Origin of the sequence: Salinicoccus hispanicus, assembly GCF_009831115.1 — a bacterium.
GTDB classification, from domain to species: domain Bacteria; phylum Bacillota; class Bacilli; order Staphylococcales; family Salinicoccaceae; genus Salinicoccus; species Salinicoccus hispanicus.
Genome location: NZ_WUUK01000001.1, coordinates 689,954 through 747,624 on the forward strand (window position 1 = coordinate 689,954; position 57,671 = coordinate 747,624).

The window sequence follows — 57,671 nt, forward strand, 5'->3', positions numbered from 1 at the left end:
CCTTGTCGCTGTACTGTCTTTCCATCGTTTCCACAAGTGCCGCCATCGATTCCCTGTTATGTGCACCATCAATGATGATAAGCGGGTCATCGCTCACGGTCTCGATACGTCCAGGCCAGGAGGTCTCTTCAACCCCATGGATCATCCTGTTGAAATCAAGCACAACCTTTCCCTGCTCGTGCAGTTCCAGCAATGCAGCAATGGCAAGAGAGGCATTCTCCTTCTGGTGTCTGCCCACCATGCCGAGCTTGATGTCCTGGAAATCATAATGGTCATACTGGAACTGGAATTCTCCATTATCCGGCATGAGGATGATATCCCGATCGAGCTCTATGCCTTTCGCCTGGTTATCTTCAAGCACTTTATAGATGTATTCACGGGATTTCTGATCCTTTACGCTGAAGACGAGCGGGATTCCCGGTTTGATGACCCCACTCTTATCTTTTGTAATATCAAGCAGTGTATCCCCGAGAATGCTCGTATGATCGAGCCCGATGCTTGTCAGCACCGTCATGATCGGCATGAAAACATTGGTGGAATCGTACTTTGCCCCGAGACCCGCCTCCACGATGACGTAGTCCACCGGCCTGAGTGCACCGAAGTGGACAAACATCATCATGGTGATGATTTCAAATTCCGTTGCCGTTCCGAGCTCCGTTTCAAGCTCCATTGCTTCACTTGCCGGCTTGACGATCTCAATCAGCTCGATCAGTTCACTATCCGGTATCGGCTTGCCATCCACCGAGATGCGTTCATTGAAGGTCTCGATGTACGGTGACGTGAATGTACCGACAGTATAGTCATTCCGATTCAGTGCGTTTCTCATATAGGACACCGTAGAGCCCTTGCCGTTCGTCCCGACGACATGGATGCCGTTGATATTACGCTCAGGGTTGCCGAGCCTCTCGAGCATCCATTCCATCCGTCTGACACCGGGTTTGATGCCGAACTTGATTCTTTCGTGAATCCAATTCAATCCTTCCTGGTAGTTCATGACTTATCCCTTTCTTTTCAGACTATCAAGACGTTCCTTGACCTCATTGTACTGGGCCTGATAGCCAAGCTGCTTCTCTCTTTCCTTTTCCACTACATCGGCTGGTGCATTGGCTACAAACCTGTCATTGCCAAGCTTTCCTCCGACACGCTTGAGTTCACCATCCAGACGTTTTTGTTCATTTTCAAGCCTTGCAATCTCCTCCTGCATGTCAATCAGACCGGACAGGGGCAGGATGACGGTCGCACCATTGACCACGTCCGCCTTGACATCCTCCTCAGTCGAGATTTCAGAAGCGATCTCCAGTGAACTCGGGTTGCAGAAGCGATCGATATAGTGGCGGTTCGTCTCTATGATTTCACGTCTCGTACCATCCTTCACTTCAATGAATATATCTATCGGCTTGGATAGTGGTGCATTCACTTCGTGTCTGGTCTGGCGTACCGATTTGATGATGTCTACAAGCAGTGCCATGCCATCTTTTGAAGTCGGATTGCTGAGGTGTGTATGCGCCTTTGCCCATTCACTCGTCACAATCGAGCGGTCCGGTTCGATCGCCTGATAGATTTCCTCCGTCACAAACGGCATGAACGGGTGCAGCATTTTCAGAATATTGTCAAGCGTATGCAGCAGGACCGAGCGCGTCATCGCCTTCTCCGCTTCTGTGCCTTCAGTCATCGGCACTTTGGCCATTTCGATGTACCAGTCACAGAAATCATCCCAGATGAAGTTGTACAATAGACGCCCTACTTCTCCGAATTCATAGTGCTCGGACAACTGCGTCACATTGCCGATGGTTTCGTTCAGTCGGGTCAGAATCCACTCGTCGGCGAGTGATTTATCACCTTCGAGATCGATATCATCCATGCCGAAGTCCTCGCCGATATTCATCATGCTGAATCTGGATGCATTCCATATCTTATTGATGAAGTTCCAGATCGATTCCACTTTCTCGTCGGAGTACCTGAGATCCTGACCTGGTGTCGATCCTGTCGCCAGGAAGTACCTCAGTGCGTCTGCACCATAGCTCTCGATGACATCCATCGGATCGACGCCATTGCCGAGTGATTTCGACATTTTGCGGTTCTGCTCATCCCTGACCAGACCATGGAGCAGCACGTCATCAAACGGCTTTTCACCCGTATGCTCGAGGGAGGAGAAGATCATTCTGGCGACCCAGAAGAAGATGATGTCATATCCTGTGACAAGAACATTCGTCGGGAAGAACTTCTTCAGATCTTCCGTCTCCTCCGGCCATCCCATTGTGGAGAACGGCCATAGTGCACTTGAGAACCATGTATCCAGGACATCTTCATCCTGAACCCAGTCGTCAGCATCCGTCGGCGGCTCCATGCCGACATATATCTCACCGGACTCCCTGTGGTACCATGCCGGAATCTGATGCCCCCACCAGAGCTGACGGGAGATGACCCAGTCGCGGATATCGCCCATCCAGCGCCGGAAAGTCGAATCGAATCGTTCCGGTACGAAGTTGACTGCATTACCCGAGTCCTGGTTATCCAGGCTCTTCTTCGCCAGTTCGTCCATCTTTACAAACCACTGCGTGGACAGATAGGGCTCGACAACTGCGCCACTGCGCTCGGAGTGCCCGACCGAGTGGACGTGAGGTTCCACTTTGATCAGATATCCTTCTGATTCCAGGTCACGAACCAGTGCCTTACGGCATTCAAAGCGGTCCATGCCGGCATACTTGCCGGCCAGATTGTTCATTGAACCATCTTCATTCATTACATTGATACGCTTCAGATCATGACGCTCACCAAGAACGAAGTCATTCGGGTCGTGTGCCGGCGTCACCTTCATGACCCCCGTACCGAATTCCATATCGACGTATGGATCCGAAATGATCGGCAGCTCACGCTCCATGATCGGCAGTGTGACTGTCTTGCCGATGTACTGCTTGTAGCGGTCGTCTTCAGGGTGGACGACGATTGCCGTATCACCGAGCATCGTCTCCGGACGCGTCGTTGCCACTTCCAGGTGATTGCCATCCGGCAATGGGTATCTGACATGGTAGAAATTGCCTTCGATTTCCTTATGGATGACTTCGATATCACTCAGGGCCGTCCTTGTTTCCGGATCCCAGTTGATGATATATTCGCCGCGATAGATCAGATCCTTATTATACATGTCGACAAATACTTTTCTGACCGCTTTCGACAGGCCTTCATCCAGTGTGAAGCGCTCCTTGTCATAATCCAGACCAAGACCGATCTTCTTCCACTGGCTGCGGATGAAGTCGGCATACTCTTCTTTCCAGTCCCATGCCTGCTCAAGAAACTTCTCACGGCCGATATCATGACGGGAGAGGCCTTCTTCACGCATGCGTGCCTCCACCTTGGCCTGGGTCGCAATGCCTGCATGGTCCATGCCCGGCAGGTAGAGCACTTCATATCCCTGCATCCGTTTCATCCGTGTAATGATGTCCTGCAATGTTGTATCCCACGCATGACCGAGGTGCAGTTTACCCGTCACATTAGGTGGCGGGATGACGATGGAGAACGGCGGCTTATCCGACTTTGCGTCGGACTTGAAATAGCCGGCTTTCACCCATTCTTCATATTTACCTTCTTCTACCGATCTCGGATCGTACTTTTTGGACATTTCCATGAAACCCTCTCCTTTTTGGACAAAATAAAAAGCTCCAGTCCTCAAAACATAGGACGGAAGCTCCGCGGTACCACCTAAATTCAGCACGAATGCTGCACTTGGGATGATTAACGCTCATCAGACGTCAGCTCCTACTCGAATGTTCAGAACCGATCTCTGCAGACTACGTTCATGATATACTTCGGCATGTTCACAGCCCCACATGCTCTCTGTCACCCGTATACCACTACTCTTCTGCCATTCATCTATTACCTTGATTTCATATTATGCGAACGTCTGCATGCTGTCAAGTCCCATCATTTGCATGCTGGCGCCGTTTCCTGTTTCTTCTGAGCAGCAGATTGATCAGTGGTGCCACAATCAGCAGAATGAAGAAGATGCGGAATATATGATAGCTCGAAATCATGGCGATATTGGCACCCATCTCGACAGCCACGATGATGATCTGTCCGATGCCACCAGGCGCTGCGCTCAAAAACAGATCCGTAAAGTCATGTTCCGAGACCAGCAGAAATACCATGACGAGCCCCAGAGTGCCGATGATGAGCAGTATATTCTGGATCATCATGGATAGAATCAGACGTCTGTTCAGCTGGTTGATGAGTGTCGAAATCTGAAGACCGATCCGGATGCCGAAGAACAGCTGGGCAGCATACATGAATGAAACATCAACGGAGAACGTATAGTCTGTCACCACATTCCATACAAGCACGACAAGCATCGGGCCGATCATGTACGGCACCGGAAATTTCATCAGCATCATGATATAGATGACGACCGGAATACCCAGAAGCATCCACAGCATGTCGATGGTTGCAACCGATGTAAGCGATGAAGCGACTTCATTTGCACCTGCCAGCTCACCGCCCGCAGTGAAACTCGCAATCAGCGGTACGAAAATGACAACAAGTACGATGCGTGACATCTGCGTCAGTGTCACAAGCAGCAGATCCGCCCGCTTCTCTTCTTCAGCCATGACGATCATCTGGGACAGAGCACCCGGAATCGAAGCAAGCACTGCAGTTTCCAGTGTGCATCCGGTCATTCGCATGAAGAACCTGGCAAGCAGAAGGCTCAGACCGATGATGAGGAGGGAAAGCACAATGATCGTAATATAGTCTTCCGCCATATCTGCAAGCGTCTCGAGCGTGAATGTCGAGCCGATTTCAGCTCCGATGATGATCAGTCCCAGATTGCCGAACCATTTCGGATAATGAAAATGAGTCGTCACCACCCTGTAGAATACGACTGTCGCGATCATGGCACCGAACAGCCATGGCATGACCATCCCAGCCCAATGGAGCAGAGCGGACAAGGCAATTGCCGACAGAAACAGCAGGAACAGGTTGATATACTTCACAGGCGCCCTCCTTTCAGAAGAATTATTTCGAAATCCCAAATAGTTTCACTCCATAGAACAACCCCGCCCAGTGGTCGACTGCAGCGGGGTTGTGTAGGTCATACTAGTTGGAACTCTCCTCTTCCGTTGATTCTTCATCGTCAGAGGATGACTCTTCACTTGAAGCTTCCTCTTCAGTGGACTCTCCATCCGGTCCATCCGGCTGAGCATCATCACTGCCTGAGTTTATATCCGCTTCTTCCTGGTCTGCGCTATCTTCTTCAGTGGATTCCTCTTCGGAAGACTCCCCTTCTTCTGTAGATTCTTCTTCAACCAGTCCTTCGTCCGTTGGAGCAGTATCTTCTTCAGAACCTTCTTCACCAGAGCCTTCATCTGCGGATTCCTCACCCGATGAAGTTGACGTGGAACCGCCCTCTTCAGAATGGTCACCGCCGAACTGCTGGATGATGAGTGGTACAATCAGCAGAAGGATGATGATGGGAATGATCCAGACAAGGGGATTTTTCTTGCTGATCTTCTTCTGCTCGATCATTTCCCTGTTCTGACCTTCGATGTAGACTTTATCTTCTTCCCTTTTACCTTTGATGTTGCTGTCGTTGTGGGTTAATCGCTTATCTTTATCATTGGCCATCCACACTACCTCCAATTATCTGTTTTATTCAATTATACACTTTATTTTCTACAGGTAAACCGTATTTGGCAGGCTACCTCTGAACGGCGCGATCCAGTGCTTTTTCAAAAGCATCCAGTGTCTTCTGGATGTCCGCTTCAGTGTGGCTGGTCGACAGGAACATGCCCTCGAACTGGGAAGGCGGCAGATAGACGCCTTCTTTCAGCAGTTCCTGATACAAGTACTTGAATAGTTCAAGATTGCTTGTATTTGCACTGTCGAAGTCCACGACCGGCCCTTCCGTCAGGAAGAATCCGATCATCGATCCGGCACGGTTCACAGTAATCGGCTGTCCTTTTTTGCCGAAAATATCCTTCAGGCCGACTTCAAGCATATCGCCAAGCTTATTGAAATGGTCATAGCTTTCTGGTGTCAGCTGTCTGAGTGTCTCAAGACCGGCTGTCATTGCCAGCGGATTGCCGGATAGCGTTCCTGCCTGGTAGATGTCACCAACGGGTGCAATATACTCCATGATATCGCGTCTGCCGCCATAGGCACCGACAGGCAGTCCGCCACCGATAACCTTGCCAAGGCAGGTGAGGTCAGGCGTAATGCCGTAATGGCCCTGGGCACTGTTGTAGCCGACACGGAAACCGGTCATGACTTCATCGAAGATGAGCAGTGTGCCACTTTTCTCCGTGATATCACGTACGAAATCAAGGTAGCCTTCACTCGGCGGGACGACGCCCATATTGCCGGCGACAGGTTCCATGATCACCGCTGCGATATCATCACCGAACTTATCGAAGGCTTCGGTGAGGCTCTCTTCGTCATTGTAGGGTACTGTAATGGTATTTGCTGCCGTACCCTCAGGCACACCGGGAGAATCCGGAAGCCCGAGTGTCGCCACACCACTGCCTGCTTTGATCAGCAGGGAATCGCTATGGCCGTGATAGCAGCCTTCGAATTTCAGAATCTTGTTCCTGCCGGTGAATCCGCGCGCCAGACGCAGTGCAGCCAAGGTCGCTTCCGTTCCGGAAGAGACCATCCGGATCATTTCCAAGGATGGCACGCGTTCGATGACGAGTTCCGCCAGTTCATTTTCAAGCTCTGTCGGCGCACCGAAGCTTGTCCCTTTCTGTGCTGCCGCAGTCAGCGCATTGACTACCCTGTCATCACTATGGCCGAGGATCAGCGGGCCGAAGCTTAGCACGTAGTCGATGTATGAATTGCCATCCACGTCATAGGTTCTTGAACCTTTGGCACGGTCGATGAATACCGGATTCATATCAACGGAGTTGAATGCTCTGACCGGACTGTTCACCCCGCCAGGCATAAGATCTTTTGCTTTTTCATAAAGTGCTTCTGATTTTTCGTACATGATCATTCCATCCCTTCATCAAGCATTCTGCATATATCTTTGGCAAAATAAGTGATAATCATATTCGCACCTGCACGCTTCATGGAAACCATCTGCTCCATGATGACCGCTTCGTCCAGCAGTCCCATGTCGACAGCCGTCCGTGTCATTGCATATTCCCCGCTGACGTTGTACGCCACAACCGGGATATTCGTTTCGTTTCTGACGTCCCTGATGATATCCAGATAGGACAGTGCCGGTTTGACGATCATCATATCGCAGCCCTCTTCGAGGTCGCTTGCCAGCTCACGCTGTGCCTCAAGTCGGTTCGCCGGATCCATCTGATATGTCCTGCGGTCTCCGAATGACGGCGTCGAATCTGCCGCATCACGGAATGGACCGTAGAATTTCGATGCATATTTGATGCCGTAGCTCATGATCGGAATGTGACTGTAGCCATTATCATCGAGTCCTTTTCTGATTTCAGCAACAAAACCATCCATCATATTGCTTGGTGCGATGATATCCGCTCCCGCCTTCGCCTGGGAAACTGCTGTTCTGACCAGCAGGGGCAGCGAGCTGTCATTGTCCACATCCTGTGTCTTTGGATCGATGAGGCCACAGTGCCCGTGGTCTGTATATTCGCACAGGCATGTATCCAGGATGACCAGAATTTCAGGATATAGTTTCTTTGAAATCCTGCACGCCTCCTGGACGACTCCGTGATCATGATAAGCACCGTGGCCTTCCGGATCCTTTTCATCCGGTATGCCGAAGAAGATGACCGATTTGATGCCTTTGGCCTTCACTTCTTCCAGTTCTTCATGAAGACGGTTCAGGGAAATCTGAAAAACGCCCTTCATGGATGGCACTTCCGCTTTTATATCATCGGATTCCACAACAAAGATCGGATAGATGAGGTCGTCCTTTGAAACTTTCGTCTCCCTGACCATATCCCTCATGAATTCTGTTCTTCTAAGACGCCGGTGTCTCTCGAAATTCATCTTAAACTCCTCCAACTATTTTATCTTCAAGTAGTTTGATCATGTCTTCAAGCGTTTCCTTCTCAGGCTGTATGGACTTGATGCCATATGCCTCCAGTGCATCTGCAGTCACCTGTCCGATGGCAGCTACGTTAATATTCCCAAGATCCCGAGGAGTGAACCATTTCATGAAGGCCCTCACTCCGGAAGGGCTTGAGAATGCAATAGCGTAGGGAGATTGCGCGAGCAGCACCCGGATCCTGTCTTCGGACGCCCTATTGGCAACCGGCTGATACAGATCGAAGCGCTCAACAGCACATCCCGCTGCCATAAGGTGGTCATACAGCAGCGGACGGGCTTTTGCACTCGCCGGATAGAGTATGCGCATGCCGCTTTTGGCAGGGAATCCTGCCAAAAAACCCTCCTGCGAGTAGTCGGGCGGCTCGAAATCAATACTCAGCCCTTCTTGCTCAAGACGCTCACTTGTCTTTCTGCCGATTGTTGCCAGCCTGTCGAATCGCACTTTCTTCATATAAGGCAGGAAATGCTGTACTGCATTACGGCTTGTAAGAATCAACCAGTCATAATGGCATTCGATCACCGTCTCATCAAAAGGAAGCGACCTTGTCGTGATGAGCGGCGTGTGGACAAGCGATAATACATCGGAATCCCTCTCGAACGTCCTGCTCTGGGTCATGATGACGCGCGGTCTAGAGTGTCTCATTGATGCGATCGATGATATCTTTCGCGCCGATGCGCTCCATTTCATCCGCGACCAGATTGCCGAGTGCTTTCGGATCCTGATGTGATTTCTTTACGATGTACTGTTCGCTGCCGTCCTCAGGCATGATCAGTCCAGTAAGGTAGAGTTCACCATCTTCGTAGGTCGCATATCCGCCGATCGGTACTTGGCAGCTGCCGTCCATACGTCTCAGGAAAGTGCGCTCTGCTGTCGTGCAGGTTGCATCATCATCTGAATGCACGGTCTGGAGCATTTCGATCAGCTCCTTGTCATCCGAACGGCATTCTATACCGAGAGCACCTTGTGCAATGGCCGGTGTGAAAGACTCGGGATCGAAGTATTCTGCAACGATGTCATCGGACCAGCCCATGCGCTTGAGTCCCGCAGCGGCAAGTACGATTGCATCATATTCACCGGATTCCATTTTCTTGATGCGGGTATCTATATTGCCACGCACCCACTTCACTTCCACGTCATCACGCATCGCAAGAAGCTGTGCACTGCGCCTCAGGCTGCTCGTTCCAATGACACTGCCGGCAGGCAGATCCTTGAAAGCCACATTGCCATTCGACAAGAAAGCATCCCGCTTATCTTCACGTTCAGGGACACAGGCAATGGTGAATTCCGGGTCCAGGGCGCTTGGTACATCCTTAAGGCTGTGGATGGCCATATCAATCTCCTTATTGGCAAGCGCCTGTTCGATCTCCTTTACAAACAGTCCTTTGCCGCCTACCTTCGAAAGCTGGACATCGACGATCCTATCGCCTTTTGTAACAATCTCCTTGATATCGATCTCCATATCAGGAAATTGTGCTTTCAGACTGCTGATGAACTGTTTGGACTGGGTCATCGCCAAGTCACTGCGTCTTGAACCCACGGTAAATTTTCTCATATTACTTCTCCTTTAGTAGCTCCAGAAATGAAAACTGGAGAGTTGTGTGATGAATAGATAGTTCAGCATGCAGATGATGAAGATTGCGATGTTGAACCAGGCAAAACGGTAGGTGCTGCGTTTTATCTTCAAGTAGACGAACAGCCCTGCATAAAGCAGGATGACGAACAGCGTACCGAGCACCTTGAAATCCTTGAATATTTCGATGCCGTATATATACAGACCCCACTGGATGCCGAGAGAAATACTGATCAGCATGGACAGTACACCAATTATCAGTGTCCGGATCATCGTCTTTTTGGCCGTTTCAATACTGAAGAGCGAAAAGAAAAGACGGTTGAAACGCTTCTTTTTCAGATTATCATACTGGATGATATATATCACGGCATGGAGCACCGAGATGAAGTATAGTACATATGCAATCAGTGCCAGTGCGATATGGATGATCAGAAGCTCGTTCATGATCGCCGAGACGCCTGTCACTCTATTGTAGGAGACCGGCGCAAATGTATAGATGGAGAACAGCACAAATGCACAGAGCACATAGAGTGCAAAAGCAATCTCCGAATCGCTCCACCGGTAATGGATCAGCCCTGTAATGATGATAAGGGTTGAAAATACATATATGCCTTCAAAGGTCGTCTGTATCGGAATCCGCCCCAGTGCTATGCCGATATAGACGAAAGTGACGACCTGGAGGACGGCTGCAATGATGACAAGATAAAAGGAAACCTTTCTGGCAAGCCGATTCCTGAAAAACAGATCGTAGCTTAGCACAGAAAGGCCCAAAAAATATAATAATAGAATAAATTCATGACTGCGGAACATCATATCCATATGGTTTCCACCTTATTCGATTGCCAGCTCCTGCTTTCGCGCCGACAGTTTTTCCTGCTGTTTGGCTTTCTCCTGCTGTATGACTGCCTCGACTTCTTCGTCAATGCCGAAGAGCTGCTTGATTTCATCGAGTTTTTCACCGGCTTTTCTGTCTCCGGAAATTTCCTTTGTATAGATGATCGGGTCTTTGAGCATCTGGTTGATGATGCTCTTCATATGCTTGGAAACGATTGTACGTTCACGCTCTGTCATATCCGGCATCTTTCTTTCGACGCTCTCGAATGTTTCTTCATGGATGGACAGTGCTTTGGAACGCAGTGCCTGGATGACCGGTACGACACCGAGCATGTTGACCCATTCTGTAAACTTGTCCATACTTTCGGCAATCATGCCTTCAATCTTGGCTGCTTCCTCCTGCCGGGTCGATAGATTGGCATCCACAAGTCCCTGCAGATCATCGACATTATACATATAGACGCTGTCTATTCCACCGATCGACGGGTCGATGTCGCGCGGCAATGCGATATCCATCATGATCAGCGGCTTTCCATTGCGTTTCGCCATCGCCACGTCCATCACTTCTTCTGTAATGACGTAATTGCGTGACGCTGTACTGGATATGACGATATCCGTATTCGCAATTTCTGATTCCAGCTGGTCCATGGGCGCACTTTTCCCATTGAACTGCCCTGCGAGGCGCGCTGCCTTCTCTTCGGAGCGGTTGACGACAGTCACATTCCTGATTCCGTTGGAAGTCAGGTTCAAAAGTGACTGCTCCGCCATTTCGCCAGCACCGATGACAAGCACCTTACGATTATCGACGCGTGAAAATATCTTCTTCGCCAGCTCCACTGCAGCATAGGATATGGATATTGCGTTCTTCGAAATATCCGTCTCACTATGGCCGCGCTTAGCTACCGTAATGGCTTCTTTGAAAAGCTTGTTGAAGATGGTACCTGTCGTATGCTCGGTCTGGGCAGTAAAGAATGCTTCTCTGATCTGTCCAAGAATCTGGGTTTCTCCGAGAACCATCGATTCCAGGCCGGAAGCGACACGATAGAGATGCTCCACCGCTTCATCGCCGACTTTGATATCCGTAATCCTTTTTACCGATGCCAGATCCAGATCGAACCAGTCTGCAAGAAACATCTGGGAATAGTATTTTCCTGTATGGACCTGGTCGCTGACCACATAGACTTCCGTTCTGTTGCACGTGGACAGAAGTACAGCTTCAAGCACGCTTTTCTGCTCTCTCAATCTGTGCAGCGCCGGAATGACCTCTTCATCCTGGAAAGCCACTTTCTCTCTTTCTTCCACACTTGCCTTTCTGTAATTCAGACTTAATGCAATAACATGCATCCGAATTGCCCCCCACTATCCTATTATGCCTCGTCTCTGGACACTTTCAATACTATTATTTTAACAGATTATACATACATAATCCACGTTACGTCCTTATTTATATTGATTATTATTAAGAACTTTTTGTGAACAAAACTACACAAACTTGGAGATGGCATCCATCACTTTAGGTATATTATTCTTATCCAGGGAGGAAAAAGGAATGATGATATCATCCTGTTCAAAGTCGATTGTGCTGCGCACAATCTTAAGGTGCTTTTCGACTTTGCTTCTCGGTATCTTGTCCATTTTTGTACATATGAGAATTACCGGTATTTCAAAATGCTTGAGGTAGTTGTACATCAGTACGTCATCTTCCGTCGGCTTATGTCTCAGGTCGATGAGCTGGATGACAGCAGAAAGGGGTTCTCTTTCGGCCAGATAGCTCTCGATCATCTTCCCCCACTGTTCACGTGACTTCTTGGACTGCTTGGCATAGCCGTAGCCTGGTACATCGACAAATATGAACTGGTCGTCCATATTATAGAAGTTCAAAGTCTGCGTCTTGCCGGGCTTCGATGATGTCCGGGCCATATTCTTACGCCCCGCCACAGCATTGATGAATGAGGACTTTCCTACATTGGAACGGCCGCTCAAAGCAATCTCCGAAAGACCTGTATTCGGGTACTGTTCACTGCCGACAGCCGAGATGATGATGTCTATATTATTAGGGTTTATTTTCATCGCTATCTTCCTTTCAGTAAAAAGAGCTGTCCAAAAATCAGACAGCTCTTTCATATATTATGCACTTTTACGGTTCAGGTAGATCTCTTCGCCGTTTTCATTGAAGAGCAATGGATCTGCTTCCTCTTCAATTGTTGCTCTTGTGATCTTGACCTTGCGGATCTCATCATTGGATGGCACGTTGAACATGATGTCCACCATGCGTTCTTCGATGATTGAGCGCAGTCCACGTGCACCGGTTTTTCTTTCGATTGCAAGTTCACTGATGGCGTTCAGCGCATCTTCATCGAATTCCAGTTCCACGTTATCAATTTCGAGCATCTTCTGATACTGCTTGACGAGCGCATTCTTCGGCTCTGTCAAAATGGAGTTCAGTGCAGTTACATCAAGCTCTTCGAGGTAGCTGATGATCGGCACACGGCCGATGAACTCAGGAATGAGACCATAGCTCTGAAGATCATCCGGGCGGACTTTGGACATCAGTTCATCCTTATCATTCGCCTTGCCGGAAGCACCACCGAATCCGATGACTTTCTCACCGATACGTCTTTTGATGATTTCGTCCATGCCATCGAACGCACCACCGAGAACGAAGAGGATATTCTTCGTATCGATCTGGATGGATTCCTGGTTCGGATGCTTTCTGCCACCTTGCGGCGGTACGCTTGCCGTTGTGCCTTCAAGAATCTTCAGGAGTGCCTGCTGGACACCTTCACCGGAGACATCTCTTGTGATGGAGGTATTTTCACTCTTTCTGGCGATCTTGTCGATTTCGTCGACATATATGATACCCTGCTCTGCACGTTCAACATCAAAGTCCGCTGCCTGGATCAGACGAAGCAGAATGTTTTCGACATCGTCACCGACGTAGCCCGCTTCAGTAAGACTGGTTGCATCCGCAATTGCGAAAGGTACATTGAGTGTTCTTGCCAATGTCTGCGCGAGAAGTGTCTTACCACTACCGGTCGGACCGATCAGAGCAATATTACTTTTGGAGATTTCCACGCCATCTTCCTGGTTCTGGTTGATACGCTTGTAGTGGTTGTAGACTGCTACACTAAGCGCACGCTTGGCATTTTCCTGCCCGATGACATAGTCATTCAGCGCACCCAGGATTTCCTGCGGTTTTGGTATTTCCGTGAAGACCTGCGTCTTTTCGGATTTCAGTTCTTCTTCGATGATTTCATGGCAGAGTTCGATACATTCGTTACAGATGTAGACACCGCTGCCAGCGATCAATTTCTTTACCTGTTCCTGATCCTTACCACAGAAGGAACAAGTTAGATTTGTGTCGTCTTCATTAAATTTAAACATATTCAACACCTCTTTTTTCATTCCTGTAAAATATACTAGATATCATCATCAAAATCAAATATCCAGTTTGTAATCGTTACAAACGAGGAGCTCTGCAACAAAGTGCTGCAGAGCTCCTCATAATTGGAGTCCAGATTATTTCTGTTTTCTGTTGTCTACAAGTACGTCAATCGCCTTCTGTACTTTAAGGTCTTCCTGGAGCATGGAGAGATCGCCGAGAGTAGATTTGATGTCTTCCACGCCGATACCGAACTGTCCGCTCATCTTTTCAAGTTCCTTGTCGACATCTTCGTCTGCTACTTCGATATTCTCGTCAATTGCAATCTGCTTGAGAACAAGGTTCGTACGCACACGTTTCGCTGCATCGTCCTTCATCTGGTCACGGAGTGCATTTTCGTCCTGGCCGGACAGCTGCTGGTACATCTCCATGTTGATGCCCTGCTGGGATAGACGCTGCTCGAATTCCTGAAGCATTCTGTCTGTTTCAGTTTTGATCATCGCATCCGGTACATCGATTTCAGCATTGTCGGAAGCCTGCTCGATGAGCTGTTCCTTCATTGTAGTATCTGCTTCGTTCTCTTTTGATTCCTTGAGGTCCTTCTCAAGCTTTTCTTTCAGTGCGTCTACGGATTCAACGTCCTGATCGAGTTCTTTTACGAGATCATCGTCAAGTTCAGGAACCTCTTTGGATTTGATGCTGTTGATTTTGACTTTGAAAGTCGCTTCTTTGCCAGCGAGTTCTTCAGCATGGTATTCCTCAGGGAAAGTGACTTTGATGTCTTTTTCCTCTTCGATGTTCATGCCGACGACCTGCTCTTCGAAACCAGGGATGAAGTTGCCGGAGCCGATTTCAAGCTCATAGCCTTCAGCCTGTCCGCCTTCGAACTGCTCATCACCAAGGTAGCCGTCGAAGTCGAGGTTGACGAGGTCTCCCTCTTCAACACTGCCTTCTTCCTTCACTACCATATCAGCATGTGATTCAAGCAGGCTGTCGATTTCTTTCTGGACGTCTTCTTCAGTCACTTCAGTGTCGAGCTCTTCAGCTTCAAGACCTTTGTATTCGCCGAGTTTGACTTCAGGCTCAACAATCACTTTTGCAGTGAAGATGAGGTCTTTGCCTTTTTCCATCTGCTCGATGTCAACTTCCGGCTGGTCGACCGGGTTGATGTCAGCTTCTGTCACTGCTTCTGTGTATGCTTTAGGAAGCAGGATATCAAGCGCATCCTGATAAAGTGATTCTACACCGAAACGCTTTTCAAACATCTGGCGCGGTACTTTACCTTTTCTGAATCCAGGAATGCTGACTTCTTTAGATACTTTTGTGAATGCTTCGTTCAGGGCGCCATCAACTTCCTTGGCAGGCACTGTTACTGTCAGTATACCTTCGTTACCCTCTTGTTTTTCCCACTTTTGAGACATAATCTAATTCCTCCGTAAATACGTAATTTCAATTAACCAATATAGTATAACATATCACTTTTTTATATCCAACATTTGATTTCGCAAGGTATTCTACGTCATCGAGCGTTCAACCTTGCGTATCCAATCGACTACCGCCACATCTGCTTTAAAGTCATGATCCAGATTGAGCATGCCGAACAGCTCGCTCATGTAGCCCAGATAGAGCGCTTCATCATCAAATGATGGAAATACGGGATAGCAGTGGACCGCATGGGACATCAGCATGCCCTCTGCCGCTTCCCTGAACTCAGGCATCCTGTTCTCCACTTCTTCCATTACAAGCTTACGGACACCGCTGAACAATGGACTTTCTTCAAGTTCCGGCAGTTCGGCCGGTACAACCTGGATTTCCTGCTCCATCTTTAGAACACTGATTTCTTCCTGGTCTTCAATCGCTCTCAAATAAAGCAGCATGAAAGTCAAACACGTATGATTCCGCTCCACAGACAGTGCCTCGCGTACCATATCCCTGTGACCGGCATCTGCATCTTCAATGAGATCTCTCAGAAACTCCATCTTTTCGAAATCAGGCATCTCTCCGTATTCCGAAGTGGATACAATTCGCGTCTCGGCTTCAGGTTCATGCATCTGCGCCACCTTCTCATCCATCGCCCGCTTCGCCTCATGTCTGAATGCGGCAACATCGATGCGGAAACGCTGGGGAATGTCCTCTTCCATGAGATGGTCCGAAAACTCGATCACTTCAAAGTACCGTTCCTGCTTGAGCAGCGACTTCAGAAGATGGTGCATGTGCACATCGTAATTGCCGACGCCTTCATTCATCTGCAGCAGCGCATACTCCATCACCTCATCGTGCCTATCTTCATATGAAAGCGATTCGTAGAACTTTTCCATGAAAGAGATATCAGGCAGCTGCTGCTCGGAATACATTCTGAACTTATTGATGAAACTGGCATATTCACCATTCTGGTAGTCACGCTCCAGATCCCGCTCCATCTTCTGCAGAAACCTCCGATGTGAGACGATCTTATCTTTCATAGGCATCCCTGATGATCAGTTCACTCCATGATTCGTAAGGCGACCTTTCAGACAGCTGGTCATCCCGTTCCCAGATCAATTCGAGTGTGTCTTCTTCATGCGACGCCACATCCGCTTCCTCGACCGTCACCTTGAAAACCACGCCGATATGGACACGGCCGACCGCGTTATCATCATCATTGATCAGACCGACGATTTCGATGTCTTCGAGCTGTTCCTGGGACAATCCCACTTCTTCAGAAAGTTCCCGACCTGCATTGATATAAAGCTTCTCTTCAATGCCGGAAGCATCAGGCACATCATTCATATGCCCCCCGACACCGATCGACAGCATACCATGCAGGCGCGCCTCGCCGCCACCCGTCAGACGTTTGTATACGAGTGTTTTACCTTTGTCGGAAGTGATGATGACATAGCCGATCAGCTGCTTGTACGCTGGATCCTCCTCCATGTCACCCCGGCGCTTGACCTCGAATTCGGAAAAAGTCGAAAGGATCCTCTCGTACCTTCTATCATTCATGCCAATAAAGCCATTGAAGGCATCCGCCTCATTATTAAAAAGAACATCCCTCGGTACTACGAGAATAGGTTCATCAAATTTACTCATACGTATTCTCCTTTTTATAAATTCATTACAAGTTTATAGAAGGGAGCGGGGTTTGTAAAATGAAAAAGAGACAGCAATTGATGATTACTGTCTCGATATGACTGTATCCCGGAACTTTGCTACTTCTTTTGCAACATAGTCTAAAGAAAGTGCTTCATCGGTGCGGCGTATACGGCTGGATAGGCGTATTGATCACGGACGCCGGAACTTCAATCGTAGTCCCCATTTCGATTTCATAAGGTGTAGAGAAATTGTTGGCGGCCCGTAGTTCTTTTGCCGTCAGACCATAGTGGGAGGCGATCTCTTCCAGGGATTCGCCCGCTTTCACCTTGTGTTCATCCCTTATCTTCTCAATCTTGCATGCCGACTGCTTATAGGTCGGCTGTTTAGAAATCGGATCTACGAAGTCGTTGGTCAGATTATTCGCCGACTCTTTCTTTTCCAGGTTGCCAAAGTGGAAAGGTAAGAATATCAGTCCTTTCTGAACTATCTCCCCGATACGGGCAGGCACTTCAACCTCACCACGTGGAGAGGATATGCGCACGACTTCGCCTTCGACGATTCCGAGTTCCCTGGCATCTTCTGTATGGATCTCAACATAGTTATGCGGGGCTGCCATGTGCAGCATCGGTGCACGTGCCGTCTTGGTTCTCGTATGCCAGTGCCAAACTGAACGACCTGTCGTCAGCCACATCGGATACTCGTCATTCGGCTGTTCAAACGGTGGCAGATGATAGGTTTCCTGAAGTATCGCTCTGCCTTCTGCACCAATCTCCCGAAATTCTTCCTTCGACAGCGCGCGGCCGGTAAACTGATCCTTGCCGAAGACTTGGGCGTCATCCACAGTAGTATGGAATTTATAGTCCGAATAAAGTCTCGGTGTGCCTGTGGATTTCTCATCCGGCACCGGCCAGCGCATGCCATTCAGTGATTCCAGACGCGCGTAGGTAATGCCTGTCATATCACACGGTCTGCCTTTTGTGATGCGTTTGAACTCTTCAAAGCATTCTTCAGGTGTTGAGTAGTCGACCAGCGGCTGTCCATCCCTATCCTTGAATTCCATCCGCTTTGCAAAGTCCAGCAGTATCTCAAAGTCAGACCGCACACCGTCTGGTGGCTCTACTGCCTTTCTGGAAATGGTGACAGTGCGATCGGCATTCTCCATAGTCCCTTCCTTTTCACCCCACATGGCAACCGGAAGAATGACATCAGCCACGGCCGACGTCTCTGTCAGGAATGGATCCTGTACCACAACAAACACGCTTTCAAGTGCTTTCTTTATACGACTGCGGTTCGGTAGAGAAACAAGAGGATTTGTACCGATATTCCAAAAGAAGCCGACTTCTTCCTTTTCAATGTGGGTGATGATTTCTTCAATCCCTTTTTCCGGACCGGCAGGCAGCGAATCCTGGTCCACATTCCACAATTCCGCCATTTCCTTCATATGTGCAGGGTTGGTCGGATTGCGGTGCGCCGGATAGGTACCGACACCCCCAGCCGTCCGGTTTGCGGATGAACTTGGCTGCCCGGCGGTATGGAGTGGTCCACAGCCCGGCTTGCCGATAAGACCACGGATCAGATGGAAGTTATTGATGGCAACGCATGCTTTCGTCGCCTCGGCACTCTGAAATGCCCCTTGAAGTGTCGTCGACACCAGGGAAGGTGTGTCGCACATGACTCTATAGAATTCCTTGAGATGATCTTCCGGTATGCCGGTACTCTCAGAAGTTTTTGCGAGCGTCCACCCTTTTACGGATTCCTTCATCTTCTCGTATCCGACCGTATGTGCTTCAACGAATGCCTTATCCACTTTGTCCTGCTCGATCAGAGTATTGATCAGACCATTCATCAGTGGAAGATTGGATCCGGGCGATAACTGCAGGTGCAGATCCGCTTCTTTTGCCGTCAGCGTCTTCCGCGGATCCACTACAATAAGATAGGGTTTCCCTGTCCGTACTTTGCGTTCCATGATCCGTTCGAACAGTACTGTTCCCGATTCCGCAACATTGTGGCCGAACAGCATCAGTGTGTCCGCTTCGTCGATATCATCGAAGGAAGCCGGCGTACCGTCAGCACCGAATGACTGCAGCAGTGCAAATTCGACAGTGGAAGTACATAGTCTGGTATTCGCATCCAGCAGATGTGTCTGCAGCCCAGCACGCCCCACTTTGGCAATTGTGTAATAGTCTTCAAAGAAGCCTTGCCCTGTAGAGTAGATGCTGACACTGTTATTGCCTTTCTCATCAAGAGACTGCTTCGCCTTATCGACAACCAGCTGCATTGCCTCCTCCCAGCTTGCAGGCTCCAGTTCACCGGATTGGTTCCGGATCATTGGCGTCTTGAGCCGATCAGGTGCATTATTGGCATGCCACTGGTTTTCCCCCTTCGGACCGAGTCTCCCCCGGTTGATCGGATCTTCACCATTCCCTTTTATGCCTACAATCTTGTCATCCTTTACAGCAACATAACAGCCACAGCCGACCGAGCAGAGCCCGCAGGTGCTGTATACCCATTTGTCCACTTCGCCCTGGCTATATACATTTTGGTCGATTCGCTCATGTTTCCATCCCATCAGTTGACCCTCTCCTCCGGTAAGTAGAATGTTGGTATGAAGTATTTGGTAGTCGACTCGCCGTATTCTTCATCCAGCTTGGATGCAATTTCGATCAGATCATCCTGCATATCGTCGAGCATCTTCTGCAACGATGCCATCAGCTCTTTTGAAGGATTGTCATCTTTATAACCAATCCATCCCGTCGCACGTCTCCACTCAGCGAAATAGGGATTTACTTTCTGGTTGGCATGGAACAGTGCTGAACAATTGGTCTTGATATCCTTAAGCTCAGTTTCCCCTTCCTCGAACTCCTCTATCAGCCGCTCCAGCATATACTCCTGCTCTTCAAGACAGCTGCGAAGCAGTACCACAAGCGGATGCTCAAACGGTTCAATTTCATCCAGAACTATGCGATTATCTTTCTGGATATCCGTAAACAGTTCCTCAAATTGATAACTCAATCGGCATCTCCCCTTTGCAAATTTTTACTAGATTATTCCCTATACATAAGAAGAGAAACGGATATATACATAATTATCCTACAGTTTTCATGTAGAAAAGTTTCACCTATAGAAAAAAATCAACCCTACTTAACAAAGTAGGGTGGATGACTATTAATATATTCTACTCGCATGCCCAGCCATCTTTATCTCTATCCATCTTAGGTTGATATGCAGCATGTCCTTGTGCTACACCATCTGGATACACTGTTTTGAGTTCAGTACAGTTCTGGAAGAACTCGCTTGTTTGAGCAGGTTCACTTGTTGCCTGCTCTGATGTCGCTGGTTCGCTCGTAGCTGGTTCGCTTGTCGGTTCAGGTTCCGGCTCTTCACTATTGAAACCTTCCCCACCAACATTTACATAACCCGATATGGACCATACACCGATCTGCTGATCTTTCGCTTTCTGTTCTGCTGCACGGAATTCGGATAGATACCTTTGTTGCTCGTAGATATATCCGACACGTGCAAGTCCTTCTTCGAGCAGCACTTCATGTACATTTGCGTCATCAGCATACAGATATACAAGCTCTCTGTCATAATGGTCCGTCTTTGCTCCGTCATCATACTCAATGTATAGCTGATCAGCAGCATTCACTAGATCTGTTAAACGTGCAGAAGCATCTTTCCCGAATGGCTCGACTGGTTTATTCGGATGTACCGTTTCAGGTGTGTCAATGAGAAGCAGCCTGAGTTTCAGCTCATTACCATCATCGTCAAGTACGTTCACTGTATCTCCGTCTACAACCCTGTATAGGTTGACCGGAATCAGGCCATCTTTGGGCGCAGCTTCTTTCTTCGCCTCTTCCTCTGCTTTCGCCTCAGCCGCCTTCTCTTCTTCGATCGACTTCTCCTCTGCAGCTTCTGCTTTTTCTATCGATTCTTCTTTGGCTTTGGCAGCCTCGATGGACTCCTCTTTCTCTTTTTCCTTCTTGGCAGCCTCGATGGATTCCTCTTTTTCTTTCTCTTCGGCTTCCTTAGCGGCTTTTTCTTCTTCAGCTTTTTTCTCTGCAGCAGCCTTCTCTTCCTCTGTTGTCGTTTCTTCGGTTGGCTCTTCCGTGACCTCTTCAGTCTGTTCCTCAATCTCTTCTTCCGTCAGTTCTTCGCTTTCTTCATCCGCTAGCGCAGTCTGGTCGGCAGGCTCTGCAACCTCATCCGAAACCAAAGCAAACATGAAGAACAGGACAAAACCGGTCGCAAATGCAATTCCAGCTCTCCTGAGGTGTCTGCGAGGGCTCTGGTTATTGGACTTGGATCTCAATGCCAAAGCAATGAATACAAACATCGCAATTGATACGAAGATCCATAACATCATAGCCATGTCCACCAGGGCAAAGCCACTGCTTATGAGTCCCAAGAAGACGACAAGAAGACAAGTCGCTATGAAGGAATAAAGCGACGCTTTCCATGTACTATGATATGCCTCCCCTTTGTTTTCCCGGATGAAACCAAGCACGAATAGAGCGATGGTTGCGACTACACCTAAAAATATTAAGAGTCCTACAAAAGTTCCCACTGCTTCCCCTCCAATATATGCAATTTACATCATTTTACACCATTTGGAGAAGGTTTTAAATATTATTTCAGAATTCTTCCAAATCTATACAGAAATCTATCTTTAAGGTTGCAGGAATAGAAACCACATCGTCCATTGATATTGAGGTACTGCTTCCCATGGCAGACCAGAAAATAAAAATCAAATAGCATATGATAGATAATTCCTGATTATATTACCGATTAATCCACCTTAAAAATACCTCGACGTTCTTTCGACTGATTTTCCCACCTGTAAAACGATCAATTTGTCTAAATGGCATGTTAATAACAAAGTACACGTTATTTGCCGTTAATGGTTTTCCAATCTTTTTGAAGAAAAAATGGAAGAATATAATAGAGTGATATAGCATTTTTCCCAACCAGTTCTTATACTGCGCCTGGTTAATTGTGTCGTTCATTCCTAGGTCATCAATACGATTCCATTTTGTAGAGGGCAACCTTTTCCCTAGCAGTTTCTCAAATTCTGTATCAGGGATATCCTTTACTTTGACCGATGAATAGTGTGGAAATTCATGCTTCAAGAAGACAGATGGCGAAACACCATCCATATCAACAGTTTCCTCCAGATGTATCTCTTGTATGGAACTACCTATTTGAATCTTGTATTTCCCCGATTCGATTTCCCAATCCTTCCGTTCAGAATTATAGTAGGAGAAATCTCGTTTTGTTAACTCAAGTTTAACCCGCTTTGTTTCCCCCGGCATCAGATGGACTTTATCAAAGCCTTTCAGTTCTTTCTTCGAACGGAAAATTTTCGTGTCTGTTTTTTCAATATACAGCTGCGCAATTTCAGCACCAGCCATTCCACCTGTATTTTTCAGATCAAAACTGACAGTAAGACCATCGATCACAATATTGCTATAATCAAAAGTCGTATAGGAAAGCCCATATCCAAATGGATAACGCACCGGCACCTCGGCTGTTTCAAAGTATCTGTAGCCGATGAACAGTCCTTCCTTATGCTCACTTGTTGCCTGATCTCCCGGATAGTACGGCGAAGAAGGTACATCAGCATAATGGATCGGGAATGTTTCGCTTAATTTACCACTAGGATTATGTTTTCCTAATAGAAGGTCAGTCAGCGCTTCCCCGACACCTTGCCCAGAAAGGTAGGTGTGCAAAATACTTTGCACAGAATCTGCGAATGGCAGTTCCAGCGCCCCACCACCAGCTAAAACAACAACGACATTGCCGTTCACTTTCATTATGGATTCAACAAGTTCAAGCTGATTTTCAGGCAGCTTCAGATCTTCCCGATCTACGCCTTCAGCTTCTTTACTTTCATCAAGACCAATAAATAGGATGACTGTTTTAGCAGATTCCGCAAGGCTTGTTGCTTCCTTCAATAATTTACTGCTATTTCCGCCCATGCGCTTAAATCCTTGGGCGTAACCAACTATATTTAACGACGAGTCTTCTAAACTATCCAGCGGACTGCTTAATTTATAAGGATTGATCAGTGAACTCCCTGCACCCTGATATCTTGGATTTTTTGCAAAATCACCAATAACAGCTACTTTTTCATCCTCATTAAGCGGAAGGACATTGTTTTCATTCCTAAGTAGGACCATGGACTGGCGGGCAGCTTCAACTGCCTTATTGTGGTGTTCTTCATAATCTGCCTGTACAGATTCCTTATCATCCAGGCGTACTTTATATATAAGGGACAGCAATTGATCTACCGCTTCATCCAAAACTGATTCATCCAGAGTACCTGCATGTATCGCATCTACAATTTCCTTATTAGTGATTCCATTGGTAGACGGCATTTCAAGCTGGTTATGCGCTTTCAAACCGGCAACACGGTCATTATTTCCACCCCAGTCCGTTACGACAACACCATCAAATCCCCATTCAGAAAATAAAATGTCATTGGCCAAATGCTGGTTTTCATTTGCATATTCTCCATTTACCTTGTTGTAGGAGGACATCATCACATAAGGATTGCTCTCTTTTACAACTTTCTCAAAACCTGTCAGGTAAATCTCTCTAAGGGAACGCTCGTCAACGATTTCATCAATTGTCATACGCATATGTTCCTGGCTATTGACAGCGTAGTGTTTAGGACAGGCCGAAATACCGTTTGACTGAATGCCTTCCACCATTCCACCTGCAAGTTCACCGGTCAGGAATGGATCTTCAGAGAAATACTCAAAGTTGCGCCCACATAATGGGTTACGTTTGATATTCAGACCAGGTCCAAGGAGGACGCTGACCTTTTCACTGCGCGCTTCCTTGCCGATATCCTGTCCCACCTTATAGGCCAGCGAACGATCCCAGCTATTCGCCAGCGTTGCTGCTGTCGGATAGCAGGTTGCAGGTATACTTTTATTCAGACCCAGATGATCCGCTTTCCCGCCCTGTTTACGCAGTCCATGTGGTCCATCGGTCAGCATGATGGATGGAATACCTAGCCGTTCTATCTCTTTTGTATTCCAAAAGTTTTTTCCGGACATCAAGGAAGCTTTCTCTTCCAGAGTCATTTGTTCAATTATATTTTTATGTTTCATTCTGCACCGCCTTAAAGTTATCAAACAATAGGAAGGCGGGCATGGTACGCCTTCCTATTCTGCCAAGAGTAATATCGTCAATTGGAAATGTGCGTTTTGAGTGTTGTATATAATGAATTATGCATACTGTTTCGCAGACCGGCTGTTATCGCTTCCGGATGCTCCTCATGCGCTTCTTCCAATCGCTGCTTTTGATCTGGGGCCGTTAGAACATCCAACATCAGATCATTGCCGGATGTAACAGCTTGTGGTGCTTCCATAAACCCGAATACCGCATCTGAAGATACAACACCTTGAAAGCCCCACTCATCTCTAAGCATTCCATTCAATAATGCAGGGTTTGCCCATTTTCCATCAATATAGGAAAAACTGGACATTGCACCAGTGACACCCGCTTCTTTTACAGCCATTTCAAAAGGACGCAGATGAATTTCCCGCATCGTTTGTTCATCGGACCACACCAGCAGACCGGAACGTGCATTCGTCTCTTGCTCATTCATTATGAAGTGTTTCATGAATACTGTGACACCCTGATCCTGAGCACCTTTCGCCATACCCGCGCCAATCATGCCGTTCAGGACAGGATCTTCCGACATATACTCAAAGTTTCTGCCCCCAAGTGGCGAACGATGAATATTAAGTGCTGGAGCATACCACCCGTGGATTCCGTATGCTTTTGCTTCCTGTCCGATCATATCACCCATCTCATACGCCAGCTCTTTATTCCAGGTGGATGCGACAACGATTTCCGTCGGATAGGCACCGGCTTCAACCTGTTTGAATCCGAAGAAGCTGAATCCGGCAGGCCCATCCATCAGAACTGTATTCGGAATACCGTGTTCATCAATCTCTCTTGTGTGATAGGCACCTTCTGTTACATAATCGATCATCTGATCTACAGTCAACTGATCCAGAAATTCGTCCCATAAAGGATCATCGTAGTCGAGCCCTTTCAGATCTTCCAATAGAAGACCGTTCTCAGCGCCTGTCTCAGGCATTTCCACATCGTCATTATATTCATGCCCCTGAACTCTTTCAATCACTTTATCAGAGGCAACTTTTGAGTCATTCTGGTCTGATGGGTACGTGCCCTCCCAGTCATTACGCGAAAGAACTGTCAATTCATTTTCTGATTCCGTAAAACGGTTCTCGTATTCTGTTCCTGTATCAGTGTCTGTCTGGTATACAATATCTTCAGCTATTTCGAAGTCCAGCGTATCGTCGATTTCATGGACGTTCCTGCCAAGTTTAATTTCATATGTTCCATTCTCCAAAATGTAGTTCTCATCTGATATATCGTAAGAAGCCATGTCTCTTGTATCATAACTGATGGTCAATACTTCAGACTCTCCTGGTTCAAGTGAGCCTGTTTTCTCAAATGACACCAGGTTGATGGCAGACTTTTCAATGCCTCCTGGAGTATAGGGCGCAGAATAATAAAGTTGAACAACATCTTTACCAGCCACTTCGCCTGTATTCGTCACTTCAACCTCCAGTTCGATGGAATCATTATCCAATTCCTGGTCGACTATATTCCAATCAAATGTGGTATAGCTCAGACCGTGTCCGAAAGGAAATTGAACGGCTTGATTGTAGCCTTCTTCATCTCCTTCATAAAAAGTTTCATAATACCTGTATCCTACGTAGATGCCTTCTTCATAGTTGAGATAGGCTTTATCCAGATTATCATACTTGTAGTCTCCAAAATTTTCACTCGCAGGTGAAGATTCAGTATCATACGCATACGTATCTGTAATACGGCCTGAAGGATTCAGTTCCCCTGAAAGAGCCTCGGCGAGAGAACGTGTTCCCAATGGACCCGGCGTCCCTGTCCAGATAACAGACTGGATACTTGGATACGCCTCGACAAATCCGAGCTCCAGTGTATTACCAGCGTTAACCACAATTGTAACGTTGCTGAAGTTGTCAGTTACTTTTTCAATCAGGCGATCCATTTCATCTGATAGTTTCAATTGATTATCACTTATATCTGAAGCCTCTACACCCTCCGATTGAACGATGATCATCGCATTTTCAGAGTATGCTTTCGCTTGGTCTATAGCTTCATCTGATACATCGGGTTCACCTGCTGCTTCATCACTGCTCACCATCCCTTTGAAGACTTGAACAATCCCGGCATCTGTATTTCCTACGGATTCTTCCAATTCAGGCAATCCAGCGTAGTAATCATATAGGTCCTCATTGTAATCAATCCCTGCATCTGCAAGTGCGTCGAATAGATTCACAGCACGACTCAGATCGGATGCACCAGACCCACCCCCGCCATACTTGAACGTAAAGGCTGTGGAGCCAAACACATTGATCTTTTCATCTTCCAATGGCAGAGAATCATTATCATTCTTTAATAACACCAGTCCTTCATCCGCAATCTCTTCTGAAACCTGATCAGCGGCTGCCCTTGCTTCATCGGCTTCTTCGCTTGTTGTATCAATTGTAATATGTTTACCACTCAAGTTTCCAACTACACTTGCAACTGTAGGTCCTACCGTCACCACAATGACCAGTAGCAGTGCAGCCAGTACGGACCAGCCTGCGAAACGTACTGGTCTATTTTTTAGTTTCCTATACATTCTGGCATCTTTTTTCGCCGCTCTTCTTTCTTTACGGCTTGAGGTTTTCAATTCTTCTTTTCTTTGCTGTTTCTGCTTTTTTCGCGAAAGTTTATCACCTTTAATTTCTGCCTTTCGTTCTGTTCCCGGCAAAGCAGCAATTTCCTGTTTTCTTTCTTTACGCTTCGCCTTATCTGTCTTCACACGATGCAGTATTTCCTGCTTCTTCTCTCTTTTCTTTTTAAAGTACTTGAACATGAGGTTCCCCCTTCAGCTTTTGGCCCTTTTAAATTTGGATTGCTGTCCAGCTTCATCTAATTCCGTTCTGATAATTTTACGTTGTTCTGCCCAACATCCTCCTGGTTGAAATGAATGAATGAGTATATGTAGCATCAAGTGCAATCCTGTCCATCAGATGCGGACTTCGCAGTTCCAATTCAAATCAACAAACACTGCATCCGATACCATAAAGATAACGCTTTCATTTAAAACCAAAAAAATTGGTTCTTTCTGACTCTATTTTTAAAAACTGATCGCACTATTCTGATTAGATGCATGATTAATGCTTTGCCAGACCTCCCCGCATCTATTATCCGAAAGAATAATTAGAAGTATTTTCTTACAGAATTAATTACAATATACTATCTGACACCTCCGTATACATTCCATTATTTAATAAGTGCTGTTCCGATTATTGACTTATATAATAAATGAACACTGTCATTATTTAATGACAGCGTCCATTTTGTGCTTCTCTTATATTCAGATGTACGGTTTCGGAACATACCAGCTGGTCTCAATATGCACGTTTTATCTCGATCAATTGTATTTCATGCGGTTGCAATGACGTTTCCAGGCTGTACGCTTTTCGTGCAGAAACATGCTCGATTTCAACTCCCGGTTCCGATCTTCCTCTAATATATTTTATTGTATCCTTGTCCATAACCTCGGGTGCTCCGATATCGACCCAAGCATCATAGGAAGATCCCTGTTGGCTGTTAACATACTGCTTCTTTACTATGTACTCCCCATCTAGATCCTTTAAAGTTAAGTGAATGGACTTGACACGTTCATCCTCAAATACCTTATGACGACTCGTCGGTGACAGTTGGGAATAATCAAATGATCTGTATAAGTGGTTGGGATGATTGTAATTGATAAGGAGTATCTGGTAATCTTCGCCGCTTCTGGTGATGATCATATCATCATCTTTTGCCACAAGATATTCACCAAGCCTGCTTAGGAAAAGGAATGCATGGTATCCGGCCTTTTTGATGCCATTATAAGTCAATAGACCAAATCCGCCATGGAAGAGCGGCTGCTCCAATCGGAACTCATCGAATATGTCCGTAAATGTCCAAAAACCCATTCCTTTTACTTTTTCAAAGTTTTCGATAACGCTTTTAGTAATGAAAGTTCCCATATAACATGTATCGTGTAACAGGTCCCTGCTATCAGGATTCGCATTCCATTCCGTTATCCACAGTTCTTTATTGATTGATGGCAATCCTCTACTCTTATCGATGATGTGGTCAATGCGGGCAGAAAAATTATCTTCATCACCCAGCATAATGCTGCCTGATTCCGCTATTTCCTGGATACCGGTTTTTGTTAATGCATCATCACTCTTTATCTGTGGTGTCTCAGATTGAGTCGGAATATTAGTGGATAGATTATAGACATGGAAAGAAAAGAAATCTACACCAACCTCTTCCTTATGGGTAAAGGCCTCAAAATCATCTAACCATTTTTGACTCCTAAAAAAATCAATGATTCCAAATCCTCCAATTTTTATTTCAGGATCAATTGCTTTGATGCATCTGTAGCTCTCCGCATAAAAGGCAAAGAACTCCTGCCTCGTCCCAGCCCAGAACTGTTCCACTTCCGGTTCATTCCAAAACTCAAAATACCATGTTCTGACTTCCTGCAGTCCATATCGATTAATCAGATGCCTGAAGAATGCATCCAGTAGACCAAGCCATCTCTCCATGTCTTTTGGCGGGGATATGAATGCCTCCCATGAAAATAGTTTTTTATCAGTACTTGCCAGATCCTTCGGCATAAATCCTAGTTCAATAAAAGGTTTCAGACGGACCTCAAGCAGGTTGTCCAATAGAGAGTCGATATGATTGAATTTAAAATAGTAGGAGCCATCCGATCTTTCATTATAGACCAGGAGCTGATCTGAAAAGATTCCATGGAATCGAATATATTCGAACCCAATCTCGTCCTGGATCTGTTTCAATTGATCATAAAAATCCTTTCTCAGCGCGTGAGGCGCAAAACCGAAAGTCATCAATTCTGTGAAAGAGCGATTTATTCCTTTTGAATGTCTACTCAGATCAATTGTTTTGGGTTCTACTTTTTTAACTGTGGAACCACCAATATCTTTACGATCCAGGTATTTGAATAGGTTTACGAATGATTCCTTGCTGTTGATGCTCAAGTAATCCTTTATGACGCCTTTCTTCAACTCTATTCGGTATTGTTCCCGATATTGTATTGGTGTTATCCCCATTGTTTCCTTGAAGACCCTGTAATAAGACTTGCTGTCTGGAAACCCAAATTTGAGTGCTATATCTGTTACAGTCTCATCTGTTGTCCGTAAAGTCAGCAATGATTTATTCAAACGCATATTATCCAGGTATTTCTTCAGGGATACTCCCACATTCGACTTGAAATACCTTGATAGATAATGGGGATTCAATGAAAACTCTTTTGCCACATCCTGCAATCCAAAATGGACTTCCATACATTGTTCATTCATATATTGAAGTATATTTACGAGCCTCTGATCATCTTCCAGCCGCTTTTTCTTTGCTTTTGCCGGAACTTCAAAATGTTCCAGAAGAATGACTACAAGATCCAACAGCATTTTTTTAATCTTAAGATCGTAAAGGTTTTTCTGATTCAATACCAGGTCCATCATATTGGCCAGAATATATTTTATCTCATCCAATACAAATATGGATTCATCTTCTACTTCTTTTGAGTTTAAATAGAAGCTTTTCTGCTCAATATCAATATCCAGATTTCTGAAATATCTATTGTCATATTGCAGAACCAACAGATGTGTCTGCCCAAACCCGGTCCTGGAGCTGATGAAATGCAGTTCATTTTCATTCACAAGAAAAACATCACCCGTCTCCAGTCGGTAGTCATCCTGGTTGACCCTGATATCCAGTTCCCCTTCCAAAACAAAAAGAATCTCAGTCGCTTCATGCCAGTGAAAGGGAAACTGTTCAACTGTATGTGTGAAAATGTTGATCGGCAGATCAACTTGATAATCTATCTGCTCATATTTGTAGTGCATGCCTCACCGCTCCTCTACAAAATTGTTCATAATCGATATAAAAATAACTACATGGTTTTTCAAGAACTCAGGTATGGTCGTTACTTCTAATACTATCCAAATTGAAAAGGCGTTACAATAAGGTTGTAGAAAAACGCCTGCCATTTCATTATTTTGGATTACAGTAGTAATGTACAAGGAAGTGATAATTAGGTTAAAAATATTACCTTAAAATATATCGCAACAGCTTCAACTCTGATTTTGATTTTAACAAGTGTTTTGCCATTAAACATAGCTATAAACACAACAGATATAAATAAAGAAAGTTAATACTTATTGAATTACTTTTATCTGTAGCATTTTTATCAAACCTGTTTTTACCTGAGACGATAAAGGATGTCTTTTCAGATGTGACGTACCCGCTTAAATAATTTATGCTCGCTAGACTGTCGTCTGCATGTATAACGAGCATAAATTATATCCCCATAGGTTTCACCTCTTGGAATTGCATACGCCTCATCAAACGCCTTTTGCCTCTGATTAAGCTTGCTTACCACATCATCTTTATCTATTTATGTATTTGCATCACAAAAAAGACACCCTAAGAGGTGTCCAGATAGTACTAGTCAAAACTACTTATCTTCTAAAATAATATCAACAATCGCTTCATTACCTGCATAGTCCGTATACTCCTCAACACCTGTAACAATCCATGTTTCACTATATTCTTCAAAGAGAAAATCATCTCCAACTTCTGGTATTTCAGCAATAAAGTTTTGACTTTCGTTCAGACCATCACTGCTTTGTGCATTTATTATAACTTTGTGCACATAACCATCTCCTTTGTTTATGTAGTCAAGTAATAAAGTACTTCACATCATTCGTCCTCGAAATGCAATCTAGATAATCTAAGGTGATCGATTAGCTTATCCATTCTATCTAAAATAAGTAAAAAGTCATAATCTATTTTCCAATGATCTCTATCCATGTCCAGTTTTCTATCACCTTGTCCCAAAGCAAGTATGCCACCTTGCGTAATTATCTCATTTTGAAAAACGAATGGCTTCACAGAATGAGTAAAATCATTCCTGATTTCACTTGTTCTAAATTTGTGGTCAAAGATAATATTCCTCAAGGGTTCTAATTTACATTTTTTAAAGAACTCACGCCTAATATATCTCTCATCGTACTGTAGCTCATTTACTCTGTTTATAAGTATTAATTGTAAATCTTTTAATGTCGATATATCAGATGCTAATCTGTCTAAATGATATAAATACCAATAATAATCCTTGTTTTCTTTTGGTGTTTTACTTAATAAATATTTCTGATAATCAGTGAGTGAGTATGAAGCAAAAAGATTATTAATTGTTATGTTAATAGATTGTATAACAGGATTAACATCTCCTGAAAACTTTAACAATCTAAAACCTAGAGCCCATTCAAGGCTATATCTCCCTATATAGAGATTCAAATATCTATCTCTTAACGCGTTATGGACACCTAAACAGTAATTTTCATCATATTTCATTGGCGAAACCATAAACTCATCCTTTTGTTTAAACATTTCAACAAATACACTATTCATCTTCAAACTAACCTAAGGAAAACCTTCATAAAAACTAATTAGAGAACTGAGCCATTACATTATCGAATATTTTATAATCCCATGTATCTTTTTTAGATAGCTCTATTTTTTTACCGGAATGGTAAGTGAGTGTAACCTTTTGGAGTAGTGGAATTTGTCCTGGACTAGGTTTACTGAAATCTTTCTCGCAAATTTCTATGCACCTAGAATACTTAGTAATCGATAGTTTTTCGCCTATATTCTCTATATTAAGGACGCTCTCATCGTTAACTAATAGAGCACGACTATCAGAATGGAAATATAATATCCTATAATCTCCAACAGAAACATGCCCTTTACTTACTAACTTAACTAAATTTATGAACACAAAAGACTCTTCTAGAAACTGCAAGTTCAATTTACCAATTTCATTTCCTTCAAAATCTTTTTTACTCTCGTGAAATATAGAGGATATCATATCGTAAGCATTTTCTTCTTTTTTTTCTAGATTCATATTCCATTACTCCCTCCTTTATAACTTATTTAAATTATAGCAATATTTAGTATAATAGTCAGTAGCAGGATCTAGGCGACTGCACTTCTTAATATTCAGTGGGATTATCCCAGGAGGTGCGTAGTTATGGCTAGACGTGGAAAATGTTCATGTTCGCCTAAGCGCAGAGGTCCTATGACTGTAAAGGTTTCTCGGTATTACCGTACCGATGGAACCAAGGTTAAGGCCCATAAGCGTCACGTCCCTAAGTAGCCTTTGACGTCGCAATCACAGATTTAACACCAGAAGGAGCCCAGCTCTCCTGCTACATAATAAAAACCTTCCATATTGACGCGATACCCAAAATTGAACTTTCGAGATTATGCTGATTCCAAAGTATGTTCCCTGTATTGAACGGAGGACATGCCTTTTAGTTTTGTCTTAATCCAATTGTGGTTATAAAATTTTACATACTCATGAATTTCCTTTTCCAGTGCCTTATAAGATTCAAATACCTTTTCGTAAAACATTTCCTGTTTGAGCAGACCAAATAGATTTTCCATCAGTGCATTATTCAAGCAATTGCTTTTTCTGGACATGCTCTGACTGACATTATGTGCTTTCAATAGCTCAACGATAGAACAATGTTGGTAGTAGTAACTCTGGTCAGAATGGAAAGTCAGATCATGCATCGGGGCGTCCGCACTTTCCAACGCCTCTTTGATGGATGCTAAAGCAATATCCGAGTTTGGCGTACGACTGACTCTCTAAGAGATGATTTCTGAGTTGTAGGTATCCATCACTGTTGGCAGATACAGCCTGGATCCCGGAACCGACAAAGCAAATTCAGTGACATCTGTTGCACCTTTAAGCATGTTGCGGTTGAGGCAACCACTCATTAATAAAATCAATAACCAGGTTGAAGTGTTTTTGTATGAGTTGTATGTGTCTCTTAACACAAGCGACTTCATTAATGCCTCGGTTAATATCTTTAAATAATTTCGTTTTGATACTTTTCGATTTGCATAGGCAAATGCTCTGACAGTCTCCACCACTGTTTTGCCGACTTGACGGTTGATATAGTGATATTCACCAACTTCAAGCTTCACCTCGGTTTTTAAGGTACGTAACATCTTTTTCAATGGTTTCCACTTTCTTATTCGTCTTGTCCAAGGCTTCGAACTGGATTCTTATAATTTCTATTAGATCCTTTGATGTTTCGCGCTTTCCTATTCTACAAATTTTAGAAAGCCTCTGAGGTGACCCAGCGCTTGAATCGTTTAGTTGCATTTAAATAACTGCTAAAAATGAATGAATATAAACCGGATTCGTTGATTACCGTTTGGTTTTTCTTTGACTTGCCGTATTGATTTGTGACATCAGCTTATCCTCAGAATCAACGTGCTTCCAAATTGCACCTCTAGAATTGGCGTAACCCAAAACATCGGTAACATCTTTTGCGACAAAATATGGTTCATCGTTAACCTGTAATGTTCAAACGTTCTTTTATTTAAAACTGAATATTCTTAATCCTTTTATGCTCTACCTTCTTTTCTAGTATAATATTCCTTAAGGAAGAGGGTGAAATAATGAAATTCAAAGGATTTGATGAGTTCGAAAAGAAACTTAACCGTATTGCTAAAAATGCTCAAGAACTTGATAGCGACAATACTGTGAGCTTCGTAGATTTGTTTCCTGAATCTTTTATGTCTAAGAATACGAAGTATACCAGCATGCAAGAGTTTATGGATGACTTCGACTCTGATATAACAAACGAAGAGTTTAAAGAAATCCAAAACAGCAATGAATGGAATGAGTTTGTAAAGTCAAATTCTAACTTTGCAGATTGGGATAGTATGATCGGAACAGCTACTGAGGAATATGCCGCTAATCAACTATTTGATGGTATTTAATTCTTGTTGTAAATCGGCAATGATTTTTGCAACTCTTTTGTATTGAACTCAATCTCTACACTTGGAAGGTTTTTGGTTTGATTGCTCCTATTAATAGTTTTTCCATAGGATTTGAAAATCTATCAGTCGGCATGACTAAGCGTAGTATGACGATGGATTTCACTGACATTGTATCCGCCTTAAAAGAGCTTGATTATACCTTTGATAGTTTCGGTATATCTGCTGCTCTTCCATTGGTAGATCAATATGGTGAAAAAAGTGTTGAGGATGTAATTCACTCTAATTGCAATCAGGAATTTCTAGATCGTATCAATCCGAATAACTCACTGACTGTCCAAGAGAACTTGCCAGACCTTGCAACTGAATGGTGGGAACACGCTGCATTAAATAAGTAATCTACACCTGCTGACCATCGGCTTTCAATTGATTTACATTCATACGCAATTATACTAAGAAAAATCATGTGCTTCTGTTCTTTATTCATTATATAAGGAGGAAAGAAAATGGCTAATAAAAAGAAAAATATCAAAATGGCACAAAAAGCTGTATTAAAGGATGGGGAAGAAATACAATTTGTACTATCTGGAACTTACGAAACAAAGTCTCTTGGTGCTGATACAGTTAAAAATGGTATCTTGATTGCTACTAAAGAAAGGCTTGTATTCTATGCTTCTAGACTCACTGGGTATGACTCAGAATCATTCAAATATGAGAACATTTCATCTATAGAATCTGGAAAGAAAATGTTAGGAAATACACTGACTTTTTATTCTTCGGGTAATGAGGTTAATCTAAAATGGATTCAAGATGCTGAATACCAAGAATTTATGGATTATGTAGAATCAAAGATTGGTAAGAAAGGCTCTTCAACAGGGGATGTCAAGAATGATTCTCTTGACCAATTGAAGAAACTGAAAGAGCTATTGGATTTAGATGCAATAACTCAGGAAGAATATGATCGAAAAAAAGAACAGTTATTAAACCTATGATCTTACCAAGTTGAATAATATACACCGACTGACCATCGATTTCTGGTGGTCAGTCTTTTTTAAACTTAAAAATGAACGTAGGTTCTGATTCAAGAGGGATTTTGATGAGAATCGAAGAGAAAATCAACGAGATTGTGAATATATGTGTGGTGGATCGACTGGATCTATCCATCGAGCACCTGCCTGATATGTTTGATGTCCATGTTATGTTTAACCACAAAAAGGATCTCTATGTTCATAAGAAAGGCATAGATATCATCGGTTTACGATTCGACAAACGATTCGAGATGTACAAATCATTCTGGCACGAGTTGGAACACATTTTGCTGCACTATACAGATCAGAGAGTGATGCCAGACGACTTTAATGAATGCAGGAAGCCAAAGGTAATAAGTTTGCCCTACTCCTCATGATGCCTGAGAAGCTGGTTGTGAAGCATGACTGTACAAGACCCAACAGGTTGCCAACTACTTTGATATGCTGTTTGACATGCCATTGCTGCATATAGACATGCTGATTGAGCAGACATGCATAACTACTTTAACTTAGGGGTGATGATTAAAAAAGCTATAAAGATCAATGGAAAATATGGATATGGTTTCAGATACAATGGAAAACGGTATAGGAAGCAAGGATTCAGTATGAAAGTGGATGTTGAAGCACAGATCAGAAGGATTGTTAATGAATCCTCCAGGGGCGATGCAATATCCAATGTGTTGCTGGTTGAGTATTATTAATAATGGATGAACGCCAGGAAGAAAGGTCTTGTAATCCAAAAAATTTGGAACAACTATAAAAATGATAAAATACTTATATTCCTAGGGGGTATGGGAGATATCGTCCAAATATTGACCAGATTAATTGTCTTTAGTACCCCTTATTCAACTAAGACAAAAATAAAAACCCTGCAACCTTATGGTTACAGAGCTTCAAAAGAGACACTTTTTCAATTTTACGTCCCAGGAGGGAGTCGAACCCCCGACCTACAGCTTAGGAGGCTGTCGCTCTATCCTGCTGAGCTACTGGGACATGATATGATGATAAAAAAATGAACCCCGTAGATGGGGTTCTTTTTAAAACGTCCTGGGAGGGATTCGAACCCCCGACCGATAGCTTAGAAGGCTATTGCTCTATCCGGCTGAGCTACCAGGACCAATCGAACAAATACAATTATAATCAATTTCGAGGTCAAAAGTCAAACGTCTATAGGAAATTAATGATGTTTTATTACACCTGGGGTACAGGGAATTTTAAAACTTCATCCTTTATATTCCTTTTTGAGCTGCCGATACATGATGCAGTCATGGAAATGGTCATATAGGAATTCGTAATCGGCAAGTATGCCCTCTTCCACGAACCCCATCGCTTCGGGCAGTGCACGGCTTCTATAGTTGTATACGCCGCATATGATTTCAATCCTATTGAGTTTGAGCGTATCGAATCCATAGGAGACAAGCCGCCTGATGGAACGGCTGGCAACGCCTTTGCCCTGGGCGTCCTTGGTGAGCCAATATCCGATCTGACCCCGGCTGCTCAGTGACACGATTTCGTTGTAGCCGCACATGCCGACGAATTCGCCTTTATAGAATATGCCGAGCTGCAGACCTGTTCCATTATCGATGATCTCCTGCCATGCCTTGATGATTTCAACGTACTCCTCTGCACTTTTCATGTAATCGACCCACGGCAGCCACCTTCTGAGATGACTGCGGTTCTGGTCCACCGCATCATAGACCATTTCATAATCTTTCTGCTGTACTGCTCTGAGTTCAATTTCTGCATCGACTTTAATGATCACCATAACACATTCCTTCTATAATGATTGTTGTGGGACTCGAATACTCATGATGGGCTGTCGGAACTGATGATTTTCTTTCTGACCTCGGTATCGATGGTACATGCCATCTTCTCATTCAGCCGGTAGCGGTTGCTGGCAATGAAACGGTACAGTGCGTTGCGCCAGCATACCGGAATGATCTTCAGCAGCCGGATGGCTCCGACTCTTGTTGTATCTGCCAGAACTTCGATGATGGCATCGGAATGAAGGTACATGTCATCCGAATAGTATACGACGGAATCGATATGCTCCGGGATGATCCCATCCAGTGCTGATATGGGCGTGAAGCGCAGTATATCCTTGCGGTCGAGCCTTGTGATGATTTTTGCGAATCGGTTGCAGATGATGCAATCGTCATCGAAATAAAGTATATTCATAATTGACACTCCTTGATTACGGACTACGGGAAAGGAAAAGCATACATATGAAAAGCCCTATCAGAATATATATGGCGACCTATTTCGTCGTTCTCTCCATACTCTACCTGACCATCCGGTATACGACATTCGAAATGCGCCCTGCAATATTCATCGTCCTCTCCCTCCTGCTGATCATCTCGACTGCAGCCAGCATGCGATTCCGGGATGGCCGGGGCACGATGGAGTGGACCATTCTATTTCTTACGGTCATCATGCTGCTGTCATTTCTAATAAAATAGACCAGGCGCCCCCTGGTCTACAGTGTATCCAAATCTATTTCCCGCAATACTTGATGGTCTCTGCTCAGGAAAGTGACAATATTGCTTGAAGTGTCGAGCACTGCGTAGGATTCTTGCAATTCACCTTTGGAGTTGGAAATACTGCCCGGATTGATGCAGTAGATGTCACCGACCTTCTCAGCCTTTGCAACGTGGGAATGGCCATAGAATGCATACTTTGCCTCGTATTCACGGGCACGGTCGGCAAGGATTTCACGGCTCTTTTTGATGTCGTAATAATGACCGTGTGTATAGAAAGTCCGTGCTTCTTCATTATAGCCTTCGACCGGGTAACGGCTGTCGGTGTCGACATTACCCGCTACACGCTCGAAGTGTGCCATTTCCGTATCATCATAGCTGAATTCACTGTCACCCAGATGAATGTTCAATTCTCCGGCATTCCTGCCGAACGCTTCGTACCCTATGCCCTGCTCGCCGTGGTTGTCACTGACAATCAGTATTTTCATTCCTGTCACCCCTCATTATATCGTATGAGTACATTAAAGACTTCCTTATCCTCCATCAGACGATCGAGTGCATTTCTTCTATGACTTATTTCCCCTTTTTCTTCGGTGCTAATCATGCCGAGCAGTCTGCCATCTTCTGTTCTGAATAGAGGATCATAGCCGAAACCGTGCTCTCCTTCAGGCGACTCCAATACTTCGCCATGCAGTTCACCGGTATATGTTCTTGTCTCCATACCCGGAATCGCCAGAGCGATGGCACTTGTGAAATGGGCGTGGCGATCACTTACCCCTTCGAGTGCAGAAAGCAGTTTCCTGTTGTTTTCTTCATCCGTCGCATCTGGTCCTGCGTACCTGGCAGAGTAGACACCAGGAGCATCCTCCAGTGCATCGACCGAAAGGCCGGAATCATCGCTCACGACCGGCATATCAAGTGCCTCTGCAGCGGCTTCCGCCTTCAGTACAGCATTGCCGATGAAAGTGTCTTCCGTCTCTTCCACTGAAAAATCAGGCAGGATTTCCTTGATGCCTATAATGTCATGATTCGGGAAAATCGCTTGGAAATCATTGATCTTTCCTTTATTGCCACTGGCCACTACTATCTTCACCATACTATTCCTCCTTCAGTTCAACTTGTTCCAGCCTGTATTCGATGAAAGGCATCCAGTCTTTCAGTATATACTCGAAACGCCCGGTCTCACCATTGACGATCATCAGATGTTCAGGATTCGATTGGGGGGATGCATGCCCCTTGAGCATGGTCAGCATCGCACTGACCTCGCGGGCAGTCTCATAACCGGAATCGATCACTTTTTTCCTGCCGTAGAAATAATCTTTGATTTCATCGGCCAGCAGGGGATAGTGTGTGCATCCGAGGATGACTGTATCGGCTCTTGTATCTGCAAGATGCTTCAATGTCTGGTGGAGTACGATGCGTACAACCACCTTGTCCTTGTATCTCAGCTCTTCTACAAGTGGGACAAACTTCGGGCAGGCGGTACTCTGTATTTTGAAGCGGTGGCTGATCTGATGGATTGCTTTCGGATAGGCACCGGAAGCGACAGTCCCTTCAGTGGCCAGAACAATGACATCCTGGTTCGAACTGCTCTGTATGGCACTCCTTGCCCCTGGATTGATGACGCCGATGACAGGAATGTCATATCTCTTCTCAAGAATGTGCAGCGCCGCTGCGGTTGCCGTATTGCAGGCCACAACCAGCATCTTGATGCCCCGGCTGACAAGATGATCAGCAACCTGCAGTGTAAAGCGTCTGACCTCCTCCATGGAACGGCTGCCATAGGGACACCGGTCGAGATCTCCGAAATAGACGATCGACTCATCCGGCAGCTGTCTCATGATCTCCTTGGCGACAGTCAGACCGCCAACACCTGAATCCATGACACCGATCGGCCTATTCATCGCTCTTTTTTTCACTTTCATGCAGTATCGATTCCAGAATGCCGGGCAGCATATCACGCTCTTCAGAGGAAAGGTGGTCTGTTATTTCAGATATGTATGAAACACGTTTTGCTATGACTTCCTTGATGATCTGCAGTCCTTTATCCTTCATGAGGACAAGGACAATACGCTTGTCCTTCTCATACTTCTGTCTTTCGACAAACCCGCCGTTCTCCAGCTTATCGACGATATCCGTCGTTGTGGAATGTGCCAGATCAAGCCTGTTCGACAGCTCGCCGATTGTAATGCCGACCTTGTCATCCACCCACTGCAGGGCCACAAACTGCAAAGGAGACAATTCATACTTCTTAAGTATCTCCCGGCCATGACTTTTCACATGCGCCGATATATACCTTATTGATTTTTCTATGGATATGATGGATTCTCTATCGCTCATTGACCCCAGTCCTTCTTGATTATTTCTTCTATTATAACGTAATTGAAAATAAAAAAATAGGAAGAGCAGCGCTCTTCCCATTACAGCCTATTCTACTTCGTGGTCGCTTCCGAAGAAGGATTTGAACATATGGAAGCTTGTTTCCCTCTGCATTGCAGCAATGGACGTCGTCAAAGGAATTCCTTTCGGGCACGCCTTGACACAGTTCTGTGCCATACCGCATTCAGCGACGCCGCCTGCACCCATCAGTGCATCGAGGCGTTCATTCTTGTTCATGCTGCCTGTCGGATGCAGGTTGAACAGTCTGACCTGACTGATTGGTGCTGCACCCATGAAATCGGAACTGTCGTTGACGTTCGGACATACTTCAAGGCATACACCGCAAGTCATGCATTTTGATAGCTCATAGGCTGTCTGGCGCTTCTTCTCAGGCATTCTTGGTCCAGGACCAAGGTCGTACGTACCATCGATCGGCACCCACGCCTTGACACGTTTCAGGCTGTCGAACATGAATGTACGGTCGACCTGAAGATCTTTCACGATCGGGAAAGTGGACATCGGTTCGAGCTTCACCGGCTGTTCCAGCTGGTCCACCAGTGCGGTACACGACTGTCGTGCACTGCCGTTGATCACCATGGAACAGGCGCCGCAGACCTCCTCGAGACAGTTCATATCCCAAGTGACAGGTGTCGTTTTCTCACCTTTTGTATTGACGGGATTCCTCTGGATTTCCATCAGCGCGCTGATGACATTCATATTCTCACGATAAGGGACTTCGAACTCTTCCCAGTACGATTTTGCATCTGTATGTTCCTGACGCTTTATACTGAACTTGATCATTTTTTCACTCATCTATTTTTTAGCACTCCCTTCAGCCTTTTTCGAGTAATCTCTTTTACGAGGCGGGATGAGGCTTGTATCAACATCTTCGTATTCGAAACGCGGTGCTTCCAGTGGGCCTTCGAAATATGCTTTTGTTGTTTTGAGCCATTCTTCGTCATTCCGTTCAGGGAAATCAGGTTTGAAATGCGCCCCACGGGATTCGTTCCTGTTGTATGCTCCGATCGTGATGACACGTGCAAGCACAAGCATATTCCATAGCTGGCGAGTAAAGAACGCAGCCTGGTTGCTCCACTTTTTAGTATCATTGATGTTTATCCGCTTGTAGCGGTCCATCAGTTCGACAATACGTTTGTCTGTTTCAAGCAGCTTGTCATTGTGGCGGACAACTGTAACATTATCCGTCATAAGTTCGCCAAGCTCCTTGTGGATGACGTAAGCGTTCTCATCTCCATCCATGTTCATTATACCATCAAACTTCTCCTGCTCAGCTTTCACATGCTTCTCAAAGACGGAGTCATCCAGATCCTCATAAGTGGAATCAAGACCTTTGACGTACTGGATTGCATTCGGTCCAGCGACCATGCCGCCGTATATTGCGGACAATAGCGAGTTCGCCCCGAGTCTATTGCCACCATGCTGGGAATAGTCGCACTCCCCTGCTGCAAACAGCCCAGGAATGTTTGTCATCTGATCATAATCCACATACAGGCCGCCCATTGAATAGTGGACTGCCGGGAAAATCTTCATCGGTACTTTGCGCGGGTCGTCACCTGTGAACTTCTCATAGATTTCGATGATACCGCCGAGTTTCACGTCAAGCTCATGCGGATCTTTATGTGAAAGGTCGAGGTACACCATGTTCTCTCCATTGATGCCGAGCTTCTGGTTGACGCAGACGTCGAAGATTTCGCGTGTGGCGATATCACGTGGAACGAGGTTTCCGTAGTCCGGATATTTCTCTTCGAGGAAGTACCATGGCTTGCCATCTTTATATGTCCAGATACGACCGCCTTCTCCGCGTGCCGATTCACTCATCAGTCTCAGTTTATCGTCGCCCGGGATTGCTGTCGGGTGGATCTGGATGAATTCTCCATTTGCATAGATTGCACCCTGCTGATACACAACAGATGCTGCAGATCCGGTGTTGATCATGGAATTGGTGGATTTGCCGAAGATGATCCCCGGCCCGCCTGTCGCCATGATGACCGCATCCGACTTGAATGTTTCGATGTTGGCACTTGTGACTTCCTGTGCTGTAATTCCGCGTGCACGCCCCTCGTCGTCGAGTACTGCACCAAGAAATTCCCAGCCTTCAAACTTTCTTACGAGGCCATCCACTTCATAGCTTCTGACCTGCTCATCCAGTGCATACAGGAGCTGCTGTCCTGTCGTTGCCCCGGCAAATGCCGTCCTGTGGTGCAGCGTACCGCCGAACCTTCTGAAGTCGAGCAGACCTTCAGCTGTTCGGTTGAACATGACACCCATACGGTCGAGCAGGTGGATGATCTGTGGTGCCGCTTCGGTCATTTCTTTGACCGGCGGCTGATTGGCCAGAAAATCCCCGCCGTATACCGTGTCGTCAAAATGGATTGATGGAGAGTCGCCCTCACCTTTAGTGTTGACTGCTCCATTGATTCCGCCTTGCGCACATACGGAGTGAGAACGTTTTACCGGCACAATCGAGAACAGGTCTACCTCAGCACCTGCCTCAGCTGCTTTTATCGTTGCCATCAGTCCGGCGAGTCCGCCACCGACAACGATGATTTTATCATTAGCCATTCTGTCCACTCCTTATTAGATAAATGCCAAAATTGCCTGTATACCGATGAAGCTCACAACTACAAAGATGACGGCAGATACATAGCTCATTACGCGCTGTGATCTGTCGGATTGTGTGAAGCCCCATGTCACCATGAATGACCATAGGCCATTGGCGAAGTGGTATACTGTCGCGATGATACCGATGATGTAGAATACCAGCCATGCCGGATTTGCGACAATCTGATGGACCATGTCAAAGTCCACTTCTGTTCCAAAGAATACCTGCACTCTCGTCTGGTAGACGTGTATGGCGATGAATATGAAGGCGATTACACCGCTGACCCTCTGGAAAAGGAACATCCAGTTTCTGAATGTGCTATATGTACCCACATTATATCTCGCAGTGAACGCAATATAAATACCGTAGATACCATGAAACAGAATCGGAATATATATTACAAATATCTCCAGAAACAGTACAAACGGCAGACTGCCCATGAATTCCGAAGCTGTATTGAACGCCTCTTCACTGCGGGTTGCAGTGTGGTTGACCAGCAGGTGCTGAATCAGAAAAACACCTAGTGGTATGACTCCCAATAAAGAATGAAGACGTCTGATCGCAAAGCTTGAATCTTGTTTCGACACTCGAATTCCCCCCTAACTCTCCAATGAAATAAGTTTACACAAGAACCATTTTACTCCCAAGGTATACATAAATCAAGGCGACCCCGAAGGTTACATGAAAAAATATTGAGAAAATTAAAGCCTATGATATCAGGCATTAAGCGCTTCCAGTATCCGTTCTGCGATTGGGGCAGGAATACCGATTTCAGTGAAATCCTCGACTTGCTTCTCGCTCATTCTTTTTATTGATCCGAAATGGGTGAGCAGCTTCTGCTTGCGCTTTGGACCCACGCCTTCAATATCATCCAGTCTTGAAGTGACGGACGTCTTGCGGCGTGTATTCCTATGAAAGCTGATGGCAAACCTGTGGACCTCATCCTGTATGCGCTGCAGCAGATAGAACTCCTGTGAATTCTTCTTCAGCGGTACAATTGCCGCCTGGTCTCCGTAAAGCAGTTCCGCTGTCTTATGCTTATCATTTTTGGCGAGTCCGGCGACCGGTATATCGAGCGACAGTTCATCGAGGAGGACAGCTTTGACCGTGTTCATATGGCCGACACCACCGTCGACAATGATCATATCGGGCAGAGGGAGCCCCTCTTTCCGCACACGCGTATACCTGCGTCTCACCGCTTCTGCCATCGAAGCATAGTCATCGGGCTGGGTGACAGTTCTGATCTTGTACTTCCGGTAGTCCTTCTTGCTTGGTTTTCCATCGACAAACGACACCATGACACTGACCGGGTCGACGCCCTGAATATTCGAGTTGTCGAATGCCTCTATGCGGATCGGTGTCTCGATATTGAGCACTTCGCCCAGACGATCGATGGCACCGGTGGTCCGTGCCTCATCCTTCTCGATCATTTCAAATTTGTTTTCAAGAGCGATTTCAGCATTCTTCGTTGCCAGATCAACCATCTCCCGCTTCTGGCCCCTTTTAGGCTGTACGACAGTCACAGGCAGGTATTGATCGATGACCTCCTGATCAAGGCCATTGGCAATATGCACTTCTTTAGGCAGCAGGTTTGATTTCAGGTCATAGAACTGGGCGATATACCTGAAGAATTCTTCCTGTACATCGTCATTGATCGGGAACATGTCCGCCTTCTTCTCGATCAGATTGCCGTTTCTGATCAGCAGTACGGATACAGCCATCCAGCCTTTTGACACACTGAAGCCGAAGCAGTCCCTTGCGGTGACATCCTTCGTCATCATCTTCTGCTTGTTCATCGTTGCTTCGATATGCCCGAGAAGATCCCTGTATTCCTTGGCTTTTTCAAACTCCAGGTTTTCAGATGCCACTGCCATCTTCTCCTTGAGTTCATCGACAATCTGTTTCGTCTCCCCATTCAGGAACCGGGTGATGCCATCAATCATTTCCTTGTACTGTTCTGCCTCGACATCGTAGACACATGGACCCAGACACTGGCCGATATGGTAGTACAGACACAGTTTATCCGGCATTGTATTGCATTTGCGGAGCGGGTAGATGCGGTCGAGCAGCTTTTTGGTCTCATGTGCACTGTACGCATTCGGATAGGGTCCGAAATATGTACCGGTGGAAGGCTTGACCGTTCTTGTGACAATCAGCTTCGGGTGCCTTTCCTTTGTGATCTTGATGAAGGGATAGCTCTTGTCGTCCTTGAGCAGGATGTTATATCTCGGGTAGTGCTTCTTGATCAGATTCAGCTCAAGCAGCAGCGATTCGACTTCGGAATTGGTCACTATGAAGTCGAAATCGACAATCTCCTTGACCAGCCGCATCGTCTTCTCATCGTGCGCACCAGTAAAGTATGACCTGACCCTGTTTCTCAGATTTTTGGCTTTGCCGACATAGATGACGATGCCATGCCGGTCCTTCATCAGGTAGCAGCCGGGTTCAGTCGGCAGCACTGACAGTTTAAGTTTAAGTTCTTCCATAATGATCCCTCTACATATATATTATAAAAAAGCCGCCCGAAGGCGGCTGTCTTTAAATTATGAGTGCTTTTCAATAAGTGAAACGAGCTGTTCTTTCGGCTGGAAGCCGACAACTTTATCAACAGGTTCTCCATCTTTGAAGAGGATGAGTGTTGGAATGCTCATTACTTCGTATTCACTGGCTGTAGCCTGGTTATCATCAACATTCAATTTAGCGATGTCAGCTTTGCCTTCGACATCCTGTGCAACTTCTTCAAGTACAGGAGCGATCATTTTACAAGGTCCGCACCATGGTGCCCAGAAGTCCACCAATTTTAGTCCACTTTCCACTTCTTGTTTGAAATTCTGATCATTCACTTCTATAATTGCCATTTGAAATTACCTCCATTGTGTTGATTATGTTCCAATTATACCATGAGGATATATAAATCCTCAATCTTACTGCCTATGCAAAGAACATCAGGTAGACGATCCCGCTGAGAAACATCAAAATTGCGACTGCAATCAGTACTTTCGCGAGTTTGTACATATCAAAATTATCCATAGGACCCCCTACTTCATTTCAACTACGGTAACACCGAAGCCGCCTTCGCTCGGCATGCCGCCTCTGAATGATTTCACTTTAGGATGCGTTCTCAGGAACTGCTGTACACCCTTCTGCAGGGCGCCTGTCCCCTTGCCATGGATGATCTCCACTTCATTATAGTTGGAAAGCATCACCTGGTCGAGATACTGGTCCAGTTTGCGGAGCGCCTCTTCATAGCGCTGGCCCCTGAGATCGAGCTCCCTTTTTACAGATGTCTTGTTGATTCTTCTCGATACAGTCCGCTTCGGCTGCTCCTTCTTGCGCTTCTTCACTTCGTCCATGCCGACCTTCATTTTTATGATACCCATCTGGACGGTGACCGAATCGTCCTTCACTTCAAGCACTTCACCCTTCTGACCGTATGACAGGACATCCACCTCATCTCCTGCAGAGATCTTCTCCTTCTTGGTGGCACGCTCCTTCTTCCTGATATCTTCCGCGTGATAGCTGTCGGTCAGTGCCTTCTTCTGGTCGATCAGTTCATGCTCCTGGATGTCGGCACCGAGTTTCTTCATATCTTCCAGCGTCCGGATGATATCATCGGCCTTCGCTTCCGCTTCCTTGATGATACGGTTGGCATCGGCACGTGCTTCCTTGCGGAGTTTTTCCTTATAGGCTTCATAGTCCGCCACCTGGCTGTCGAGACTCGAGTGGAGTTTCTCTGCATCCCTGAGCAGCTGCTGTGTCTCCACTTCATTGTCCTGCGCTTTTCTTGTATGACGCTCGAGCGCAGTGATCATTTCATTGACATCTTCGTTATCCCTGCCGGAAAGGTTGCGTGCACGCTCGATGACATCCCCATTCAGACCAAGTTTATTGGAGATTTCAAATGCATTGGACTTGCCGGGAATGCCCATCAGCAGGCGGTAGGTCGGAGACAGTGTCTCCACATCGAACTCGACACTCGCGTTCAACGTGTCTTCCCTTGAATAGCTGAATGACTTCAATTGCGGATAGTGCGTCGTCGCAACGATGGTCGAACGTTTGCCGAGCAGATACTCGAGAATGCTGATGGCGAGTGCCGCACCCTCTTCCGGATCTGTCCCTGCACCGAGTTCATCAAGCAGTACCAGACTGTTTTCATCCGCTTCGTCCAGAATGCCTGTAATGTTTGTCATGTGACTCGAGAAGGTGGACAGGGACTGCTCGATGGACTGTTCATCCCCGATATCGCTGAAGACCTTCTCGAAAAGACGGAGCCGGCTGCCGTCACGCGCCGGAACCGGTATACCCGACTGGGCCATCAGCACACTGAGGCCGATCGTCTTGATGGTGACGGTCTTACCGCCGGTGTTCGGACCGGTGATGATGACGGCCCGCGTCTCCTCATCCATTGTGATATCATTCTTTACTACTTCGTCACCCGGTATGAGGGGATGGAATGCAGCCGGGAGATGGATGCCACCCGACCTCGCCACTTCAGGCTTCGAACCTTTGATTCGGGCGCCATATTTTGCTTTCGAGAAGATCATATCCATATGGTGCAGTGCATCATCCGTCATCGACAGCTCGGAGCCGACTTCCGCCACTTCTGCTGACAGCTGGTAGAGGATGCGTTCCACTTCCGTCTGCTCCTCATCCCGCAGTCTCTGTATCTGGTTGGTCATCTGGACGACTGCCATCGGTTCCATGTAGACGGTCTGTCCACTCGATGATATATCGTGCACAATGCCGCTGAATTCACCCTGATGCTCCACTTTGACGGGAACAACATAGCGGTTGTTGCGCATCGTGATGATGCTGTCCGACAGCTTCTTCTGATTCGACCCGCGAATGATGTCATTCAGGCGGTCGCGTATCTTCCCTTCTTCCGAACGGATCTTCCTTCTGATTCTGAGCAGTGCTTCCGATGCATGATCGAGCACCTGGCTGTCGTCCACCGTTTCCGTAATTCTTCTGTATAGAAAATGAACGTCCGGCAGACCGTTGATGTAAATCGGCAGGTTGCCGAGTATGACCTCTTCATCTTCAAAATCGCTGAAGACGCCTTCAAGCATATGCTTGCGGTTCAGCATCGACCTGATTTCATTCAGCTCCTGTACCCCGAGCATGCTGCCGATCTCTGCACGTCTGACATGCTGCTTGATATCGGTGATGCCACCCAGTTCGATCGCCTTGTATCTGAGCATGGTGGAAGCATCATCGACTTCGTTGATCATCTGCAGTATTTCGTCCAGATCGGTCGACACGATGTCCCTGTCGATCATCTTTCTCGTCTTTTCGCTTTCAGCAAAAGCGGAAAGCTGGGCGAGTATCTTATCGAACTCCAATGTATTGATTGTTCTCTGATTCATTTTCAACCCTCTATTTCCCTTTTTTGACCCACTCTCTGAAATCTTCCCTTGAGAATGTATTGATCACTTGATTCTTCTCGATCAGACCCTTCTGCAATGTTGCCGTACCATATTCCATGAATTCGAGATGACGGATGTGGTGGGCGTCGGTATTGACTGTCAGCATCAGGCCTGAATTTCTGATGACGGATGATGACAGGTCGAGACGCCTCGGATTGGCATTCACTTCCATTACAGTGTTCGTATCTTCAGCCATCTGGATCAGCTTTTCGAAGTCTACCGCATAGCCGTCTCTTCCGCCAATCAATCTGCCTGTCGGATGTGCGATATGTCGCACATAAGGATTCTCACATGCCGACTTGAGCCGGTGCATGATCTCATCCTCCGTCTGCTGGAAGCTCGAATGGATCGCTGCGATGACATAGTCCAGTTCCTTAAGCATATCATCCGCAAAATCCAAACTTCCGTCCTTCAGTATATCCATCTCCGTCCCTGTGTATATGTCGATTTCAGGATATTCCGGCCTCAGTTTCCTGATCTCCTCGATCTGCTGGCTTAAACGCGCTTCATCAAGGCCATTCGCGACACGCAGACTCTTCGAGTGATCCGTAATGATCATGTATTCATATCCTTTGGCAATACAGGCTTCGATCATTTCACGCACGGAATAGGCGCCATCACTGTACACCGTGTGCATGTGCAGGTCGCCCCTTATATCATCCAGTGTAACGATCTTTGATACATCGATGTCCGTCTCTTCACCGGTCTCCCGCATGGCGGGTGCAATATAGGGCATATCGAAGTGAGAGAAGAAATCCGCTTCCGACTCGAACGTCAGAAGATCATCCCCTTTTTCCACCCCGTATTCACTGATCTTTTCGCCTCTCGTTTTCGCAATCTGGCGCATTTTTACGTTATGTTCCTTTGAACCGGTGAAATGGTGCAGCGTGGTATAGTAGGCTTCCGGTGTCACGAAACGCATGTCGACGCCGATCTGATCCATATCATGTTCAACGACTACAGACAGCTTGCGCTCGCCTTTCGCCACAACCTCCTGTACAAACGGGAGATTGACGAATGCTTCTGCAACGCCGGATGCATCGGTGGTCTGCACAATGAAATCGAGATCCTTGCTCATCTCCTTGTAGCGCCTTGCACTGCCGGCAACATCGTATCTGTCGACGCCCCCGATCTCAGTGAGCGCCGCTTCTATGATGCTTCTGAAGCCTTGAATCTTCTCGATCGGATATCTTTCGGGACGGGTAAGGAGTTCATCGATCGCTTTGGCGATGTTTTCCTCGGTCTTCTTGCCGAATCCGCTCAGTTCACTTACCCTGCCGGCAACACACTCCGCCTTCAGTCCTTCCAGCGTCACGATACCGAGTTCCTTGTGCAGCTTCGCAATCTTTTTCGGGCCGAGTGTCGGCAGCTTGAGCATCTGGATGAGTGATACCGGCACGGATTCCTTCAGTTCGTCCAGTACCGAGGAGCGGCCCTTCTCCACGTACTCCGTGATCACCTCATTGACACCTTTGCCGATTCCCTTCATCTCTGAAAAATCGTCGATCTCGGACAGTGATCTCGGATCCCTTTCAATGGCCCCGGCCGCTTTACGGTAGGCCGATACCTTGAACGGATTTTCGAGCGAAAGTTCCATATATGTTGCGATTGTCTCAAGCAGATTGATAATATCTTTTTTTGTCATATTGACCTCCAAAAAAAGAGCCATATTTCTATGACCCAGTCTGTAACCATTCTATGAACTTATCGGAAATGATGAAAGTATTGTCCATCAGGAATCGTGCAAGCCCTGAATTTTCTATTGTGGTCTGCACAATATCCAGCGGAATCAAAGTCGCCATGACCAGGATGACCACCAGCAGGTAGATCATTTCTATCAGGCCGAGCGCTGTTCCAAGTATGTCACCTGTACGTCCGAATGCATTGACCTGCTGAAGATAGTCGAAAGCACTGACGATCAGCTGTATGACAATTTTTGCAACAACAAAAATCATGAAAAATGCGGCCATTTTATAAAAGCCGAACTCTGCGTTATCTATCTCGGGCAGCAGCGAGCTTGAAATCGTCTGGGCCGTCGACGGATAAGGCAGGACCATGTCCAGACGAGAGGCAAGTCTTTCATAGTTCATGGCAGAAATGATGATGGCCGAAATCGTACCGATCAGATGAAGGAGCTGCAGTATAATACCCCTGCGGTATCCGATGACCATTCCTATGATGAGAAGTATTAATATCAGCAGTGTCATGATATCAGTTTCCCTGCTGGTCCATTTCTTCCAGCAGCGCCTCGTGCTTCTCAGCCAGCTTTACGTACTCATCCATGACGTTCACTGCTGTAAGCACTGCTTTTCTGGTGGTATCAAGTCCTGCATTCTTCATACCGATTTCTTTGATCTTATTATCTACAAGTCCTGCGACATACCGTATATGCTCAGGGTTGTCTTCTCCGACCAGCGTATACTTCTGGTCATTTATTACGACAGCAATGCGGTTTTTATATTCTGCCATCTGACATTGCCTCCCTATCCAAAGTTTCAGCTCTTATATGTTATCATTAATTTATTATACTTATCCACTACTGGATACACAAGTATATGCATACGAAAAAACACAAAGGATAGAATAATTATGAACTATGATATGTTGAATACAATCGGCAGCGACGAAGCTGGCGTCGGCGACTATTTCGGCCCGATGACAGTGTGCGCTGCCCATGTACCAAAAGACAAAGTCGCGCTGCTGCGTGAACTTGGCGTCAAGGATTCGAAGAACTTGTCGAACAACACAGTCGACAAGCTGGCTCACGATATCACCCATATCGTCCCCTACTCCCTGGTTGTACTGGATAATCCCTCCTACAATAAGAAGATTGATGAAGGCTGGAACATCGTCAAATTGAAGGCGGTGCTGCATGACCACTGCATCAGAAATGTCTTCGAGAAGCTTGAGCCCAAGCAGCAGGATGATGTGGAAGCCATTGTCATCGACCAGTTCACTACAGAGAATGCCTATCAGAAATACGTTCCGGAACCCTTCCGGCTCGATCTCATCCACCAGGAGACGAAGGCCGAGTCGAAAGCCATCGCTGTCGCCTGTGCCAGCATACTCGCCCGGAGCAAGTACCTCGAACAGATGAGCAATCTGAACCAGCATTTGAAAAAAGAAGTGCCGAGAGGTGCCAGCAAGAAGACGGATCAGTTTGCAGCACAGCTCGCCGGCAGACATGGCATGGAGTATGTTGACAATCTGACGAAAAAGCATTTCAAATCCAGGCAGAAAGTCATGGACCTGGTCGATCAGAAAAGGAATAATAGATAAAATCATCATTGAGATGACACCGGTTTTCATTTATCATTACATTAACTACAGACCAAAAGGAGAATGCGCAATGCCAAAGATGAATGTTGAAAGCTTCAACCTCGACCATACGAAAGTGGATGCCCCCTACATACGCCTCGCTGGAAAAAGTGAAGGTGAGCATGGGGATGTCATCTATAAATATGACATCCGTTTCTGCCAGCCGAACAAGGAGCACATGGAGATGCCCGGCCTGCATTCCATCGAGCATCTGATGGCTGAAAATATCAGAAACCATCATGAGAAGGTTGTCGACCTCAGCCCGATGGGCTGTCAGACAGGATTCTATCTTTCCGTGCTGAATGATGCTGACTATGATCATATCAGCAGTGTCGTCGAAAGCACACTGAATGATGTGCTCCAAGCCTCCGAAGTTCCGGCCTGCAATGAAGTCCAATGCGGCTGGGCGGCGAGCCACAGCCTTGAGGGCGCCAAGGAAATTGCCAAGGGCATGCTTGCCAGGAAGGACAGCTGGAATATTGTTTTTGCAGAATAACCAAGAAAAGGCGATCGCATTGTGATCGCCTCAGACTGTAGACAAAGTCATTGTAGAATGACATGTCTGCAGTCTTTTTTTGGAGGATGGGATTGGGTAGGGTGTGGTAGTGGCGCCAACTCACCATCGTGGGCGGCGCCATGGCAAGTTAGGGGGCCAACTCACCATCGTGGGCGGCGCCATGGCAAGTTAGAGAGCCAACTCAACATCGTGGGCGCCGCCATGGCAAGTTAGAGAGCCAACTCACCATCGTGGGTGCTGCCATGGCAAGTTAGAGGGCCAACTCACCATCGTGGGCCGCGCCATGGCAAGTTAGGGGGCTAACTCACCATCGTGGGTGCTGCCATGGCAAGTTAGGGGGCCAACTCACCATCGCGGGCCGCGCCATGGCAAGTTAGGGGGCTAACTCACCATCGTGGGTGCTGCAGTGGCAAGTTAGGGGGCCAACTCACCATCGCGGGTGCTGCCATGGCAAGTTAGAGAGCCAACTCACCATCGTGGGCGGCGCCATGGCAAGTTAGAGAGCCAACCTCATTATCACTCGCTCATCCCCAAACAAACCTGATGAAACAAGCACAAAAAGCCGCCCCTCCACACACTGGAACAAATCCAGTCTGCCAGGGGGCGGCTTCATCTCTATCTATAGCTGCTTCAATGACCGAGTGTTCATTCACTTTCTCGACTTTGCCTCTCATGCCATCAAATTCCACGATATTTCGGAATTTCGCAGCTTCCATTTCTACTTCCTCAGGCGATCACAGTGTGCTCGCCTTTTTTCTATCTGATCTGCGCACCATTTGATTCCAGTGCTTCCAGGACAGGTGTATGCTGCTTCTCTATTTCCTCATCCGTCAACGTATCTTCCTTGTTCAGATAGGTGAGTCTGAGTCCAACGGACTTCTTGCCTGCTTCCATGTTATCCCCTTCGTAGACGTCAAAGACGAATACATCAACAAGATGCTTGGTTGCTGCTGTTTCGACAGTACGCACCAGTGTATCGGCAGCGACCGTCTCCTCAACGACAAGCGCAATATCCCGCGTGATGGATGGGTATCTTGAGAGCTGGTCATAGATGATGTTGCCCTGTTTCACAGACAGCAGTCGAGCGAGATCGACTTCGAATACTGCCGTTCTGTCGAGATCATTCTGCTGGGCATACTTCGGATGCAGTTCTCCTATGAAGCCGATGCGTTCATTATCGAGCAGAACATCTGCAGATCTGCCCGGATGCAGTGCGTCGAATCTTGATGACTGCTCATATCTCACACTGTCTCTGAGACCGAGTTTCTCAAGCACACTTTCAACAATGCCTTTGGCTGCAAAGAAATCCGCCGGTACTTTTGTTCCGAGCCAGTCGGTGCGGTTCATTTCTCCCGTAATGATGCCTGCCAGCATTTCCCGTTCTTCAGGCAGGGCTCCTGTGCCATTGGACTTGAATATCCTGCCGATTTCATAGAACTGCACATCCTTCTGCTGACGGTTTCTGTTATAGACCACGTTATCGACCAGGTGTGGAATCATGCTTTTCCTGAGAACCGCATGATCTTCACTCATCGGCATCAGCAGTTCGACTGTGCCTTCCAGTTCATTGAACTGATCTGCTTTCCCGCGGCTTGTCAGGGCGTAGTTGATCGTCTGGGAAAGGCCGAGTGATTCGAGCTGGTGACGGACGATGCGTGTCTTCTTCTGTTCATCCGTCAGTTTGCCTGAAGTGGTACCTGCCCGCGGCATGGATGAAGGCAGTGCATCATAGCCATAGATCCTTGCCACTTCTTCAGTGATATCCTGCTTGATTTTAAGATCATCCCTGCGGGACGGGATCGATACTAGAAGTGCATCATTTTCAACTTTCGTATCCAGACCGAGTTTCGATAATGTATCCTGTATTTCTTCGGTCGAGAGCTCCATGCCGAGATGATCGTTGATGAATGCTCTGGTTATGCTGATTTCAGTATCTCGGACATCCAGTTCACCGGCTGAAATGAGGGACGATGCAACAGTGCCGCCAGCATACTGCTCAAGCAGCAATGCAGCACGATCGAGTGCCTTCAGTACAAATTCGTGGGAGACCCCTTTTTCAAATCTTGACGATGCCTCACTTCTCAAGTTCAATCGTCCGCTCGTTTTGCGAATGGATACCGGATCGAAGACTGCAGACTCGATGACGACAGTTGTCGTCTGATCCGTCACTTCGGAAAATTCGCCACCCATCACCCCTGCCAGTGCAATCGGTTCGCTGCCATTGGTAATGACGATATCCCCACTCTCGAGCGTCCTCTCCTTGCCATCAAGCGTCGTCATCTTCTCATCATCACGAGCATAGCGTGTCACGATCTCATCCGAACCGATCTGGTCCCGGTCGAACATATGGAGTGGCTGGCCGAATTCGAGCAGTGCATAATTGGATATGTCGACGACATTATTGATCGGACGGACCCCCGCCTTGATCAGCCGCATCTGCATCCAGGTCGGTGAAGGTGCGATTGTGACACCTTGGACGATACGGGCACCATAGAATGGCACGGCTTCATCGTCCTCATTTCTGATTTCAAGTCCAGCTGTTTCAGATCCATCCGCCACTTCATGTGCCGGCACTTCGACTTCCCCGCCGAACAGTGCACGTGTCTCGTAGGCCGCTCCGGCCATGCTGAGCGCATCCTTGCGGTTCGGTGTCAGGTCGAATTCCATCACCTGGTCATCAAGCAGCAGTGCTGCCAGTGCATCTTCCCCAGGTGTTCTTTCTTCCTGGAACATGAAGATGCCGTTCTGATACTCGGCAGGTACCTGATCCTCCTTGATTCCGAGCTCTTCAAGTGAACAGATCATGCCTTCCGATACTTCGCCGCGCAGTTTGGCACGTTTGATCTTTATGCCACCCGGCAGTCTGCCGCCCACTTTGCATACGACAACATATGAGTCGGCTTTGACATTCGGCGCCCCGCAGATGATCTGATGTGTTTCTTCGCCTGTATCCACCTGGCAGATTCTCAAGCGATCCGCTTCCGGATGCTGCGTCACCGTCTTCACATATCCGACGACGAGATTTTTCACTCCAGAAGTGTAGTCGATGATCTCATCCACCTCGATGCCGCCACGTGTAATCTTTTCTGCCAGTGCGTTTACCGGCACTTCATTTGGAATCCATTCATTGAGCCATTCTCTAGATACTTTCATTAGTCACACCACCATCTTCTGTTGCTTTGAACTGATTGATGAACCTTAGGTCATTCGTGTAGAAATGCCTGATATCTTCGATACCGTATTTCAGCATCGCGATTCTGTCCGGCCCCATGCCGAAAGCGAATCCTGAGTAGATCTCGGGATCGAAACCGGCCATTTCAAGTACATTCGGATGCACCATTCCGGCGCCGAGTATCTCTATCCAGCCGGTCCCTTTGCACACATTACAGCCTGCACCTTTACATTTGAAGCAGGAGATATCCACTTCGACGCTCGGTTCAGTGAACGGGAAGTAGCTTGGACGCAGGCGGATCTCGCGCTCCGCACCGAAGATTTCCCTGGCGAAAAGTTCGAGTGTGCCTTTCAGATCGCTCATATGGATGCCGCGATCGACGACAAGTCCTTCGATCTGTGTGAACTGGTGGCTGTGTGTCGCGTCATCACTGTCTCTTCTATACACTTTACCCGGACAGATTATTTTTACGGGTCCCTGCCCTTTTCTCGATTCCATCGTACGCGCCTGTACCGGAGACGTGTGGGTTCTGAGCAGCGTCTCCTCCGAAATGTAGAAAGTATCCTGCATGTCACGTGCCGGATGGGATTTAGGCAGATTGAGCGCCTCGAAGTTGTAGTAGTCCGTTTCGACTTCGTACCCTTCCGCAATCTCATATCCAAGCCCGAGGAAGAAATCCTCGATATCCTCAACCGTTCGGCTCAATGGGTGTGGACTGCCGAGGGTGAAAGTTCTGCCCGGCAGCGTCACATCAATTGTATCCTCACGCAGTTTGGCTTCAAGTGCCGCCTCTTCCAGGACTTTACTTCTATTATCGATCGCTTCTGTAATATGCGTGCGTACTTCATTGACTTTCGCACCATATTCAGGCCTTTCTTCTTTCGAAAGATCCTTCATGCTTTTCATCAGACCCGTAACCTTGCCCTTCTTGCCGAGGAAAGCTACTTTCAGCTGCTGCAGTTCATCCACACTGCTGACGTTCGCTATCTCATCATCAAATGATTTCCGAACATCTGTAATTCCTACTGTATCCATCATCTCACTCCTCCAATATAAATAAAAAACTCCATCCTTGTATCTAAGGACGGAGTTTCCGCGGTACCACCTGATTTTCTGCATAACAAATACAGACACTTCTAGAAAGATAAGGGATCATCCCACTGCTCCATCTGCCAGGTGAACCCTGGTCCCATCCGTACGCAGCATTCCAGTCCATGTGCTGCGCTCCCTGTCTCGGATTCCTGGACCATTTATGTCCGGCTTCTCTTGAAGCTTGATATTCATCTATAGGATTATTATAAATCAAAGTAATAAAAAATCAAGCTTTGAAATGATGCATGATGATGCCGCCAGCAATTGCGACATTCAGACTTTCACTTGCCCCTGGCATATCTATCTTTATTTTCCTGTCGACCTGTGCGAGCACTGCGTCTGATACACCCCTGCCCTCATTGCCTAGAATGATCATCAGCGGGTCCTCGCCCTGCACCTCATCGAGCGGTATGGCCCCTTCAAGATCGGTCGCAAGGACAGTACCATCGAAATGCTGTACCGCTTCGGTTGCATCCATCGCCGTGATATCGATATGGAACGTACTGCCCTGTGCACTGCGGAGTACTTTATCACTGAAAGCATCGACTGTATCCCGGGACAGGATCACACGGCCAAATCCGAAGGCATCCGCTGTGCGGAGCAGTGTACCGAGATTGCCGGGGTCCTGGATGCCATCCAGCAGCAGTACCCGGCGACCTTCGGTTTCGGGCGCAACGTAGGAGACCACTGCCATGATGCCGGGTGGCGTCTCAAGTGAGGACAGTGTCTTCATCACACTGTCATTCACTACAAACGTTTCAAGACCGAGGTCATCGTACTTGCCATGATCATAGCCTTCCAGGAAAACGAGCGTATGGATCTTCTGACCATGTGCAATCGCCTCTTCAATAAGATGCTCCCCTTCAATCAGAAACTGATCCAGCTTCCTACGGTACTTTTTCGACTGGAGCTTTTTCATTTCCTTGATACGCGGGTTATCTTTCGACGTAATATGCTTCGCTTCTACCAAATGATCTCTTCCACCTTGCTGTCATCGAGTGATCTGACGATTTCCGTCACAAGACGGACTGCATTATTGTAGTCTTCCCTGTTCAGGATGGATACGTTGGAGTGCATATATCTGAGCGGCACTCCGATGGAGATTGATGGCACACCTTCATTGGATACGTGGAATGCACCTGAATCCGTACCGCCGCCTGTAATGGCGGACCACTGTACCGGAATATCCTTCTCTTTCGCCAGCTTCTCTACATGTCTCCTGAAACCGACATGACCGATGTTCGAACCATCCAGCAGCAGTACAAGCGGGCCGTCACCCATCTTACCGGTACCGTCCTTTTCACTCATGCCTGGTGTATCCCAGGAAATTCCGACATCCACAGCAATTGCCAGATCCGGCTTCACTTTATTCGCCGCAACCTTGGCACCGCGCAGACCGACCTCTTCCTGTACAGTCGCCCCGCTGACGAGATTGATATTGATGTCCTCTTCTTTGACGGACTCCAGCACTTCGATCGCCAGTGCACAGCCGAACCTGTTATCCCATGCCTTGGCCAGCAGATAGTCCTTGTTGGCCATTTCGGTGAAGTCACAGTGTGGGGTAATCATGTCGCCCACTTTTACACCGGCATTTTCTGCTTCCTCTTTTGAAGATACACCGATATCGATGAACATGTCCTTCATATCGACCGGCTTCTTGCGTGCTTCAGCTGACAGTACGTGCGGCGGTTTTGAACCGATGACGCCGGTCAGAATACCTGAGTCCGTCACTACATTCATGCGCTGTGACAGCATGACCTGGTTCCACCATCCGCCTATCGGCGTAAAACGGATGAATCCATTGTCATCTA

General features: G+C 46.5%; 56 protein-coding genes, 2 tRNA genes and 1 other annotated feature (2 of these 59 running past the window's edge). Of the genes, 8 read left to right on the top strand and 50 right to left on the bottom strand.

Annotated elements, in window-relative coordinates; genetic code table 11:
- The 28 genes from GQ671_RS03495 to GQ671_RS13065 all read right to left on the bottom strand — a co-directional run.
- Positions 1-994, bottom strand: partial view of a bifunctional folylpolyglutamate synthase/dihydrofolate synthase gene (locus tag GQ671_RS03495; RefSeq protein WP_160652737.1) — the 5' portion only. Its footprint begins 284 nt before the window's first position; 994 of the gene's 1,278 nt are visible here — the first part of the coding sequence; the start codon lies at positions 992-994; its stop codon lies off the left edge, out of view.
- Positions 995-997: 3 nt separating this feature from the next.
- Positions 998-3,625 (bottom strand): valine--tRNA ligase, encoded by a 2,628-nt coding sequence (locus tag GQ671_RS03500; RefSeq protein WP_160652739.1) that lies wholly within the window; start codon positions 3,623-3,625, stop codon positions 998-1,000.
- A 46-nt stretch (positions 3,626-3,671) separates the two neighbouring features.
- Positions 3,672-3,879 (bottom strand) — a binding site (T-box leader).
- Positions 3,880-3,911: 32 nt separating this feature from the next.
- Positions 3,912-4,985, bottom strand: coding sequence for an AbrB family transcriptional regulator (locus tag GQ671_RS03505; RefSeq protein ID WP_160652742.1), 1,074 nt, complete (start codon positions 4,983-4,985; stop codon positions 3,912-3,914).
- Between the two features lie 103 nt (positions 4,986-5,088).
- Positions 5,089-5,616: a cytochrome c gene (locus tag GQ671_RS03510; protein WP_160652745.1), complete on the bottom strand. Its 528-nt coding sequence runs from the start codon at positions 5,614-5,616 to the stop codon at positions 5,089-5,091.
- A 73-nt stretch (positions 5,617-5,689) separates the two neighbouring features.
- Positions 5,690-6,979 carry a glutamate-1-semialdehyde 2,1-aminomutase gene (hemL, locus tag GQ671_RS03515; RefSeq protein WP_160653538.1) on the bottom strand — a complete coding sequence of 430 codons (1,290 nt, stop codon included), beginning with the start codon at positions 6,977-6,979 and terminating at the stop codon, positions 5,690-5,692.
- Positions 6,979-7,959 carry a porphobilinogen synthase gene (gene hemB / locus GQ671_RS03520; protein ID WP_160652748.1) on the bottom strand — a complete coding sequence of 327 codons (981 nt, stop codon included), beginning with the start codon at positions 7,957-7,959 and terminating at the stop codon, positions 6,979-6,981. Before hemB ends, hemL begins: the two co-directional genes overlap by 1 nt.
- A gap of 1 nt (position 7,960) precedes the next feature.
- Positions 7,961-8,662, bottom strand: coding sequence for a uroporphyrinogen-III synthase (locus GQ671_RS03525; protein WP_160652751.1), 702 nt, complete (start codon positions 8,660-8,662; stop codon positions 7,961-7,963).
- The gene (gene hemC / locus GQ671_RS03530) at positions 8,649-9,572 is read right to left on the bottom strand and encodes a hydroxymethylbilane synthase (RefSeq protein ID WP_160652754.1); all 924 of its coding nucleotides are present in this window, start codon (positions 9,570-9,572) and stop codon (positions 8,649-8,651) included. The genes GQ671_RS03525 and hemC overlap by 14 nt, the downstream gene beginning before the upstream one ends.
- A gap of 12 nt (positions 9,573-9,584) precedes the next feature.
- The gene (ccsA, locus tag GQ671_RS03535; protein ID WP_160652758.1) at positions 9,585-10,409 is read right to left on the bottom strand and encodes a cytochrome c biogenesis protein CcsA; all 825 of its coding nucleotides are present in this window, start codon (positions 10,407-10,409) and stop codon (positions 9,585-9,587) included.
- 12 nt (positions 10,410-10,421) lie between these two features.
- Entirely contained in the window at positions 10,422-11,768 is a 1,347-nt protein-coding gene (gene hemA / locus GQ671_RS03540; RefSeq protein WP_160652761.1) for a glutamyl-tRNA reductase, read from the bottom strand.
- A 138-nt stretch (positions 11,769-11,906) separates the two neighbouring features.
- Positions 11,907-12,494 carry a ribosome biogenesis GTP-binding protein YihA/YsxC gene (yihA, locus tag GQ671_RS03545; protein ID WP_160652763.1) on the bottom strand — a complete coding sequence of 196 codons (588 nt, stop codon included), beginning with the start codon at positions 12,492-12,494 and terminating at the stop codon, positions 11,907-11,909.
- A gap of 57 nt (positions 12,495-12,551) precedes the next feature.
- On the bottom strand, positions 12,552-13,808 hold the full coding sequence (clpX, locus tag GQ671_RS03550; protein ID WP_160652766.1) for an ATP-dependent Clp protease ATP-binding subunit ClpX: 1,257 nt from the start codon (positions 13,806-13,808) through the stop codon (positions 12,552-12,554).
- A 135-nt stretch (positions 13,809-13,943) separates the two neighbouring features.
- Positions 13,944-15,227 carry a trigger factor gene (gene tig, locus GQ671_RS03555; RefSeq protein ID WP_160652769.1) on the bottom strand — a complete coding sequence of 428 codons (1,284 nt, stop codon included), beginning with the start codon at positions 15,225-15,227 and terminating at the stop codon, positions 13,944-13,946.
- A 93-nt stretch (positions 15,228-15,320) separates the two neighbouring features.
- Positions 15,321-16,268: a hypothetical protein gene (locus GQ671_RS03560; protein ID WP_160652772.1), complete on the bottom strand. Its 948-nt coding sequence runs from the start codon at positions 16,266-16,268 to the stop codon at positions 15,321-15,323.
- Complete coding sequence (locus GQ671_RS03565; RefSeq protein ID WP_160652775.1) at positions 16,258-16,875, bottom strand: NUDIX domain-containing protein; 618 nt, start codon at positions 16,873-16,875, stop codon at positions 16,258-16,260. The genes GQ671_RS03560 and GQ671_RS03565 overlap by 11 nt, the downstream gene beginning before the upstream one ends.
- Positions 16,876-17,029: 154 nt before the next feature.
- The gene (locus GQ671_RS03570; protein ID WP_160652778.1) at positions 17,030-19,447 is read right to left on the bottom strand and encodes a molybdopterin-dependent oxidoreductase; all 2,418 of its coding nucleotides are present in this window, start codon (positions 19,445-19,447) and stop codon (positions 17,030-17,032) included.
- On the bottom strand, positions 19,447-19,890 hold the full coding sequence (locus GQ671_RS03575; protein ID WP_160652781.1) for a hypothetical protein: 444 nt from the start codon (positions 19,888-19,890) through the stop codon (positions 19,447-19,449). Before GQ671_RS03575 ends, GQ671_RS03570 begins: the two co-directional genes overlap by 1 nt.
- 163 nt (positions 19,891-20,053) lie before the next feature.
- Positions 20,054-21,445 (bottom strand): thermonuclease family protein, encoded by a 1,392-nt coding sequence (locus tag GQ671_RS03580; protein WP_160652783.1) that lies wholly within the window; start codon positions 21,443-21,445, stop codon positions 20,054-20,056.
- A 214-nt stretch (positions 21,446-21,659) separates the two neighbouring features.
- Complete coding sequence (locus tag GQ671_RS03585) at positions 21,660-23,996, bottom strand: glycoside hydrolase family 3 C-terminal domain-containing protein (protein WP_160652786.1); 2,337 nt, start codon at positions 23,994-23,996, stop codon at positions 21,660-21,662.
- 77 nt (positions 23,997-24,073) lie between these two features.
- Positions 24,074-26,824, bottom strand: a complete 2,751-nt coding sequence (locus GQ671_RS03590; protein ID WP_160652789.1) for a glycoside hydrolase family 3 N-terminal domain-containing protein — start codon at positions 26,822-26,824, stop codon at positions 24,074-24,076.
- 538 nt (positions 26,825-27,362) lie between these two features.
- A complete protein-coding gene (locus tag GQ671_RS03595; RefSeq protein ID WP_160652792.1) occupies positions 27,363-29,879 on the bottom strand; it encodes a GH39 family glycosyl hydrolase in 2,517 nt (838 codons plus the stop codon).
- A 611-nt stretch (positions 29,880-30,490) separates the two neighbouring features.
- Positions 30,491-30,688: a hypothetical protein gene (locus tag GQ671_RS03600; protein ID WP_160652798.1), complete on the bottom strand. Its 198-nt coding sequence runs from the start codon at positions 30,686-30,688 to the stop codon at positions 30,491-30,493.
- Between the two features lie 47 nt (positions 30,689-30,735).
- Entirely contained in the window at positions 30,736-31,446 is a 711-nt protein-coding gene (locus GQ671_RS03605) for a Cthe_2314 family HEPN domain-containing protein (protein WP_160652801.1), read from the bottom strand.
- A gap of 34 nt (positions 31,447-31,480) precedes the next feature.
- Positions 31,481-31,939 (bottom strand): hypothetical protein, encoded by a 459-nt coding sequence (locus tag GQ671_RS03610; protein WP_160652804.1) that lies wholly within the window; start codon positions 31,937-31,939, stop codon positions 31,481-31,483.
- Between the two features lie 359 nt (positions 31,940-32,298).
- Positions 32,299-32,610, bottom strand: a complete 312-nt coding sequence (locus GQ671_RS13055; protein WP_160652807.1) for an IS3 family transposase — start codon at positions 32,608-32,610, stop codon at positions 32,299-32,301.
- Between the two features lie 75 nt (positions 32,611-32,685).
- Positions 32,686-33,060, bottom strand: a complete 375-nt coding sequence (locus GQ671_RS12975; RefSeq protein WP_246153123.1) for a transposase family protein — start codon at positions 33,058-33,060, stop codon at positions 32,686-32,688.
- A 101-nt stretch (positions 33,061-33,161) separates the two neighbouring features.
- Positions 33,162-33,254 carry a BRO family protein gene (locus tag GQ671_RS13060; RefSeq protein WP_322789459.1) on the bottom strand — a complete coding sequence of 31 codons (93 nt, stop codon included), beginning with the start codon at positions 33,252-33,254 and terminating at the stop codon, positions 33,162-33,164.
- On the bottom strand, positions 33,254-33,358 hold the full coding sequence (locus tag GQ671_RS13065; protein ID WP_281354829.1) for a hypothetical protein: 105 nt from the start codon (positions 33,356-33,358) through the stop codon (positions 33,254-33,256). The genes GQ671_RS13060 and GQ671_RS13065 overlap by 1 nt, the downstream gene beginning before the upstream one ends.
- Before the next feature lie 149 nt (positions 33,359-33,507).
- Here GQ671_RS13065 and GQ671_RS03635 point away from each other — a divergent pair, with 149 nt between their 5' ends.
- The 5 genes from GQ671_RS03635 (at position 33,508) to GQ671_RS03655 (ending at position 35,557) form a co-directional block, all read left to right on the top strand.
- The gene (locus GQ671_RS03635; RefSeq protein WP_160652810.1) at positions 33,508-33,831 is read left to right on the top strand and encodes a hypothetical protein; all 324 of its coding nucleotides are present in this window, start codon (positions 33,508-33,510) and stop codon (positions 33,829-33,831) included.
- A 77-nt stretch (positions 33,832-33,908) separates the two neighbouring features.
- Positions 33,909-34,226 carry a hypothetical protein gene (locus GQ671_RS03640; RefSeq protein ID WP_211364880.1) on the top strand — a complete coding sequence of 106 codons (318 nt, stop codon included), beginning with the start codon at positions 33,909-33,911 and terminating at the stop codon, positions 34,224-34,226.
- A 108-nt stretch (positions 34,227-34,334) separates the two neighbouring features.
- Positions 34,335-34,820 carry a PH domain-containing protein gene (locus GQ671_RS03645; protein WP_160652817.1) on the top strand — a complete coding sequence of 162 codons (486 nt, stop codon included), beginning with the start codon at positions 34,335-34,337 and terminating at the stop codon, positions 34,818-34,820.
- 104 nt (positions 34,821-34,924) lie between these two features.
- Entirely contained in the window at positions 34,925-35,233 is a 309-nt protein-coding gene (locus tag GQ671_RS03650; RefSeq protein ID WP_160652820.1) for a hypothetical protein, read from the top strand.
- Positions 35,234-35,347: 114 nt separating this feature from the next.
- Positions 35,348-35,557 carry a hypothetical protein gene (locus tag GQ671_RS03655; protein WP_211364881.1) on the top strand — a complete coding sequence of 70 codons (210 nt, stop codon included), beginning with the start codon at positions 35,348-35,350 and terminating at the stop codon, positions 35,555-35,557.
- A 218-nt stretch (positions 35,558-35,775) separates the two neighbouring features.
- On the opposite strand, the gene GQ671_RS03660 is transcribed toward GQ671_RS03655, so the two are convergent.
- The 4 genes from GQ671_RS03660 to GQ671_RS03675 form a co-directional block, all read right to left on the bottom strand.
- Positions 35,776-35,849, bottom strand: a tRNA-Arg gene (locus GQ671_RS03660).
- Between the two features lie 50 nt (positions 35,850-35,899).
- Positions 35,900-35,973 (bottom strand) — tRNA-Arg (locus GQ671_RS03665).
- A 105-nt stretch (positions 35,974-36,078) separates the two neighbouring features.
- On the bottom strand, positions 36,079-36,621 hold the full coding sequence (locus tag GQ671_RS03670) for a GNAT family N-acetyltransferase (protein WP_160652827.1): 543 nt from the start codon (positions 36,619-36,621) through the stop codon (positions 36,079-36,081).
- A 41-nt stretch (positions 36,622-36,662) separates the two neighbouring features.
- A complete protein-coding gene (locus tag GQ671_RS03675) occupies positions 36,663-37,034 on the bottom strand; it encodes a thiol-disulfide oxidoreductase DCC family protein (protein ID WP_160652830.1) in 372 nt (123 codons plus the stop codon).
- A 47-nt stretch (positions 37,035-37,081) separates the two neighbouring features.
- Between GQ671_RS03675 and GQ671_RS03680 the strand changes: the two genes are divergently transcribed.
- Positions 37,082-37,315 carry a hypothetical protein gene (locus GQ671_RS03680; protein ID WP_160652833.1) on the top strand — a complete coding sequence of 78 codons (234 nt, stop codon included), beginning with the start codon at positions 37,082-37,084 and terminating at the stop codon, positions 37,313-37,315.
- 17 nt (positions 37,316-37,332) lie between these two features.
- Here GQ671_RS03680 and GQ671_RS03685 read toward each other — a convergent pair whose 3' ends face one another.
- The 13 genes from GQ671_RS03685 to zapA all read right to left on the bottom strand — a co-directional run bounded on the left by GQ671_RS03685 (position 37,333) and on the right by zapA (position 50,230).
- Positions 37,333-37,821: a YfcE family phosphodiesterase gene (locus tag GQ671_RS03685; RefSeq protein ID WP_160652836.1), complete on the bottom strand. Its 489-nt coding sequence runs from the start codon at positions 37,819-37,821 to the stop codon at positions 37,333-37,335.
- Positions 37,822-37,826: 5 nt separating this feature from the next.
- Positions 37,827-38,429 carry an RdgB/HAM1 family non-canonical purine NTP pyrophosphatase gene (gene rdgB / locus GQ671_RS03690; RefSeq protein ID WP_160652839.1) on the bottom strand — a complete coding sequence of 201 codons (603 nt, stop codon included), beginning with the start codon at positions 38,427-38,429 and terminating at the stop codon, positions 37,827-37,829.
- 1 nt (position 38,430) lies between these two features.
- Complete coding sequence (gene racE / locus GQ671_RS03695) at positions 38,431-39,237, bottom strand: glutamate racemase (protein ID WP_160653544.1); 807 nt, start codon at positions 39,235-39,237, stop codon at positions 38,431-38,433.
- Complete coding sequence (locus tag GQ671_RS03700) at positions 39,230-39,673, bottom strand: MarR family winged helix-turn-helix transcriptional regulator (RefSeq protein WP_160652842.1); 444 nt, start codon at positions 39,671-39,673, stop codon at positions 39,230-39,232. Before GQ671_RS03700 ends, racE begins: the two co-directional genes overlap by 8 nt.
- Before the next feature lie 87 nt (positions 39,674-39,760).
- Complete coding sequence (sdhB, locus tag GQ671_RS03705; protein ID WP_160652845.1) at positions 39,761-40,525, bottom strand: succinate dehydrogenase iron-sulfur subunit; 765 nt, start codon at positions 40,523-40,525, stop codon at positions 39,761-39,763.
- Positions 40,526-42,295 (bottom strand): succinate dehydrogenase flavoprotein subunit, encoded by a 1,770-nt coding sequence (gene sdhA / locus GQ671_RS03710; protein ID WP_160652848.1) that lies wholly within the window; start codon positions 42,293-42,295, stop codon positions 40,526-40,528.
- 15 nt (positions 42,296-42,310) lie between these two features.
- Positions 42,311-42,922, bottom strand: a complete 612-nt coding sequence (locus tag GQ671_RS03715; protein WP_160652851.1) for a succinate dehydrogenase cytochrome b558 subunit — start codon at positions 42,920-42,922, stop codon at positions 42,311-42,313.
- Between the two features lie 129 nt (positions 42,923-43,051).
- Positions 43,052-44,821: an excinuclease ABC subunit UvrC gene (uvrC, locus tag GQ671_RS03720; RefSeq protein WP_160652853.1), complete on the bottom strand. Its 1,770-nt coding sequence runs from the start codon at positions 44,819-44,821 to the stop codon at positions 43,052-43,054.
- A gap of 57 nt (positions 44,822-44,878) precedes the next feature.
- Complete coding sequence (gene trxA / locus GQ671_RS03725) at positions 44,879-45,193, bottom strand: thioredoxin (protein ID WP_160652856.1); 315 nt, start codon at positions 45,191-45,193, stop codon at positions 44,879-44,881.
- Positions 45,194-45,373: 180 nt separating this feature from the next.
- Entirely contained in the window at positions 45,374-47,701 is a 2,328-nt protein-coding gene (locus tag GQ671_RS03730) for an endonuclease MutS2 (protein ID WP_160652859.1), read from the bottom strand.
- 10 nt (positions 47,702-47,711) lie between these two features.
- Positions 47,712-49,406, bottom strand: coding sequence for a DNA polymerase/3'-5' exonuclease PolX (gene polX, locus GQ671_RS03735; protein WP_160652862.1), 1,695 nt, complete (start codon positions 49,404-49,406; stop codon positions 47,712-47,714).
- Between the two features lie 28 nt (positions 49,407-49,434).
- On the bottom strand, positions 49,435-49,968 hold the full coding sequence (locus tag GQ671_RS03740) for a CvpA family protein (protein ID WP_160652864.1): 534 nt from the start codon (positions 49,966-49,968) through the stop codon (positions 49,435-49,437).
- 4 nt (positions 49,969-49,972) lie between these two features.
- Entirely contained in the window at positions 49,973-50,230 is a 258-nt protein-coding gene (zapA, locus tag GQ671_RS03745; RefSeq protein ID WP_160652867.1) for a cell division protein ZapA, read from the bottom strand.
- 120 nt (positions 50,231-50,350) lie between these two features.
- On the opposite strand from zapA, the gene rnhC reads away from it, so the two are divergent.
- Both rnhC and GQ671_RS03755 read left to right on the top strand, forming a co-directional pair.
- A complete protein-coding gene (gene rnhC / locus GQ671_RS03750) occupies positions 50,351-51,040 on the top strand; it encodes a ribonuclease HIII (protein WP_160652870.1) in 690 nt (229 codons plus the stop codon).
- A gap of 70 nt (positions 51,041-51,110) precedes the next feature.
- Positions 51,111-51,575 (top strand): S-ribosylhomocysteine lyase, encoded by a 465-nt coding sequence (locus GQ671_RS03755; protein ID WP_160652873.1) that lies wholly within the window; start codon positions 51,111-51,113, stop codon positions 51,573-51,575.
- Positions 51,576-52,120: 545 nt separating this feature from the next.
- On the opposite strand, the gene GQ671_RS03760 is transcribed toward GQ671_RS03755, so the two are convergent.
- The 5 genes from GQ671_RS03760 to GQ671_RS03780 form a co-directional block, all read right to left on the bottom strand.
- Positions 52,121-52,312 carry a hypothetical protein gene (locus tag GQ671_RS03760; protein WP_160652876.1) on the bottom strand — a complete coding sequence of 64 codons (192 nt, stop codon included), beginning with the start codon at positions 52,310-52,312 and terminating at the stop codon, positions 52,121-52,123.
- A gap of 40 nt (positions 52,313-52,352) precedes the next feature.
- The gene (pheT, locus tag GQ671_RS03765) at positions 52,353-54,749 is read right to left on the bottom strand and encodes a phenylalanine--tRNA ligase subunit beta (RefSeq protein ID WP_160652879.1); all 2,397 of its coding nucleotides are present in this window, start codon (positions 54,747-54,749) and stop codon (positions 52,353-52,355) included.
- On the bottom strand, positions 54,736-55,803 hold the full coding sequence (pheS, locus tag GQ671_RS03770; RefSeq protein WP_211364882.1) for a phenylalanine--tRNA ligase subunit alpha: 1,068 nt from the start codon (positions 55,801-55,803) through the stop codon (positions 54,736-54,738). The genes pheT and pheS overlap by 14 nt, the downstream gene beginning before the upstream one ends.
- A 283-nt stretch (positions 55,804-56,086) precedes the next feature.
- A complete protein-coding gene (locus GQ671_RS03775) occupies positions 56,087-56,830 on the bottom strand; it encodes a TrmH family RNA methyltransferase (protein ID WP_160652886.1) in 744 nt (247 codons plus the stop codon).
- A protein-coding gene (locus GQ671_RS03780) for a M42 family metallopeptidase (RefSeq protein WP_160652889.1) crosses the window boundary here: on the bottom strand, positions 56,824-57,671 show its 3' portion. The gene runs 226 nt beyond the window's last position; the window shows 848 of its 1,074 coding nt (coding positions 227-1,074); its start codon lies off the right edge, out of view; its stop codon occupies positions 56,824-56,826. The genes GQ671_RS03775 and GQ671_RS03780 overlap by 7 nt, the downstream gene beginning before the upstream one ends.

What these genes read in the sequence shown, in the direction of transcription:
- GQ671_RS03500 (WP_160652739.1), bottom strand. Translation starts at nt 3,625, where the DNA reads ATGGAAATGTCCAAAAAGTACGATCCGAGATCGGTAGAAGAAGGTAAA.
- GQ671_RS03510 (WP_160652745.1), bottom strand. Translation starts at nt 5,616, where the DNA reads ATGGCCAATGATAAAGATAAGCGATTAACCCACAACGACAGCAACATC.
- hemB (WP_160652748.1), bottom strand. Translation starts at nt 7,959, where the DNA reads ATGAATTTCGAGAGACACCGGCGTCTTAGAAGAACAGAATTCATGAGG.
- GQ671_RS03525 (WP_160652751.1), bottom strand. Translation starts at nt 8,662, where the DNA reads ATGAGACACTCTAGACCGCGCGTCATCATGACCCAGAGCAGGACGTTC.
- hemC (WP_160652754.1), bottom strand. Translation starts at nt 9,572, where the DNA reads ATGAGAAAATTTACCGTGGGTTCAAGACGCAGTGACTTGGCGATGACC.
- ccsA (WP_160652758.1), bottom strand. Translation starts at nt 10,409, where the DNA reads ATGGATATGATGTTCCGCAGTCATGAATTTATTCTATTATTATATTTT.
- hemA (WP_160652761.1), bottom strand. Translation starts at nt 11,768, where the DNA reads ATGCATGTTATTGCATTAAGTCTGAATTACAGAAAGGCAAGTGTGGAA.
- yihA (WP_160652763.1), bottom strand. Translation starts at nt 12,494, where the DNA reads ATGAAAATAAACCCTAATAATATAGACATCATCATCTCGGCTGTCGGC.
- clpX (WP_160652766.1), bottom strand. Translation starts at nt 13,808, where the DNA reads ATGTTTAAATTTAATGAAGACGACACAAATCTAACTTGTTCCTTCTGT.
- tig (WP_160652769.1), bottom strand. Translation starts at nt 15,227, where the DNA reads ATGTCTCAAAAGTGGGAAAAACAAGAGGGTAACGAAGGTATACTGACA.
- GQ671_RS03560 (WP_160652772.1), bottom strand. Translation starts at nt 16,268, where the DNA reads ATGAAAGATAAGATCGTCTCACATCGGAGGTTTCTGCAGAAGATGGAG.
- GQ671_RS03565 (WP_160652775.1), bottom strand. Translation starts at nt 16,875, where the DNA reads ATGAGTAAATTTGATGAACCTATTCTCGTAGTACCGAGGGATGTTCTT.
- GQ671_RS03570 (WP_160652778.1), bottom strand. Translation starts at nt 19,447, where the DNA reads ATGGGATGGAAACATGAGCGAATCGACCAAAATGTATATAGCCAGGGC.
- GQ671_RS03585 (WP_160652786.1), bottom strand. Translation starts at nt 23,996, where the DNA reads ATGAAACATAAAAATATAATTGAACAAATGACTCTGGAAGAGAAAGCT.
- GQ671_RS03590 (WP_160652789.1), bottom strand. Translation starts at nt 26,824, where the DNA reads ATGTTCAAGTACTTTAAAAAGAAAAGAGAGAAGAAGCAGGAAATACTG.
- GQ671_RS03595 (WP_160652792.1), bottom strand. Translation starts at nt 29,879, where the DNA reads ATGCACTACAAATATGAGCAGATAGATTATCAAGTTGATCTGCCGATC.
- GQ671_RS03605 (WP_160652801.1), bottom strand. Translation starts at nt 31,446, where the DNA reads ATGAATAGTGTATTTGTTGAAATGTTTAAACAAAAGGATGAGTTTATG.
- GQ671_RS03610 (WP_160652804.1), bottom strand. Translation starts at nt 31,939, where the DNA reads ATGAATCTAGAAAAAAAAGAAGAAAATGCTTACGATATGATATCCTCT.
- GQ671_RS13055 (WP_160652807.1), bottom strand. Translation starts at nt 32,610, where the DNA reads ATGCATGATCTGACTTTCCATTCTGACCAGAGTTACTACTACCAACAT.
- GQ671_RS03635 (WP_160652810.1), top strand. Translation starts at nt 33,508, where the DNA reads ATGAAATTCAAAGGATTTGATGAGTTCGAAAAGAAACTTAACCGTATT.
- GQ671_RS03645 (WP_160652817.1), top strand. Translation starts at nt 34,335, where the DNA reads ATGGCTAATAAAAAGAAAAATATCAAAATGGCACAAAAAGCTGTATTA.
- GQ671_RS03650 (WP_160652820.1), top strand. Translation starts at nt 34,925, where the DNA reads ATGAGAATCGAAGAGAAAATCAACGAGATTGTGAATATATGTGTGGTG.
- GQ671_RS03655 (WP_211364881.1), top strand. Translation starts at nt 35,348, where the DNA reads ATGCATAACTACTTTAACTTAGGGGTGATGATTAAAAAAGCTATAAAG.
- GQ671_RS03670 (WP_160652827.1), bottom strand. Translation starts at nt 36,621, where the DNA reads ATGGTGATCATTAAAGTCGATGCAGAAATTGAACTCAGAGCAGTACAG.
- GQ671_RS03675 (WP_160652830.1), bottom strand. Translation starts at nt 37,034, where the DNA reads ATGAATATACTTTATTTCGATGACGATTGCATCATCTGCAACCGATTC.
- GQ671_RS03680 (WP_160652833.1), top strand. Translation starts at nt 37,082, where the DNA reads ATGAAAAGCCCTATCAGAATATATATGGCGACCTATTTCGTCGTTCTC.
- GQ671_RS03685 (WP_160652836.1), bottom strand. Translation starts at nt 37,821, where the DNA reads ATGAAAATACTGATTGTCAGTGACAACCACGGCGAGCAGGGCATAGGG.
- rdgB (WP_160652839.1), bottom strand. Translation starts at nt 38,429, where the DNA reads ATGGTGAAGATAGTAGTGGCCAGTGGCAATAAAGGAAAGATCAATGAT.
- racE (WP_160653544.1), bottom strand. Translation starts at nt 39,237, where the DNA reads ATGAATAGGCCGATCGGTGTCATGGATTCAGGTGTTGGCGGTCTGACT.
- GQ671_RS03700 (WP_160652842.1), bottom strand. Translation starts at nt 39,673, where the DNA reads ATGAGCGATAGAGAATCCATCATATCCATAGAAAAATCAATAAGGTAT.
- sdhB (WP_160652845.1), bottom strand. Translation starts at nt 40,525, where the DNA reads ATGAGTGAAAAAATGATCAAGTTCAGTATAAAGCGTCAGGAACATACA.
- sdhA (WP_160652848.1), bottom strand. Translation starts at nt 42,295, where the DNA reads ATGGCTAATGATAAAATCATCGTTGTCGGTGGCGGACTCGCCGGACTG.
- uvrC (WP_160652853.1), bottom strand. Translation starts at nt 44,821, where the DNA reads ATGGAAGAACTTAAACTTAAACTGTCAGTGCTGCCGACTGAACCCGGC.
- trxA (WP_160652856.1), bottom strand. Translation starts at nt 45,193, where the DNA reads ATGGCAATTATAGAAGTGAATGATCAGAATTTCAAACAAGAAGTGGAA.
- GQ671_RS03730 (WP_160652859.1), bottom strand. Translation starts at nt 47,701, where the DNA reads ATGAATCAGAGAACAATCAATACATTGGAGTTCGATAAGATACTCGCC.
- polX (WP_160652862.1), bottom strand. Translation starts at nt 49,406, where the DNA reads ATGACAAAAAAAGATATTATCAATCTGCTTGAGACAATCGCAACATAT.
- GQ671_RS03740 (WP_160652864.1), bottom strand. Translation starts at nt 49,968, where the DNA reads ATGACACTGCTGATATTAATACTTCTCATCATAGGAATGGTCATCGGA.
- zapA (WP_160652867.1), bottom strand. Translation starts at nt 50,230, where the DNA reads ATGGCAGAATATAAAAACCGCATTGCTGTCGTAATAAATGACCAGAAG.
- rnhC (WP_160652870.1), top strand. Translation starts at nt 50,351, where the DNA reads ATGAACTATGATATGTTGAATACAATCGGCAGCGACGAAGCTGGCGTC.
- GQ671_RS03755 (WP_160652873.1), top strand. Translation starts at nt 51,111, where the DNA reads ATGCCAAAGATGAATGTTGAAAGCTTCAACCTCGACCATACGAAAGTG.
- GQ671_RS03760 (WP_160652876.1), bottom strand. Translation starts at nt 52,312, where the DNA reads ATGGAAGCTGCGAAATTCCGAAATATCGTGGAATTTGATGGCATGAGA.
- pheT (WP_160652879.1), bottom strand. Translation starts at nt 54,749, where the DNA reads ATGAAAGTATCTAGAGAATGGCTCAATGAATGGATTCCAAATGAAGTG.
- pheS (WP_211364882.1), bottom strand. Translation starts at nt 55,803, where the DNA reads ATGGATACAGTAGGAATTACAGATGTTCGGAAATCATTTGATGATGAG.